This is a genomic window from Streptomyces sp. XY431 (genome assembly GCF_001279805.1).
Taxonomy (GTDB): Bacteria; Actinomycetota; Actinomycetes; order Streptomycetales; family Streptomycetaceae; genus Kitasatospora; species Kitasatospora purpeofusca.
In genome coordinates this window covers 1-47,771 of sequence record NZ_LGDO01000477.1, presented here as the reverse complement: position 1 = coordinate 47,771, position 47,771 = coordinate 1, and the positions used below count along the sequence as shown (strand labels likewise).

General features: G+C 72.8%; 44 protein-coding genes and 1 riboswitch. Of the genes, 37 read left to right on the top strand and 7 right to left on the bottom strand.

Translation table 11 applies throughout. The features are described 5' to 3' along the window. The coding region (locus ADK60_RS30605) for a GTP-binding protein (protein WP_159400660.1) at window positions 1-852 on the bottom strand (852 nt) is incomplete at its 3' end. Between the two features lie 225 nt (window positions 853-1,077). Here ADK60_RS30605 and pgsA point away from each other — a divergent pair. The 16 genes from pgsA to ADK60_RS30525 all read left to right on the top strand — a co-directional run bounded on the left by pgsA (window position 1,078) and on the right by ADK60_RS30525 (window position 17,251). Then, complete coding sequence (gene pgsA, locus ADK60_RS30600) at window positions 1,078-1,725, top strand: phosphatidylinositol phosphate synthase (protein ID WP_053650262.1); 648 nt, start codon at window positions 1,078-1,080, stop codon at window positions 1,723-1,725. A gap of 16 nt (window positions 1,726-1,741) precedes the next feature. Further along, a complete protein-coding gene (locus ADK60_RS30595; RefSeq protein ID WP_234371347.1) occupies window positions 1,742-2,749 on the top strand; it encodes a phosphatidylinositol mannoside acyltransferase in 1,008 nt (335 codons plus the stop codon). 63 nt (window positions 2,750-2,812) lie between these two features. Then, a complete protein-coding gene (locus ADK60_RS30590) occupies window positions 2,813-3,997 on the top strand; it encodes a glycosyltransferase family 4 protein (protein WP_045938298.1) in 1,185 nt (394 codons plus the stop codon). A 130-nt stretch (window positions 3,998-4,127) separates the two neighbouring features. Further along, window positions 4,128-4,496: a 5-carboxymethyl-2-hydroxymuconate Delta-isomerase gene (locus ADK60_RS30585; protein WP_053650258.1), complete on the top strand. Its 369-nt coding sequence runs from the start codon at window positions 4,128-4,130 to the stop codon at window positions 4,494-4,496. A 74-nt stretch (window positions 4,497-4,570) separates the two neighbouring features. Continuing rightward, on the top strand, window positions 4,571-5,071 hold the full coding sequence (locus tag ADK60_RS30580; protein ID WP_045938307.1) for a hypothetical protein: 501 nt from the start codon (window positions 4,571-4,573) through the stop codon (window positions 5,069-5,071). Window positions 5,072-5,308: 237 nt separating this feature from the next. Continuing rightward, the gene (gene pdxS / locus ADK60_RS30575) at window positions 5,309-6,220 is read left to right on the top strand and encodes a pyridoxal 5'-phosphate synthase lyase subunit PdxS (protein ID WP_030300161.1); all 912 of its coding nucleotides are present in this window, start codon (window positions 5,309-5,311) and stop codon (window positions 6,218-6,220) included. Between the two features lie 88 nt (window positions 6,221-6,308). After that, a complete protein-coding gene (pdxT, locus tag ADK60_RS30570) occupies window positions 6,309-6,926 on the top strand; it encodes a pyridoxal 5'-phosphate synthase glutaminase subunit PdxT (RefSeq protein WP_045938300.1) in 618 nt (205 codons plus the stop codon). A gap of 92 nt (window positions 6,927-7,018) precedes the next feature. Continuing rightward, on the top strand, window positions 7,019-7,777 hold the full coding sequence (locus ADK60_RS30565; protein WP_045938301.1) for a YebC/PmpR family DNA-binding transcriptional regulator: 759 nt from the start codon (window positions 7,019-7,021) through the stop codon (window positions 7,775-7,777). 118 nt (window positions 7,778-7,895) lie between these two features. Continuing rightward, entirely contained in the window at window positions 7,896-8,450 is a 555-nt protein-coding gene (gene ruvC / locus ADK60_RS30560; RefSeq protein ID WP_045938302.1) for a crossover junction endodeoxyribonuclease RuvC, read from the top strand. Next, window positions 8,447-9,058 carry a Holliday junction branch migration protein RuvA gene (gene ruvA, locus ADK60_RS30555; RefSeq protein ID WP_045938303.1) on the top strand — a complete coding sequence of 204 codons (612 nt, stop codon included), beginning with the start codon at window positions 8,447-8,449 and terminating at the stop codon, window positions 9,056-9,058. The genes ruvC and ruvA overlap by 4 nt, the downstream gene beginning before the upstream one ends. 52 nt (window positions 9,059-9,110) lie before the next feature. Beyond that, entirely contained in the window at window positions 9,111-10,202 is a 1,092-nt protein-coding gene (ruvB, locus tag ADK60_RS30550; RefSeq protein WP_045938304.1) for a Holliday junction branch migration DNA helicase RuvB, read from the top strand. Between the two features lie 271 nt (window positions 10,203-10,473). Continuing rightward, on the top strand, window positions 10,474-10,896 hold the full coding sequence (gene yajC, locus ADK60_RS30545; RefSeq protein ID WP_052708826.1) for a preprotein translocase subunit YajC: 423 nt from the start codon (window positions 10,474-10,476) through the stop codon (window positions 10,894-10,896). Window positions 10,897-11,041: 145 nt separating this feature from the next. Next, window positions 11,042-12,904 carry a protein translocase subunit SecD gene (gene secD, locus ADK60_RS30540; protein ID WP_053650256.1) on the top strand — a complete coding sequence of 621 codons (1,863 nt, stop codon included), beginning with the start codon at window positions 11,042-11,044 and terminating at the stop codon, window positions 12,902-12,904. Window positions 12,905-12,908: 4 nt separating this feature from the next. Then, on the top strand, window positions 12,909-14,009 hold the full coding sequence (gene secF, locus ADK60_RS30535) for a protein translocase subunit SecF (protein WP_053650254.1): 1,101 nt from the start codon (window positions 12,909-12,911) through the stop codon (window positions 14,007-14,009). A 25-nt stretch (window positions 14,010-14,034) separates the two neighbouring features. Next, entirely contained in the window at window positions 14,035-14,586 is a 552-nt protein-coding gene (locus tag ADK60_RS30530; protein ID WP_053650252.1) for an adenine phosphoribosyltransferase, read from the top strand. A gap of 142 nt (window positions 14,587-14,728) precedes the next feature. Continuing rightward, a complete protein-coding gene (locus ADK60_RS30525; protein ID WP_199839794.1) occupies window positions 14,729-17,251 on the top strand; it encodes a RelA/SpoT family protein in 2,523 nt (840 codons plus the stop codon). Between the two features lie 73 nt (window positions 17,252-17,324). Here the strand turns inward: ADK60_RS30525 and ADK60_RS30520 are convergent, their stop codons facing one another. Together ADK60_RS30520 and ADK60_RS30515 are read right to left on the bottom strand one after the other, a co-directional pair. Continuing rightward, window positions 17,325-18,554, bottom strand: coding sequence for a DUF349 domain-containing protein (locus ADK60_RS30520; RefSeq protein WP_043471824.1), 1,230 nt, complete (start codon window positions 18,552-18,554; stop codon window positions 17,325-17,327). Window positions 18,555-18,820: 266 nt separating this feature from the next. Then, a complete protein-coding gene (locus ADK60_RS30515) occupies window positions 18,821-19,654 on the bottom strand; it encodes a peptidylprolyl isomerase (RefSeq protein WP_053650248.1) in 834 nt (277 codons plus the stop codon). 279 nt (window positions 19,655-19,933) lie between these two features. Here ADK60_RS30515 and ADK60_RS30510 point away from each other — a divergent pair, with 279 nt between their 5' ends. From ADK60_RS30510 to ADK60_RS30495, 4 genes are all read left to right on the top strand, one after another. Further along, window positions 19,934-20,641 (top strand): MBL fold metallo-hydrolase, encoded by a 708-nt coding sequence (locus ADK60_RS30510; protein ID WP_045938310.1) that lies wholly within the window; start codon window positions 19,934-19,936, stop codon window positions 20,639-20,641. Window positions 20,642-20,652: 11 nt separating this feature from the next. Further along, window positions 20,653-21,915: a histidine--tRNA ligase gene (hisS, locus tag ADK60_RS30505; RefSeq protein ID WP_045938311.1), complete on the top strand. Its 1,263-nt coding sequence runs from the start codon at window positions 20,653-20,655 to the stop codon at window positions 21,913-21,915. Continuing rightward, a complete protein-coding gene (gene aspS, locus ADK60_RS30500; RefSeq protein ID WP_030396041.1) occupies window positions 21,912-23,702 on the top strand; it encodes an aspartate--tRNA ligase in 1,791 nt (596 codons plus the stop codon). Before hisS ends, aspS begins: the two co-directional genes overlap by 4 nt. A 78-nt stretch (window positions 23,703-23,780) precedes the next feature. Beyond that, window positions 23,781-24,311, top strand: coding sequence for a GNAT family N-acetyltransferase (locus ADK60_RS30495; RefSeq protein WP_478328933.1), 531 nt, complete (start codon window positions 23,781-23,783; stop codon window positions 24,309-24,311). Between the two features lie 41 nt (window positions 24,312-24,352). On the opposite strand, the gene ADK60_RS30490 is transcribed toward ADK60_RS30495, so the two are convergent. After that, a complete protein-coding gene (locus ADK60_RS30490) occupies window positions 24,353-25,318 on the bottom strand; it encodes a LysR family transcriptional regulator (protein WP_063783301.1) in 966 nt (321 codons plus the stop codon). 314 nt (window positions 25,319-25,632) lie between these two features. Here ADK60_RS30490 and ppk2 point away from each other — a divergent pair, with 314 nt between their 5' ends. The 3 genes from ppk2 to rpsD all read left to right on the top strand — a co-directional run bounded on the left by ppk2 (window position 25,633) and on the right by rpsD (window position 28,929). Then, a complete protein-coding gene (gene ppk2, locus ADK60_RS30485; protein WP_045938317.1) occupies window positions 25,633-26,418 on the top strand; it encodes a polyphosphate kinase 2 in 786 nt (261 codons plus the stop codon). A gap of 68 nt (window positions 26,419-26,486) precedes the next feature. Next, the gene (locus ADK60_RS30480; RefSeq protein ID WP_234371345.1) at window positions 26,487-27,992 is read left to right on the top strand and encodes a replication-associated recombination protein A; all 1,506 of its coding nucleotides are present in this window, start codon (window positions 26,487-26,489) and stop codon (window positions 27,990-27,992) included. A gap of 322 nt (window positions 27,993-28,314) precedes the next feature. Next, complete coding sequence (gene rpsD / locus ADK60_RS30475; RefSeq protein ID WP_030396046.1) at window positions 28,315-28,929, top strand: 30S ribosomal protein S4; 615 nt, start codon at window positions 28,315-28,317, stop codon at window positions 28,927-28,929. A gap of 102 nt (window positions 28,930-29,031) precedes the next feature. Here the strand turns inward: rpsD and ADK60_RS30470 are convergent, their stop codons facing one another. Together ADK60_RS30470 and ADK60_RS45225 are read right to left on the bottom strand one after the other, a co-directional pair. Continuing rightward, window positions 29,032-29,325 carry a tetratricopeptide repeat protein gene (locus ADK60_RS30470; protein ID WP_053650266.1) on the bottom strand — a complete coding sequence of 98 codons (294 nt, stop codon included), beginning with the start codon at window positions 29,323-29,325 and terminating at the stop codon, window positions 29,032-29,034. Between the two features lie 125 nt (window positions 29,326-29,450). Further along, window positions 29,451-31,613, bottom strand: a complete 2,163-nt coding sequence (locus tag ADK60_RS45225; protein WP_234371343.1) for an ATP-binding protein — start codon at window positions 31,611-31,613, stop codon at window positions 29,451-29,453. 265 nt (window positions 31,614-31,878) lie between these two features. Here ADK60_RS45225 and ADK60_RS30460 point away from each other — a divergent pair, with 265 nt between their 5' ends. The 13 genes from ADK60_RS30460 to ADK60_RS30395 all read left to right on the top strand — a co-directional run bounded on the left by ADK60_RS30460 (window position 31,879) and on the right by ADK60_RS30395 (window position 45,763). Beyond that, window positions 31,879-32,355, top strand: coding sequence for a DUF948 domain-containing protein (locus tag ADK60_RS30460; RefSeq protein WP_045938314.1), 477 nt, complete (start codon window positions 31,879-31,881; stop codon window positions 32,353-32,355). Between the two features lie 4 nt (window positions 32,356-32,359). Next, the gene (locus ADK60_RS30455) at window positions 32,360-32,764 is read left to right on the top strand and encodes a DUF6167 family protein (RefSeq protein ID WP_063772405.1); all 405 of its coding nucleotides are present in this window, start codon (window positions 32,360-32,362) and stop codon (window positions 32,762-32,764) included. Continuing rightward, on the top strand, window positions 32,764-35,433 hold the full coding sequence (gene alaS, locus ADK60_RS30450) for an alanine--tRNA ligase (protein WP_053650246.1): 2,670 nt from the start codon (window positions 32,764-32,766) through the stop codon (window positions 35,431-35,433). The genes ADK60_RS30455 and alaS overlap by 1 nt, the downstream gene beginning before the upstream one ends. Window positions 35,434-35,449: 16 nt before the next feature. Further along, window positions 35,450-35,929, top strand: a complete 480-nt coding sequence (gene ruvX / locus ADK60_RS30445) for a Holliday junction resolvase RuvX (RefSeq protein WP_045938321.1) — start codon at window positions 35,450-35,452, stop codon at window positions 35,927-35,929. A 109-nt stretch (window positions 35,930-36,038) separates the two neighbouring features. Beyond that, window positions 36,039-37,337: an endolytic transglycosylase MltG gene (gene mltG, locus ADK60_RS41240; protein ID WP_063783300.1), complete on the top strand. Its 1,299-nt coding sequence runs from the start codon at window positions 36,039-36,041 to the stop codon at window positions 37,335-37,337. A 156-nt stretch (window positions 37,338-37,493) separates the two neighbouring features. After that, a complete protein-coding gene (mltG, locus tag ADK60_RS45220; protein WP_159400658.1) occupies window positions 37,494-39,467 on the top strand; it encodes an endolytic transglycosylase MltG in 1,974 nt (657 codons plus the stop codon). Between the two features lie 34 nt (window positions 39,468-39,501). Then, a complete protein-coding gene (locus tag ADK60_RS30425) occupies window positions 39,502-40,332 on the top strand; it encodes a shikimate dehydrogenase (protein WP_053650240.1) in 831 nt (276 codons plus the stop codon). 269 nt (window positions 40,333-40,601) lie between these two features. Beyond that, window positions 40,602-41,786: a chorismate synthase gene (gene aroC, locus ADK60_RS30420; RefSeq protein WP_079008809.1), complete on the top strand. Its 1,185-nt coding sequence runs from the start codon at window positions 40,602-40,604 to the stop codon at window positions 41,784-41,786. Beyond that, entirely contained in the window at window positions 41,783-42,304 is a 522-nt protein-coding gene (locus ADK60_RS30415; protein ID WP_053650236.1) for a shikimate kinase, read from the top strand. Before aroC ends, ADK60_RS30415 begins: the two co-directional genes overlap by 4 nt. Further along, window positions 42,297-43,388 (top strand): 3-dehydroquinate synthase, encoded by a 1,092-nt coding sequence (gene aroB, locus ADK60_RS30410; RefSeq protein ID WP_053650234.1) that lies wholly within the window; start codon window positions 42,297-42,299, stop codon window positions 43,386-43,388. Before ADK60_RS30415 ends, aroB begins: the two co-directional genes overlap by 8 nt. 8 nt (window positions 43,389-43,396) lie before the next feature. Beyond that, window positions 43,397-43,825, top strand: a complete 429-nt coding sequence (aroQ, locus tag ADK60_RS30405) for a type II 3-dehydroquinate dehydratase (RefSeq protein WP_030396059.1) — start codon at window positions 43,397-43,399, stop codon at window positions 43,823-43,825. Window positions 43,826-44,078: 253 nt separating this feature from the next. Continuing rightward, complete coding sequence (locus tag ADK60_RS30400) at window positions 44,079-44,846, top strand: AAA family ATPase (protein ID WP_107094754.1); 768 nt, start codon at window positions 44,079-44,081, stop codon at window positions 44,844-44,846. A gap of 83 nt (window positions 44,847-44,929) precedes the next feature. Next, on the top strand, window positions 44,930-45,763 hold the full coding sequence (locus tag ADK60_RS30395; RefSeq protein ID WP_045938331.1) for an Fpg/Nei family DNA glycosylase: 834 nt from the start codon (window positions 44,930-44,932) through the stop codon (window positions 45,761-45,763). A 30-nt stretch (window positions 45,764-45,793) separates the two neighbouring features. On the opposite strand, the gene ADK60_RS30390 is transcribed toward ADK60_RS30395, so the two are convergent. Continuing rightward, the gene (locus ADK60_RS30390) at window positions 45,794-46,201 is read right to left on the bottom strand and encodes an ArsR/SmtB family transcription factor (RefSeq protein WP_079008807.1); all 408 of its coding nucleotides are present in this window, start codon (window positions 46,199-46,201) and stop codon (window positions 45,794-45,796) included. Between the two features lie 83 nt (window positions 46,202-46,284). Further along, window positions 46,285-46,477: riboswitch (cobalamin riboswitch) on the top strand. Window positions 46,478-46,509: 32 nt separating this feature from the next. Here ADK60_RS30390 and nicT point away from each other — a divergent pair. Continuing rightward, complete coding sequence (nicT, locus tag ADK60_RS30385) at window positions 46,510-47,655, top strand: Nickel transporter NicT (protein ID WP_053650232.1); 1,146 nt, start codon at window positions 46,510-46,512, stop codon at window positions 47,653-47,655. Window positions 47,656-47,771: the final 116 nt, after the last annotated feature.

Genomic DNA, 47,771 nt, shown 5'->3' with positions numbered 1-47,771 from the left:
GGTGCGTTCGGTGGGGTCGGGGAAGGTGCTGGTGATGAGGTCGAGGAGTTCGGTGGCGCCGAGGCCGTGCTCGCTGGTGGGGACGGCGGGGTGGAGGGCGCAGGTGAGGACTTCGCGGCGCAGGCCGGCTTCGAGGGCGTCGGTGTCGAGGGTTTCGCCGGCCAGGTAGTGCTCCATGAGGGTGTCGTCCTGGCCGGAGATGGCTTCGACGAGGCTCTCGCGGGCGGGCCCGGTGTCGGGGAGGGGGTCGGTGCGGCCGTAGGTGTGGCCGGTGAGGAGGTCGACGCTGCCGTCGGGGCGGCCGTCGTGGTGGACCGGGAGGAAGAGCGGCCGGAGGGTGTCGGGGCCCAGGTCGAAGGCGTCGTGGCAGGCGGTGAGGATCTCGTCGAGGCTGCCGCGGGCGATGTCGAGTTTGGCGACGGCGATGGCGCGGGGGATGTTCTCGGCGGCGCACTGGCGCCACAGCGCGCGGGTGGGGGCGGTCACCGGGTCGGTGGCGGAGACCACGAAGACGGCGGCGTCGGCGGTGTGCAGGGCGGCGCTCAGATCGGCGGCGAAGTCGGGGTGGCCGGGCGGGTCGATCAGGTTGATCTTGACGCCGCGCCATTCGAGGGGGAGCACGGAGAGCTGGACGGAGCGCTGCTGCTGGTGCTCGACGGGTTCGTGGTCGGAGACGGTGGTGCCGTCGGTGACCTTGCCGGGGCGGCCGACGGCGCCGGCGGCGAGGGCGAGGGATTCGGCGAGGGTGGTCTTGCCGACGCCGGCGCAGCCGATGAGGGCGACGTTGCGCAGGTCGCGCGGTCCGGTGACGGCGGGGGCCTGGCCGGCCCGGGCGGTGCTGCGGTCGGGCATCGGGGTCTCCTCCCGTCGCGCCGGGGGCTGTCGGTGAAAGTCTAGGGTCGAAGGCGGCGGGGGGCGCGGTACAAGGGCGTCGGGGGGCGCGCGAGCGGTCGGTGGGCGGGGAGTGTCGGTGGGCGTGGCTACGATGGGTGCGCCGGGCGGGCTGATCCGTCGGGTCGTCTGCCGCATTCTCCGCCGCAGGCGGGTACCAGGCAGATCGGAGCGGTCGGGAAGGCCATGCTCAACAAATACGCGCGTGCCTTCTTCACACGTGTCCTGACCCCGTTCGCCGCGTTCCTGATCCGGTTGGGTGTGAGTCCGGACACCGTGACGCTGGTCGGTACGGCCGGTTCGGTGGCGGGCGCGCTGGTGTTCTTCCCGCGCGGGGAGTTCTTCTGGGGCACCATCACGATCACGCTGTTCATCTTCTCGGACCTGGTGGACGGGAACATGGCGCGGCAGCTGGGGCGGACCAGCAAGTGGGGGGCTTTCCTCGACTCGACGCTGGACCGGGTCGCGGACGCCGCGGTCTTCGGCGGCCTGGCCATGTGGTACGCGGGCAAGGGTGACAACAACCTGCTGTGCGCGGTGGCGGTGTTCTGTCTGGCGAGCGGGCTGGTGGTGTCGTACACCAAGGCGCGGGCCGAGAGCCAGGGGCTGCCGTGCGACGTGTCGGGGCTGGTGGAGCGGGCCGAGCGGCTGGTGATCAGCCTGGTGGCGGCCGGTGTGGCGGGTCTGGCGACGTTCGGTGTGCCGTACGTGGAGTGGCTGCTGCCGGTGGCGCTGTGGCTGGTGGCGGCCGGCAGTCTGGTGACGGTGGTCCAGCGGATGGTGACGGTGCGCCGCGAGGCGTTCGAGCCGGACCGGGCGTCGGCCGGGAGCTGAAGGGGGCGGTGCCGCGGTGAAGGAACGAGTGGTGGACCGGCTGGTGTACTCGGCGTACGCGGCGGGCTGGGCGGTGCTCAGGCATCTGCCGGAGCCGGCGGCGCGGGCGCTGTTCGACCGGCTGGCGGATTCGGCGTGGCGGCGGCGCGGCAAGCGGGTGCTGCAGTTGGAGGCGAATCTGCTGCGGGTGTGCCCGGACGCGGACGAGGCCCGGCTGCGGGAGCTGTCGCGGGCCGGGATGCGTTCGTACATGCGGTACTGGCAGGAGTCGTTCCGGCTGCCGGTGTGGGGTCGCGCGCGGGTGCTGCGGGACGTCCGGGTGGACGGGTTCGAGCAGCTGCGGGAGGCGCTGGAGTCCGGGCGGGGCGCGGTGATAGCGCTGCCGCACATGGGCAACTGGGACTTGGCGGGCGCCTGGGTGGCCTCGCTGGGGTATCCGTTCACGACGGTGGCGGAGCGGTTGAAGCCGGAGCGGCTGTTCGACCGGTTCGTGGCGTTCCGGGAGAGCCTGGGCATGGAGGTGCTGGCGCTGACCGGCGGCTCGGTGAACGTGGTGGGCACGCTGGCGCGTCGGCTGCGGGCGGGGAAGCTGGTCTGCCTGGTGGGGGACCGCGACCTCTCGGAGGCGGGTATCGGGGTGTCGTTCTTCGGTGAGGCGACCCGGATGCCGGCCGGTCCGGCGGCGCTGGCGCAGCGGACCGGGGCGGCGCTGATGCCGGTCTCGCTCTGGTACGAGGGCCGGATCCTGCGGGGCCGGATCCATCCGGAGGTGCCGGTGCCGGAGGAGGGCGACCGGGCGGAGAAGACCAGGGTGATGACGCAGGCGATGGCCGACGTCTGGGAGGACGCGATCCGGGAGCACCCGGAGGACTGGCACATGCTGCAGCGCTTCTGGCTGGCCGACCTCCCGGTCCGTGAGACGGTGGAGGCGGGGCCGGCCCGCCCCGCGGACCCGGTGGTCGCCGGCCCGGTCGTCGCGAGTCCGGTGGTCGCCGACCCGGCGGCCGAGGCCTCGGGGGCCTGAGGCGCACCCGCCGTCCGCGCTGCCCGTACCGCCCGCACCGTCCGCAGGATTTCGAGGAGACCCGTGAAGATCGGCATCGTCTGCCCGTACGACTGGGACGTCCCCGGTGGCGTGCAGTTCCACATCCGGGACCTCGCCGAGCACCTGATCGGCCTGGGCCACGCGGTGTCGGTGCTGGCGCCGGCCGAGGACGACGAGGCGCTGCCGCCGTACGTGGTCTCGGCGGGGCGGGCGGTGGCGGTGCCGTACAACGGCTCGGTGGCGCGGCTGAGCTTCGGGATCCTGTCGGCGGCCCGGGTGCGGCGGTGGCTGCACGAGGGGCGGTTCGACATCCTGCACGTGCACGAGCCGGCCTCGCCGAGCCTGTCGATGCTGGCGGCCTGGTCGGCCTCGGGGCCGATGGTGGGCACCTTCCACACCTCGAACCCGCGCTCGCGGGCGATGATCGCGGCCTCGCCGATCCTCCAGCCGGGTCTGGAGAAGATGCGGGCCCGGATCGCGGTGAGCGAGTACGCGCGGCGCACCCTGGTGGAGCACCTGGGCGGGGACGCGGTGGTGATCCCGAACGGCGTGGACGTGGGCTTCTTCGCGGAGGCCGAGCCGGACGCGCGCTGGACCGGCGGGGCGGCCGCCGGAGGGCCGGGGACGATCGGCTTCATCGGGCGGATCAACGAGCCGCGCAAGGGGCTGCCGACGCTGCTGGCGGCGCTGCCGCGGATCCTGGCGGAGCGGCCCGGGGTGCGGCTGCTGGTCGCGGGCAAGGGCGACGAGGAGGAGGCGGTCGCCGGGCTGGCGCCGGAGGTCCGCGCGCAGGTGGAGTTCCTCGGCATGGTGAGCGACCGGGAGAAGGCCCGGCTGCTGCGCAGCGTGGACCTGTACGTGGCGCCCAACACCGGCGGCGAGAGCTTCGGGATCATCCTGGTCGAGGCGATGTCGGCGGGCGCGCCGGTGCTGGCGAGCGATCTGGACGCGTTCAAGCAGGTGCTGGACGGCGGGGACGCGGGCGAGCTGTTCCCGGTGGAGGACGCGGACGCGCTGGCGCGGACGGCGCTGCGGCTGCTGGGGGACCCGGGGCGGCTGGAGGAGCTGCGGAAGGCGGCGTCGCGGCATGTGCGGCGGTTCGACTGGTCGACCGTGGGCGCGGACATCCTGGCCGTCTACGAGACGGTGACGGCCGGCGCGGCGGCGGTGGTCGAGGAGGACGAGCGCAGCGGCCGGCGGGGCCGGTTCGGGCTGGCCCGGGACTGAGCCGGCGGCGGGGCGCGGATAGGGTCGGACGGTTGTCCCGTTCGACGTCCGGTTCGACGTCCCCGGTCCCGACAGCCGTCGCGACCGCTGTCCCCGACCGCTGTCCCGACCGTGCCCCCGGAGGCCCCCGATGCCGCAGATCTCCGTCGACTACTCGCCGAGCCTGGCCGGCTCCTTCGACCGCCGTGAGCTGGGGCTGGCGATCAACCGGCTCGCGGTGGAGACCATCAACGCCACACCCGAGGGCTGCAAGACGGTCTTCCGGCAGACCGACCCGGAGGTCGTGGTGGGCTTCGGCGAGCGGGCCGAGGCGCAGCTGTTCGTGCAGTTCCAGATCTTCCCGGGGCGGACCCCGGAGGCGAAGGCGGCGCTCACCGAGGCGGTGCTGGCGCTGCTGGCCGAGCGGGTGGCGCCGGCGCCTGGGGAGCGGCTGCAGCTCGCGGTGGACGTGCGCGACATCGACCGCGAGGCGTACCGGAACACGGCGGTCGAGGGGTGAACCGGGAGCACCCGGTAGCGTAGCGCCCCGTGACTACGTGGATCTGGGCCGGCGTGGCCGTGGTGCTGTTCGGGATGTACCTGAGTTGGACGGCCGGGAGGCTGGACCGGCTGCACGCCCGGATCGACGCCGCCCGGGCGGCGCTGGACGCGCAGCTGGTCCGCCGGGCGTCGGTGGCGATGGAGCTGGCGACGTCCTCGCTGCTGGACCCGGCGGCGTCGCTGCTGCTGCTGGACGCGGCGCACGCGGCCCGGCAGGCGGAGGACGAGCAGCGCGAGGTGGCCGAGAGCCAGCTGAGCCTGGCGCTGCGGGCGGTGTTCGCGGAGCCGGAGCAGGTGGCGGTGCTGGTGGCCGAGCCGGGCGGCGAGGAAGCGGTGCGGGACCTGACGGCGGCGGTGCGGCGGGTGCCGATGGCGCGGCGGTTCCACAACGACGCGGTGCGGGCGGCGCGGGCGGTGCGGGAGCACCGGCTGGTGCGGTACTTCCGGCTGGCGGGCCGGGCGCCGTTCCCGATGGCGTTCGAGATGGACGACGCGCCGCCGTCGGCGCTCACTCCGGAGGGCGCTCCGGCGTAGGGTGCGCCGGAGCGGCGTGCGCGGCGGGGGAGCGGGCCGGGACCGGGCAAGGGACCGGGTGGGGCAAGTCCGGCAGGGCCGGGTGGAACGCGTCTCACCCGGTGCGGCGGGTGGGTCCGGATCCGGCCTGTTTGTCGTATCCCGTCACGCACGCTGGACTTGGTGGCGCATGGAGGGGCCGTTTCTTCCGCCTACCATAGGGCGATAGCACTGGTTCATCTTCGAGTGAGGTCTCACGTGTCCACCACCCCCACCACCGCAGACCAGCCGCAGATCGGTACCGCCCGGGTCAAGCGCGGCATGGCCGAGCAGCTCAAGGGCGGTGTGATCATGGACGTGGTCAACGCCGAGCAGGCGAAGATCGCCGAGGACGCCGGCGCTGTGGCCGTCATGGCCCTGGAGCGCGTGCCGGCCGACATCCGCAAGGACGGCGGCGTGGCCCGCATGTCGGACCCGAACATGATCGAGGAGATCATCGCCGCGGTCTCGATCCCGGTCATGGCGAAGTCCCGGATCGGCCACTTCGTCGAGGCCCAGGTCCTCCAGTCGCTGGGTGTCGACTACATCGACGAGTCCGAGGTGCTGACCCCGGCCGACGAGGTCAACCACTCCGACAAGTTCGCGTTCACCACGCCGTTCGTCTGTGGTGCCACCAACCTGGGCGAGGCGCTGCGCCGCATCGCCGAGGGCGCGGCCATGATCCGCTCCAAGGGCGAGGCCGGCACCGGCAACGTCGTCGAGGCCGTCCGCCACCTGCGCCAGATCAAGAACGAGATCGCCAAGCTGCGGGGCTTCGACAACAACGAGCTGTACGCCGCCGCCAAGGAGCTGCGCGCCCCGTACGAGCTGGTCAAGGAGGTCGCCGAGCTCGGCAAGCTGCCGGTCGTGCTGTTCTCCGCCGGTGGTGTGGCCACCCCGGCCGACGCCGCGCTGATGCGCCAGCTGGGTGCCGAGGGTGTCTTCGTCGGCTCCGGCATCTTCAAGTCGGGCGACCCGGCGAAGCGTGCCGCCGCGATCGTCAAGGCCACCACGTTCTTCGACGACCCGAAGATCATCGCCGACGCCTCCCGCAACCTGGGCGAGGCCATGGTCGGCATCAACTGCGACACCCTGCCGGAGACCGAGCGCTACGCCAACCGCGGCTGGTAATACGCCTCCCACGGCCCGCCGCACGGTGTGATCATCGGCGCGGCGGGCCGCTGCGCGTCGTCCGTTCGAGAGTCAAGAGGTACGAGAAGTGTCCACTCCAGTCATCGGCGTCCTCGCCCTTCAGGGCGACGTCCGTGAGCACCTGATCGCGCTGGCCGAGGCCGACGCGCTGGCCCGTCCGGTCCGCCGGGTGGAGGAGCTGGCCGAGGTCGACGCGCTGGTGATCCCCGGCGGGGAGTCCACCACGATGTCGAAGCTGGCGCTGCTGTTCGGCGTGATGGGCCCGCTGCGCGAGCGGGTGGCGGCCGGGATGCCGGTGTACGGGACCTGCGCCGGCATGATCATGCTGGCCGACAAGATCCTGGACGGGCGCGAGGACCAGGAGACGGTCGGCGGCATCGACATGACCGTGCGCCGCAACGCCTTCGGCCGCCAGAACGAGTCCTTCGAGTCGGGCGTCGCCTTCACGGGCCTGGACGAGGCGCCGGTGCACGGCGTGTTCATCCGCGCCCCGTGGGTGGAGGCGGTCGGCGCGGGCGTCCAGGTGCTGGCCGAGCTGCCGGCCGCCGACGGCCCGGAGAGCCGGATCGTCGCGGTGCGCCAGGGCAACCTGCTGGCCACCTCGTTCCACCCCGAGCTCACCGGCGACCACCGGGTGCACGCCTACTTCGTGCGGATGGTCGAGGAGCACCTCGCCGCCGCGTGACGGTGCGCGAACGACCGTGTGCGGGCGAGGACCGACCGCACCGGTAAGATCTCATCTGTTCATTTCCCATTGGCGACGTAAAGGAGCTGGCGATGTCCGGCCACTCTAAGTGGGCTACCACCAAGCACAAGAAGGCCGTGATCGACGCCAAGCGCGGCAAGCTCTTCGCCAAGATGATCAAGAACATCGAGGTGGCGGCGCGCACCGGCGGTCCCGACGTGGGCGGCAACCCGACCCTCTACGACGCCATCCAGAAGGCGAAGAAGAGCTCGGTCCCGATCGACAACATCAACCGCGCCGTCAAGCGCGGTGGCGGTCTGGAGGCCGGCGGCGCCGACTACCAGACCATCATGTACGAGGGCTACGGCCCGAACGGTGTCGCGGTGCTCATCGAGTGCCTCACCGACAACCGCAACCGTGCCGCCTCCGACGTGCGCGTGGCGATGACCCGCAACGGCGGCTCGATGGCCGACCCGGGCTCGGTCTCGTACCTGTTCAACCGCAAGGGCGTCGTGATCGTCCCCAAGGCCGACGGCGTGGACGAGGACAAGCTCTTCGAGGTCGTGCTCGACCAGGAGCCCGAGGAGATCAACGACCTCGGCGACTCCTTCGAGATCGTCTCCGAGGCCTCCAAGATGGTCGCCGTGCGCACCGCCCTGGTGGACGCCGGTGTCGACTACGACTCGGCCGAGGCCAACTTCCTGCCGAGCATGCAGGTCGAGCTGGACGTCGACGGCGCCCGCAAGATCCTGAAGCTGATCGACGCCCTGGAGGACAGCGACGACGTGCAGAACGTCTTCGCCAACTTCGACATCAGCGACGAGGTCGGTGCGCAGCTCGACTCCGAGTGATCGTGCCCCCTCCCGGCCCGGTGGTCCCCAGGACCGCCGGGCCGGTGTCGTCGGTGGCGCTGTCGGTGGTGGGCGGTAGCCTTCGCAGGTCGGAGGACGTCAGGTCGAAGGGGGAGCCTTGGTTCGGGTGCTGGGGGTCGATCCCGGGCTGACCAGGTGCGGGATCGGCGTGGTCGAGGGCGCGCCGGGCCGGCCGCTGCGGATGGTCGGGGTCGGGGTGGTGCGCACCCCCGCCGAGGCGGAGATCGGGCCGCGGCTGCTGCTGGTCGAGCAGGGCATCGAGGCCTGGCTGGACGAGCACCGGCCCGAGCTGGTGGCCGTCGAGCGGGTCTTCGCCCAGCACAACGTCCGCACCGTGATGGGCACCGCGCAGGCCAGCGCGGTCGCGATGCTCTGCGCCACCCGGCGCGGCATACCGGTCACCCTGCACACCCCCAGCGAGGTCAAGGCCGCCGTCACCGGCTCAGGACGGGCCGACAAGGCCCAGGTCACGGCGATGGTGCAGCGGCTGCTGCGGCTCGACGCGCCGCCGAAGCCGGCCGACGCCGCCGACGCGCTGGCGCTGGCCATCTGCCACATCTGGCGCGGCGGCGCCACCAACCGCCTGGAGGCCGCGATCAAGGCGGCCGCCCGCACCACCACCCCGCCCGGCCCGAGAGGAACCCTCCGATGATCGCCTTCGTGCAAGGACCAGTGGCGGCGATCTCCGCCGGCCTCGCGGTGGTGGAGGTCGGCGGTGTCGGCATGGCGGTGCAGTGCACGCCGGCCACCCTGGCCGGCCTGCGGCTGGGCGAGCCGGCCCGGCTGGCCACCTCGCTGGTGGTCAGGGAGGACTCGCTGACCCTGTTCGGCTTCGCCGACGACGACGAGCGCGCCGTCTTCGAGATCCTCCAGGCCGCGCCCGGGGTCGGCCCGAAGCTGGCGCAGGCCGTGCTCGGGGTGCACAGCCCGGACGCGCTGCGCGCCGCGGTGGCGAGCGGCGACGAGAAGGCGCTGGTGGCGGTGCCCGGCATCGGCAAGGCCAAGGCGGCCAAGCTGCTGCTGGAGTACAAGGACAAGCTGGGTGCGCCGCACGGCGCGGTGCCGGCGCAGAAGCCGGTCGCGAGCGGCCCGGCGCCGTGGGGCGAGCAGCTGCACTCCGCGCTGGTGGGTCTCGGCTACGCGCCCCGCGAGGCGGACGAGGCGGTCGCCGCCGTCGCCCCGGAGGCGGAGGCGCAGTCGACGCCGGACGTCGGAGCGCTGCTGCGGCTCGCGCTGCGGGGCCTCAACCGTTCGCGCTGAAGCCAGCTGACGACCAGTCACTTTGTCGACACCGATGTGGGAGCCCCCGCCGATGAGCCCGTACGACCCCGAGCCCGCCGACCGGCTGGTGACCGCCGCCGCCGACGGTGAGGACCAGGCCGTAGAGGCGGCGCTGCGCCCCAAGCTGCTGGACGAGTTCATCGGCCAGGAGCGGGTGCGCGAGCAGCTGTCGCTGGTGCTCCAGGCTGCCCGCCGGCGCGGCTCCGCGCCGGACCACGTCCTGCTCAGCGGCCCGCCCGGGCTCGGCAAGACCACCCTGTCGATGATCATCGCGGCCGAGCTGGGAGCCCCGATCCGGATCACCTCCGGGCCGGCGATCCAGCACGCGGGGGACCTCGCGGCGATCCTCTCCTCGCTCGCCGAGGGGGAGGTGCTCTTCCTCGACGAGATCCACCGGATGTCCCGGCCCGCCGAGGAGATGCTCTACATGGCGATGGAGGACTTCCGGGTCGACGTGATCGTCGGCAAGGGGCCGGGCGCGACCGCCATCCCGCTGGAGCTGCCGCCGTTCACCCTGGTCGGCGCGACCACCCGGGCCGGTCTGCTGCCGCCGCCGCTGCGGGACCGGTTCGGTTTCACCGGCCACATGGAGTTCTACGCCCCGGCCGAGCTGCAGCGGGTGGTGCACCGCTCGGCCGCGCTGCTGGACGTGGAGATCGACCCGGCCGGCGCGGCCGAGATCGCCGGCCGCTCCCGGGGGACGCCGCGGATCGCCAACCGGCTGCTGCGCCGGGTCCGCGACTACGCGCAGGTGCGGCACGACGGCGTGGTGACCGCCGAGATCGCCGGCCGGGCGCTGGAGGTCTACGAGGTGGACGCCCGCGGTCTGGACCGCCTGGACCGCGCGGTGCTGGGCGCGCTGCTGCGGCTCTTCGGCGGCGGCCCGGTCGGGCTGTCCACCCTGGCGGTCGCGGTCGGCGAGGAGGCCGAGACGGTCGAGGAGGTCGCCGAACCGTTCCTGGTCCGCGAGGGCCTGCTGGCCCGCACCCCGCGCGGGCGGATCGCCACCGCCGCCGCCTGGCAGCACCTCGGCCTGGTGCCGCCGGCGCAACCGGGCCGCGGCGCGGTGCCCGCCCAGCCCGAACTCTTCGCCCCCGACGGGCCCCGGAGCCCCGAAAACTGAGCGGGAGCCCGGGCGGGAGGCCGAACGGGTGAGGGCGGAGCGTATGCGGAGCGTGCGCGCCCGCCGCCGGGGTGGCCGCGCGATCCGGGGGAGAAGTCCCGGGAAACTGTGCAGGCGGAGGCTCGCCACTTTCGGCGGCAGGATGCGATGCTTGGCGTTGTCCGATCAGTTCGGGGTCGCCTAGACTCCGCCGGACCGCCCCTCTCACCCGACGGGACGACCATTACCACACAGGCCGCCGGCCGGCGGCCCGTAAAGGACCCTGGCTGCAGTGAACCTCATCATCCTTCTCCTCCCGATCCTCGCGATCGTGCTCATGTTCCGGTCGCAGAAGAAGCGCCAGTCGCAGATGCAGCAGATGCAGACCGCGCTGGAGCCCGGGGCGGGAGTCCGGACCATCGGTGGTCTGTACGCGCGGGTGAAGGCGGTCAACGAGGAGACCGTCGAGCTGGAGATCGCGCCGGGCGTGGTCAGCCACTTCACCAAGAGCGCGATCGCGGCGGTCATGGACCCCGCGGACTACGACGCGATCATCAACGGCCGCCCCGCCGAGGACGAGCCGGTCGACGCCGTGGACACCGCGGACGCCGAGATCGAGCCGGCCGCCGCCGAGCCGCTGTCGTTCACCAAGGACGACGCCGCCAAGGGCGACGCGAAGGCCGAGGCCGAGGGCGGCGCTCCCGCGAGCAAGTAGTACGGCCGGGCAACCCGCCCGGTCGCGCGGCGCAACGCCGCGAGCCCACAGGACTCAGGGCCGCAGTTCCGCCACACCCCGTCCAGCCACGAGCCGGGCGGGGTCCGGTGGGGGGAGGTGGCATGGACAGGGAGAAACGAGCAAGGTGGCAACACCCAAGTCGCGCCCGCGCGACGGCTACCCAGGGCGGGCGCTGGCCCTCATCCTGGTCGTCACCGTCGGACTGGTCGCCCTCATGTTCGGGACGGGCAACACCAAGCCCCGCCTCGGGATCGACCTCGCCGGCGGTACCAGCATCACGCTGAGTGCGAAGTCGAGCGACCCCAAGGCGATCAACAAGTCCAACATGGACATCGCCACCGGGATCATCGAGCAGCGGGTCAACGGGATGGGCGTCTCCGAGGCGGAGGTGCAGACCCAGGGTGACCGCAACATCATCGTGAACATCCCCAAGGGCGGGGACAAGCAGACCGCGGCCGACCAGGTCGGCACCACCGCGAAGCTGTTCTTCCGCCCGGTCCTCGCCCTCGCCCCGAGCGGCCTCCAGGCCCCGGCCCCGAGCGCGACCCCGTCCGCGAGCGCGACCGGCACCCCGGCCGCGACCGGCAGCCCGGCCGCCACCCCCGCCGCGACCGGGACGGGTTCCGCCGCCCCGAGCGCCGCCGCCACCGCCGCCGGGACCGGCACGCCGAGCGCGAGCGCCACCAAGCAGGGCCGCCCGGCCGGTGAGGCCCTCGCGGCCGACAACACGCCGTCGCCGGTCGCCACCACCGGTGCCGCCGCCTCCGCCACCCCGAGCGCCGCCCCGGCCGCCGCGACCGGCGCGCCGTCGGCCGCCGCCACGCCCCCGGCCAACCCGGACCTCTCCGCCGCGATGACCTCGGGCACCGTGCCGCCGGAGCTGGCCGCGCAGTTCGCCGCGCTGGACTGCAGCAAGCCGGAACAGCGGAACAAGAACTACCAGGGCGCCGACGGCGCGCCGACCGTCGCCTGCACGCAGAAGGACGAGAAGGGCCTGTTCTACAAGCTCGCGCTCGGCCCCGTCGCGGTCGAGGGCAAGAACGTGTCCAAGGCCCAGGCGAGCATCGACACCCAGCAGGGCGGCGGCTGGCAGGTCCAGCTGCAGTTCGACGGCAAGGGCACCGACGCGTTCACCGCCGTCACCGGCCAGCTGGCCACCCAGCCCGACCCGACCAACCAGTTCGCCATCGTGCTGGACGGCCAGGTCGTCTCCCACCCGTACGTCCGCGGCGCCATCCCCGGCGGCTCGGCCGTGATCTCCGGCAACTTCGGCCAGGAGGAGGCGCAGAGCCTCGCCAACGTGCTGAGCTTCGGCGCGCTGCCGCTGGAGTTCACCACCAGCGACGTCACCACCGTCTCCCCGCAGCTCGGCGGCGACCAGCTGAAGGCCGGCCTGGTCGCCGGTCTGATCGGTATGGTCCTGGTGGTCCTGTACTCGCTGGTCTACTACCGCGGCCTGGGCCTGGTCTCGATCGCCGGTCTGCTCGTCTCGGCGGCCCTGACCTACTCGATCATGAGCCTGCTCGGCGGCGGGATCGGCTTCGCGCTGAACCTGCCCGCGGTCTGCGGCGCGATCGTCGCGATCGGTATCACCGCGGACTCCTTCATCGTGTACTTCGAGCGCATCCGCGACGAGGTCCGCGAGGGGGCGCTGCTGCGTCCGGCCGTCCAGCGGGCCTGGCCGCGCGCCCGGCGCACCATCCTGGTGTCGGACTTCGTCTCCTTCCTCTGTGCCGCCGTGCTCTACGTGGTCTCGGTCGGCAAGGTGCAGGGCTTCGCGTTCACGCTGGGCCTGACCACGGCGCTCGACGTCGTGGTGATCTTCCTCTTCACCAAGCCGCTGATCACGCTGCTGGCCCGCCGGAAGTTCTTCTCCGACGGCCACCCGTGGTCCGGTCTGGACCCGAAGCGGCTGGGCGCACGTCCGCCGCTGCGCAGCACCCGTCGTCGCAACCCTTCGTCCTCCGCCGCCGTGAAGGGGGCCTGACACCGTGTCGCGCTTCTCCAATCTGGGCCACAGGCTCTACCAGGGCGAGGTCAGCTTCGACTTCGTCGGCCGCCGCAAGCTCTGGTACAGCATCTCCGGTGTGATCGTCCTGGTCGCCGCGATCGGTCTGGCGATGGGCCTGCACCTGGGCATCGAGTTCAAGGGCGGCTCGGTCTACACCGTGACCAAGCCCGGGCTCTCGGTGTCGCAGGCCCAGGACGCCGTGGACAAGATCGTGTCCTCGCACCCGCTGGTGCAGTCGACCGACAACGGCAAGATCCGGATCCAGATCTCCTCCGAGGACAAGACCACCGCCTCGGAGTTCACCAGCAAGCTGGCCCCGGCGATCGGCGTCCCCGCCGCCGAGATCGACACCCAGGTGATCGGCCCCAGCTGGGGTGAGCAGATCTCCAACAAGGCGATCACCGGCCTGGTCATCTTCATGATCCTGGTGACGATCTACCTGGCGATCGCCTTCGAGTGGCGGATGGCGGTGGCCGCCCTGGTCGCCCTCATCCACGACCTCCTGATCACCATCGGCGTCTACGCCCTGGTCGGTTTCGAGGTCACCCCGGGTACCGTGATCGGCTTCCTGACCATCCTCGGCTACTCGCTCTACGACACGGTCGTCGTCTTCGACACCGTGAAGGAGAACGCCAAGGGGCTCACCAAGCAGAACAAGATCACCTACAGCGAGGCGGCCAACGCGGGCCTCAACCAGACCCTGGTCCGCTCGCTCAACACCACGGTGGTCGCCCTGCTCCCGGTGGCGGCGCTGCTGTTCATCGGTGGCGGTCTGCTCGGTGCCGGCACCCTGAACGACATCTCGCTGGCCCTGTTCATCGGTCTCGCCGCCGGTGCCTACTCGTCCATCTGCGTCGCCACCCCGCTGCTCGCGCAGCTGAAGGAGGAGCAGCCGGAGATGAAGGCCCTCGCCAAGCGGGTGGCCCAGCGCCGGGCCGCCGAGGCCAAGGCCGCCGCGGCGGCGGAGGCCGGCGACGGTGTGGAGATCGCGGACGAGGACCTGCCGGCGGGTATGGTCGGTCAGCGCGGCAGGGCGGCCGGCACCACGCGTGCCAAGGGCCGTCCGTCCACCAAGCGCTGATCCCCGCCGACCGTAAGGACCCTTCGTGACCACCGCCGACACCACACTGGCCGAGCTGCTCACCAGCCGGATCCGGGACGTCCCGGACTACCCGAAGCCGGGCGTGCTGTTCAAGGACATCGCGCCGCTGCTCGCCGACGCCGAGGCCTTCGCCGTGCTCACCCGGGCGCTGGCGGAGCGGGCGCGGGAGCTCGGGGCCACCAAGGTGGTCGGTCTGGAGGCACGCGGGTTCGTGCTGGCGGCTCCGGCGGCCTTCGCGGCCGGGCTCGGCTTCGTGCCGATCCGCAAGCAGGGCAAGCTGCCCGGCGAGGTGTTCCGGCGCTCGTACGAGCTGGAGTACGGCTCGGCGACGCTGGAGGTGCAGTGCGACGCCTTCGCGCCCGGTGAGCGGGTGCTGGTGGTGGACGACGTGCTGGCCACCGGCGGGACCGTCGGCGCCTCGCTGGACCTGGTCCGGGAGGCCGGGGCCGAGCTCGCCGGTGTGGTCGTGCTGATGGAGCTCGGCTTCCTCGGCGGCCGCGAGCGGCTCGCCCCGCACCTGGGCGACGCTCCGCTGGAGACGCTGGTCATGGTCTGACGCCGGTCGTGCTCCTAGGACGCACGACCCGGACGGGCGGCGGTCGGAATCATCCGGCCGCCGCCCGTCGTTGTGTCCGGCGTGTGTCCGGTCCGTGTGCGGGGCCCGGCCGACCGAACGGCCCGGCGCGAGGCTCGGTACCATGAAGATTCATCCCCTCCCGGTTGTGCGAGGCGCGGTCCCAGCCGCACGGCGCCCGCGGGGGGCAGGCCGAGTGCCCCGAGGAGTGTCCTTGCCCGACGAGGTTGTGCCCAAGGCCGCTGCGGCCGCCCCCGAGAACCGGCCCACGCCCTCGGGGGCCACCCCGGCCCGCCCGGCGCCGACCCCGTCCCGCCCGTCCGCGCCGGGCGGCCGGGCCTCCACCGCCGGCGGCATGCGCGCCCGCCTCGCCCGCCTCGGCGGCCAGCGCTCCAGCGTCCTCAACCCGGTGCTGGAGCCGCTGTTCCGCTCCATCCGGGCCAACGACCCCAAGGCCGATCCGGCGCTGCTGCGGGACATCGAGAAGGCGTACGCGGTCGCCGAGAAGTGGCACCGCGGGCAGAAGCGCAAGAGCGGCGACCCCTACATCACCCACCCGCTGGCGGTCGCCACCATCCTGGCCGAGCTGGGCATGGACGCCCCGACCCTGATGGCCGGGCTGCTGCACGACACGGTCGAGGACACCGACTACGGCCTGGAGACCCTGCGCAAGGACTTCGGCGACTCGGTGGCCCTGCTGGTCGACGGCGTCACCAAGCTGGACCGGGTGAAGTTCGGCGAGGCCGCGCAGGCCGAGACGGTCCGCAAGATGGTCGTCGCGATGGCCAAGGACCCGCGGGTCCTGGTGATCAAGCTGGCCGACCGGCTGCACAACATGCGCACCATGCGCTACCTCAAGCGGGAGAAGCAGGAGAAGAAGGCCCGCGAGACGCTGGAGATCTACGCCCCGCTGGCGCACCGGCTGGGCATGAACACCATCAAGTGGGAGCTGGAGGACCTCGCCTTCGCGATCCTCTACCCCAAGATGTACGACGAGATCGTCCGGCTGGTCGCCGAGCGCGCCCCCAAGCGGGACGAGTACCTGGCGACCGTCATCGACCAGGTCCAGGGCGACCTGCGCGGCGCCAGGATCACCGCCTCCGTCACCGGCCGGCCGAAGCACTACTACTCGGTCTACCAGAAGATGATCGTCCGGGGCCGGGACTTCGCCGAGATCTACGACCTGGTGGGCATCCGGGTCCTGGTCGACACCGTCCGCGACTGCTACGCGGCGCTGGGCACCATCCACGCGCGGTGGAACCCGGTGCCGGGGCGGTTCAAGGACTACATCGCGATGCCCAAGTTCAACATGTACCAGTCGCTGCACACCACGGTGATCGGTCCCGGGGGCAAGCCGGTCGAGCTGCAGATCCGCACCTTCGACATGCACCGCCGGGCCGAGTACGGCATCGCCGCGCACTGGAAGTACAAGCAGCGGGCGGTGGCCGGGGCCTCCAAGGTCCGCACCGACACCCCGACCCAGACCCGCAAGGACGACAAGGCCGGCGCCGTCAACGAGATGGCCTGGCTGCGGCAGCTGCTGGACTGGCAGAAGGAGACCGCCGACCCGGGCGAGTTCCTGGAGTCGCTCCGCTTCGACCTGGCCAGCAACGAGGTCTTCGTCTTCACGCCCAAGGGCGACGTCATAGCGCTCCCGGCCGGAGCCACCCCGGTGGACTTCGCGTTCGCGGTGCACACCGAGGTCGGCTACCGCACCATAGGGGCCCGGGTGAACGGGCGGCTGGTGCCGCTGGAGTCGACCCTGGAGAACGGCGACACCGTCGAGGTGTTCACCTCCAAGGCGGAGAACGCCGGACCGTCCCGGGACTGGCTGGGCTTCGTCAAATCGCCGCGGGCCCGCAACAAGATCCGGGCCTGGTTCTCCAAGGAGCGCCGCGAGGAGGCGATCGAGCAGGGCAAGGAGGCGATCGTCCGGGCGATGCGCAAGCAGGGCCTGCCGATCCAGCGGATCCTCACCGGGGACTCGCTGGTCACCCTGGCCCACGAGATGCGCTACCCCGACATCTCCTCGCTGTACGCGGCGATCGGCGAGGGCCATGTCGCGGCGCAGAACATCGTCCAGAAGCTGGTGCAGGCGCTGGGCGGCGAGGAGGGCGCCACCGAGGACCTCGCCGAGACGGCCACGCCGACGCACGACAACCGGCGCGCGGCGCGCCGCCGGGCCAAGGGCGACCCGGGTGTGATCGTCAAGGGCGTCGAGGACGTCTGGGTGAAGCTGTCGCGCTGCTGCACCCCGGTCCCGGGCGACGGCATCGTGGGCTTCATCACCCGCGGCAACGGCGTCTCGGTGCACCGCGCCGACTGCGTCAACGTGGAGGCGCTCAGCCAGCAGCCCGAGCGGATGATCGACGTCGAGTGGGCGGCCACCCAGTCCTCGGTGTTCCTGGTGGCGATCCAGGTCGAGGCGCTGGACCGCTCCCGGCTGCTCTCGGACGTCACCCGGGTGCTGTCGGACCAGCACGTCAACATCCTGTCGGCGGCGGTGCAGACCTCCCGCGACCGGGTGGCGATGAGCCGGTTCACCTTCGAGATGGGCGACCCCAAGCACCTCGGCCACGTCCTCAAGGCGGTCCGCGGCGTCGAGGGCGTCTACGACGTCTACCGCGTCACCTCGGCCCGCAAGTAGCGGCCGCCGGCAGCGCGAAGGGCCCCCGGGGATCGCTCCCCGGGGGCCCTTCGCACGCTGTCAGTGGCCGGGATCAGCCGCTGAACTCCTCCTGGCTGCGGTGGGCCTGCTGCAGCAGCTCCTCGACGCCGGCCAGCTCGGACTCCAGCTTCGCCGTCCGGGAGGCGTTGCCGGCCGCACGGGCCTTGTCGAGGTCGGTGCGGAGCTTGTCGGCCTTCGCCTGGAACAGGCCGACCATGCCGGCCGCGCGGGCCTTGGCCTCCGGGTTGGAGCGCTTCCACTCGCTGTCCTCGGCCTCGCGGATCGCCCGCTCGACCGTGTTCAGCCGGCCGTCCAGCTTCGGGCGGACGTCGCGCGGCACGTGGCCGATGGCCTCCCAGCGCTCGTTGATCTCGCGCAGTGCCGCCTTGGCGGCCTTGAGATCGGTGATCGGCAGGATGGTCTCGGCCTCGGCCGCCAGCGCCTCCTTGAGCTTCTGGTTGGCCACCTGCTCGGCGTCACGCTCGCTGAACACCGCGGAACGCGCCTGGAAGAAGACGTCCTGGGCGCCGCGGAACCGCGCCCACAGCTCGTCCTCGATGTCGCGCTGGGCGCGGCCGGCGGCCTTCCAGCGCGCCATCAGGTCGCGGTAGCCGGCCGCGGTGTCGCCCCAGTCGGTGGACGAGGAGAGCGCCTCGGCCTCGGTGACCAGCTGCTCCTTGGTGAGCCGGGCCTGCTCGCGCTCGGCGTCCAGCGACGCGAAGTGCGACTTGCGGTGCTTGGAGAAGACCGAGCGGGCGTGCGAGAAGCGGTGCCACAGCTCGTCGTCGCTCTTGCGGTCCAGCCGGGGCAGGGCCTTCCAGGTGTCCACCAGGGCGCGCAGCCGGTCGCCGGCCTCCCGCCACTGGGTGGACTCGGCGAGCTGCTCGGCCTCGGCGACCAGCGCCTCCTTGGCGGTGCGGGTCTCGTCCTGGGCCTTGGCGCGGGCGGCCTTGCGCTCCTCGCGACGGCTGTCGATCTCGCCGGTGAGCGTGTCCAGGCGCTTGGCCAGCGCGGCCAGGTCGCCCACCGCGTGCGCCTCGGTGACCTGCTCGCGCAGGTGCTCCAGCGCGGCCTGGGCGTCCTTGGCGGCCAGGTCGGTGGTGCGCACCCGCTTCTCCAGCAGGCCGATCTCCACCTCGATGCCCTGGTACTTGCGCTCGAAGTAGGCGAGCGCCTCCTCGGGCGAGCCGGCCTGCCAGGAGCCGACGACGCGTTCGCCGTCCGCGGTCCTGACGTAGACCGTGCCCTGCTCGTCGACACGGCCCCACGGGTCGCTGCTCATAGCGCGTCCTCCACATGACGTCGCGCCCACCGCCGGGGCGGTAGGGCGTCCGTCGTCCACAGTTGATGTGCGGCGGACCGATGGGTCCGCCGTCCCCGTCCGCCGTGTCCTGCTTGCCGAGGGTGACGGCCGGCGGGTCTGGGCACCCTATACAACGCCAACATAGGCGACCAGGCCCGGTGCTGTCCGCATCCGGGCCGGGCGATTTCGGGCCGGGGCCGCCCGGCGGGCCGCGGGGGCGCCGCCGGGCCTGGTCCCGGAGCGGATCAACCCTTGGCGGCGGTCACCGAGTTGAGGGTGACGTCGGCCATCGGGTGGCCGTCCGTGCCGCCCTCCAGGGTGCCCGCGGCGGCGATCTTCTGGAGCACGTCCAGACCGCCGGTGATCTTGCCGAAGGGGGTGTAGTTCGGCGGCAGCTGGGTGTCCTTGTAGACCAGGAAGAACTGGCTGCCGTTGGTGCCGGGGCCGGAGTTGGCCATCGCCACGGTGCCGGCCGGGTAGGTCGCGCCGGTGAGGTTCTCGTCGGCGAACTTGTAGCCCGGGCCGCCGGTGCCGCCGGGGGCGGTGGCGCTGGCCGTCGGGTCGCCGCACTGCAGCACGAAGATGCCGTCGGTGGTGAGGCGGTGGCACTTGGTGTGGTCGAAGTACTTCTCGCCGGCCAGGAAGGCGAAGGAGTTGACCGTGTGCGGGGCCTTGGCGGCGTCCAGCGCCAGCGTCACCTTGCCGCAGTTGCTGTCCAGCGTCGCGGTGTAGGTGGCCTTGGCGTCCACGGTCAGGGCCGGCTCGGCCTGCCACTGCTTGCCGTTCGGGCTGCCCGGGGCGGCCTCGACGCAGCCCTCGACCGCCTTGCGGGTCGGGACCGTCGGCTCGGTCGGGGTGGGCGCGGCCTGGGCGGCGGGGTCGCTCTTCTTCTTGTCGTCCGAGTCGAAGGCGCCGGTCGCGAACAGGGTGCCGCCGCCGGCCAGCACGACCACCGCCAACGCCGCGCCGAGGACGCTGTTGCGGCGCTTGCGCGCGGCCGCCGCGGCGGCCCGGCGCTCCGCCTGGCGTTCGTACTTGTCCCGGGCGAGCTGCCGCCGCCGCTGTTCGCTGGTGACCACCGGCTTTGTCTCCTACGGAAGTGCTGGTCGCTGATGTGTGGGCCTCGTGTGTGCGATGCCGATGCGGATCATCGCACCCATCGGCGGCCAAGTGTAGGGACCGCGACCGTAAGAACGGGGTGAACCTGTCAGGTCGAAGTGAACCTGTCACCCGGATCTGGTTCGCAACCGGACCCGGACCGCCGGTAGGCTGCCCCTGCAATCACAGCTTGTAGCAGCAGCCGGAGCCACCGCGGCGGCCGAAGCCCGAGAGACCGAGACCGACACCGAAGGACGCGCGTGTTCATCGCCGGATTCCCCGCTGGAGCCTGGGGCACCAACTGCTACCTGGTCGCGCCGGGACCGGGCGAGGAGTGCGTCATCGTCGATCCGGGCCACCAGGCCGCCGCCGGCGTCGAGGAACTCGTCCGCGAGCACCGGCTGAAGCCGGTCGCGGTGCTGCTCACCCACGGCCACATCGACCACGTCGCCTCCGTGGTCCCGGTCTGCGGCGCCAAGGGCGTGCCGGCCTGGATCCACCCCGAGGACCGCTACATGATGAGCGACCCCGAGCGGGCGCTCGGCCGCTCCCTGGGCACCCAGCTGATGGGCGAGCTCACCGTCGGCGAGCCGGACGACGTCCGCGAGCTGACCGACGGCAGCGTGCTGGAGCTCGCGGGCCTCTCGCTCACCGTCGACCACGCCCCCGGCCATACCGGGGGGTCGGTGACGTTCCGGACGCCCGGCGCCGAGGACCTCCCTCCGGTGCTCTTCTCGGGCGACCTGCTCTTCGCCGGCTCCATAGGGCGGACGGACCTCCCGGGCGGGGACGGCGAGGCGATCATGCGCTCGCTGGCCCGGGTGTGCCTGCCCCTCGACGACGCCACCGTGGTCCTCTCCGGCCACGGCGGACAGACCACCATCGGCCGCGAGCGCGCCACCAACCCCTACCTCCGACAGGCAGCGGGGGCGGACGGCGCCCCGGCTTTCCCGCGACGAGGAATGTGACGGAAGAGAAGTTGAGCACCTTCACCGCCCCCAAGGGCACCTACGACCTGCTGCCGCCCAGCTCCGCGACCTTCCTGGCGATCCGCGAGGCCATCGCCGCCCCCGCCCGCCGGGCCGGCTACGGGTACATCGAGACCCCGGTCTTCGAGGACGTCAAGCTGTTCTCCCGCGGTGTCGGCGAGTCCACCGACATCGTCTCCAAGGAGATGTACACCCTCACCACCAAGGGCGGCGACGAGCTCGCGCTGCGCCCCGAGGGCACCGCCTCCGTGCTGCGCGCCGCGCTCCAGGCCAACCTGCACAAGCAGGGCAACCTGCCGGTCAAGCTCTGGTACTCCGGCTCGTACTACCGCTACGAGCGCGCCCAGAAGGGCCGCTACCGCCAGTTCTCGCAGGTCGGCGCGGAGGCGATCGGCGCGGAGGACCCGGCGCTGGACGCCGAGCTGATCATCCTCGCCGACGACGCCTTCCGCGCGCTCGGCCTGAGCGACTACTCGCTGCTGCTCAACAGCCTCGGCGACAAGCAGTGCCGCCCGGTCTACCGCGCCGCCCTGATCGAGTTCCTGGCCGGCCTGGACCTCGACGAGGACACCCGCCGCCGCGCGGAGATCAACCCGCTGCGCGTCCTCGACGACAAGCGCGAGTCCGTGCAGGCCCAGCTCGTCGGCGCCCCGATGCTGCGCGACTACCTCTGCGAGGACTGCAAGGCCTACGACGAGAAGGTCCGCGAGCTGCTCACCGCCAACGGCGTGGCCTTCGTCGACGACCCCAAGCTGGTGCGCGGGCTGGACTACTACACCCGCACCACCTTCGAGTTCGTGCACAACGGCCTCGGCGCCCAGTCCGCGATCGGCGGCGGCGGCCGCTACGACGGCCTGTCCGAGATGATCGGCGGCCCCGCGCTGCCCTCGGTCGGCTGGGCGCTCGGCGTGGACCGCACCTTCCTGGCCCTGGAGGCCGAGGGCGTCGCCCTCGAACTGCCGGCCGCCACCTCCGTCTACGCCGTCGCGCTCGGCGAGGAGGCCAAGAACGTCCTGTTCGCCAAGGTGGTCGAGCTGCGCCGGGCCGGCGTCGCCACCGACCTCGCCTTCGGCGTCAAGAGCATCAAGAACGCCATGAAGTCCGCCGACCGATCCGGCGCCCGCTTCGCCCTCGTCGCCGGCGACCGGGACCTCGCGGAGGGCGTGGTCCAGCTCAAGGACCTCACCACCGGCGAGCAGGCCCCCGTCGCCCTCGACGCACTCGTCACCACCCTGAAGGAGAAGCAGCTGTGATCCGCACGCACGACGCGGGCACGCTCCGCCCGGAGCACGCAGGCACCACCGTCACCCTGGCCGGCTGGGTCGCCCGCCGCCGCGACCACGGCGGCGTGGCCTTCATCGATCTGCGCGACGCCTCCGGCACCGTGCAGATCGTGGTCCGCGACCTGGACTCGGTGCACGGCCTTCGCGCCGAGTACTGCGTCAAGGTGGTCGGCGACGTCCGGGTCCGCCCCGAGGGCAACGAGAACCCCGACATCCCGACCGGCGCCGTCGAGGTCGTGGTCAGCGCGATCGAGGTCCTCTCCGAGGCCGCGCCGCTGCCGTTCCCGGTCGCCGAGTACGAGCCCGGCACGGTCAACGAGGAGGTCCGCCTCCGCTACCGCTACCTCGACCTGCGCCGCGAGGGCCCGGCCAAGGGCCTGCGCCTGCGCTCCAAGGTCAACAACATCATCCGCCGGGTGATGGAGGACAACGACTACCTCGACATCGAGACGCCGTACCTCACCCGCTCCACCCCCGAGGGCGCCCGCGACTTCCTGGTCCCGGTCCGCCTCCAGCCCGGCCACTGGTACGCCCTGCCGCAGTCGCCCCAGCTGTTCAAGCAGCTGCTGATGGTGGCCGGCATGGAGCGCTACTACCAGATCGCCCGCTGCTTCCGCGACGAGGACTTCCGCGCCGACCGCCAGCCGGAGTTCACCCAGCTCGACATCGAGGCTTCCTTCGTCGACCAGGAGGACATCCTGGCCCTCGGCGAGAAGATCATCGGCTCGATCTGGCGCGAGGTCCACGGCTACGAGGTCCCGAACCCGCTGCCGCGGATGACCTACGCCGACGCCATGGGCCGCTACGGCTCGGACAAGCCGGACGTCCGCTTCGGCCAGGAACTCACCGACCTCACCGAGTACTTCCGCGGCACCGAGTTCCGCGTCTTCCAGGCCCCGTACGTCGGCGCCGTGGTCATGCCCGGCGGTGCCTCGCAGCCGCGCAAGCAGCTCGACGCCTGGCAGGACTGGGCCAAGGCGCGCGGCGCCAAGGGCCTCGCCTACGTGCTCATCGACGCCGAGACCGGCGAGCTGCGCGGCCCGGTCGCCAAGAACCTCTCCGAGGAGCACCTGGCCGGCCTCGCCGCCGCCGCCGGCGCCAAGAACGGCGACGCGGTCTTCTTCGCGGCCGGCAAGGAGCGCCCCTCGCAGGAGCTGCTCGGCGCCGCCCGCCTGGAGATCGGCCGCCGCTGCGAGCTCATCGACGAGTCCCAGTGGGCCTTCCTCTGGGTCGTCGACTTCCCGATGTTCGAGCCGATCGAGGACGACAAGGGCGCCTTCCAGGGCTGGCACGCGGTGCACCACCCCTTCACCGCCCCCACCGCCGAGTCGCTGGCGACCTTCGACACCGACCCGGGCAGCGCCCTGTCCAACGCCTACGACCTCGTGCTCAACGGCTCGGAGCTGGGCGGCGGTTCGATCCGTATCCACCAGCGGGACGTGCAGAAGCGGGCGTTCGACGCGATCGGCCTCTCCGAGGAGGAGGCCGCCTCGCAGTTCGGCTTCCTGCTGGACGCCTTCAACTACGGCCCGCCGCCGCACGGTGGTGTCGCCTTCGGCCTCGACCGGATCGTCACCCTGCTCGGCGGGTACGACACCATCCGTGACGTCATCGCCTTCCCGAAGACGTCCACCGGCGGCGACCCGCTGACCGGCGCCCCCACCCCGATCACCCCGGCGCAGCGCCGCGAGGCCGGCGTGGACGCCCAGCCGAAGGTCCGCGAGGACGCCAAGTCCGAGGCGCAGCCGAAGGCCTGACATTCCGTCGGCCGGCATCGGCTAACCTTTCACGGCCCCGGACAGCGATCGTGCTGTCCGGGGCTGGTCCACAACGGTGTGCGACAGAGAGAGGGATCCCCTGTGAAGGTCAGTACCAGAATCGAGTGTCCCGAGGACGCTCCCGCCACCAGACGAGTCCACATGGCCGCCTTCCCCGGCCCCGACGAGGCCGACCTGGTCGACGCGCTGCGCCGCGACCCGGCCTGGCTGCCGGAGCTGTCGGTGGTCGCCGTCGACGACACCGGGCTGGTCGTCGGCCACGCGCTGCTCTCCCGGCTGCGGGTCGGCGAGGGCCCCGGGCTGGCGCTCGCGCCGGTCGCCGTCGCGCCCGAGTGGCAGCGCAAGGGTGTCGGCGAGCTGGTGGTCCGGGCCGCGCTGACGGCCGCCGAGGAGGCCGGCGAGAAGCTCGTCGTCGTGCTCGGCGACCCGGACTACTACGGCCGCTTCGGCTTCATCCCGGCCCAGCGGCACGAGGTGAGCGGCCCGTTCGAGGTGCCCGAGGGGTACCTCCAGACGCTCGCCCTGCCCGGGTACGACGGCTCCCCGAGCGGCCTGTGCCGCTACCCGGAGCCCTTCGAGGCCGTCTAGGGCCTTCCAGGGCGCTCAGGCGCTCGGACGCCCAGGGTGGTTCAGGGCGTTCGGGGCGTGTCCTCCGACAGGCCCTGCGGCGGGTCCTGGGCCCCCCGCTCGTCGATCCGGTTCCCGAGACCTACCGTGGCCCGGCAGCTGCGCACGAACGCGGCCATGGCAGGTGTCGGCGTCCGGTCCTTCGGCCAGTACAGCCCGACCTGGCTCGGGCTCAACCCCCGCACCGGCCGGTACGCGACATCCTCGCGCGGTGCCAGCCGACTCATTGTCTCCGGGGCGAAGCCGACGCCCTGGCCGCACACCACGGCGGCCAGCCACTCGTCGGTGTTGTGCGCCACCGCGCCGATCCGCACCGGTCGCCCGCCCCGCTCCCGGACCGCCAGCCAGTAGTCCCGCCAGTGCCCGGACTCGTGCGGGATCGCCACGAAGGGCTCGTCGAGCAGCTCCTCGAAGTCGATCACCGCACGGCCGGCCAGCCGGTGCCCGGCCGGCAGCGCCGCGCAGCGCGGCTCCTCGCCCAGCACGGCCACGCTGTAGTGCCGGGCCAGCGAGGGCGGCGCGTGCCAGAGGGTCAGATCGATCTCGCCGGTGGCCAGGCCGGAGGTCGGGTCGAACCAGTTGTTCTGCCGCAGCTCCACCTGCCAGCCCGGCATCCGCCGGGCGAAGTCCGCGACCGTGCGCTGGGTCATCAGATTGATGATGCCGCCCTCGAAGCCCACCCGGAGCGTCGAGCCGTGCTCCGCCGAGGCCGCCCGGGTGGCGCGCAGCGCCTCCTCCCAGCCGGCCATCAGCGCCCCGGTGTGCGCGGCCAGGGTCAGGCCGGCCCGGGTCGGGGTCATGCCGTGCCGCGAGCGTTCGAACAGCTCGACCCCGAGCAGGGTCTCCAGCTGCCGGATCTGCTTGGTCAGCGCCGGCTGGGAGACCAGCAGCCGGGCCGCCGCCGCGGTCAGCTGCCCCTCCTCGCAGACCGCGGCGAAGCCGCGCAGCAGACGGGTGTCGACATCCATGCCCACAGGTTATGGAACCGGCAATTGGACCCGTTCGGCAGGTCTGGGTCATGGTTGGTCGTTCGGTCTTCGGGCCGGTCGACGGGGGAGCCCGGCAGCGACGGTTCAGGGGGCCGCCGGTGCCGGGCCGGAACACCCCGCCGAGCTGCCGCCGCCCGGGCGGGACCTGCGGGAATCCGCCCCAGGACGTACGGTGAGGGATCATCAGCACCCCGCCGAACGGAGGCAGCCAGGTGGCAGCCAAGGCCCAGCGCGAGCAGAGCGAGCCCGAGGGGCGGAGCGGCCCCGACGGAGGGAGCGCCCCGGCCGGACGGCTGGCGAGGAAGCCGTACGAGCGCGAACTGCTCCGGCTCCAGCACGAGCTGGTGAAGCTCCAGGAGTGGGTGCGCGCGGAGGGCGCCCGGCTGGTGGTGGTCTTCGAGGGGCGCGACGCGGCCGGCAAGGGCGGCGCGATCAAGCGGGTGACGGAGTATCTGAACCCGCGCATCGCCCGGGTCGCCGCACTGCCCGCGCCGACCGAGCGCCAGCGCACCCAGTGGTACTTCCAGCGGTACGTCGAGCACCTGCCGGCCGCCGGGGAGATCGTGCTGTTCGACCGCAGCTGGTACAACCGCGCCGGGGTGGAGCGGGTGATGGGCTTCTGCGGCGAGGAGGAGTACTGGCAGTTCCTGCACCAGGCCCCGATCTTCGAGCGGATGCTCTCCGAGTCCGGCCTGCTGCTGCGCAAGTACTGGTTCTCGGTCAGCGACACCGAGCAGGAGCGGCGCTTCCGGGAGCGGCTGGCGGACCCGATGAAGCGCTGGAAGCTCTCGCCGATGGACGTCGAGTCGATCACCCGCTGGGAGGACTACTCGCGGGCCAAGGACGAGATGTTCCTGCACACCGACACCCCGGAGTCGCCCTGGCACGTGGTGGAGAGCGACGACAAGCGGCGGGCCCGGATCAACATGATCGCCCACCTGCTCTCCACCGTCCCGTACCGCGAGGTGGGCCCGCGGCCGATCGAGCTGCCGGAGCGCCCGGCCTCCCAGGGCTACCGGCGGCCGCCGCGGGACCTCCAGAAGTACGTGCCGGACCACGCGGCCCGGCTCGACGGATAGGGGCTGCGGCGGCCGGGCCCGCCCCGGATCCGGGGCGGGCTGTCGGAGGGCTCGCATAGGCTTCCGGTGTGGACGAACCGGACCTCTTCACCGCTGCCGCCGAGGAACGCCAGGCCAAGGAGCCCGGCCGGGCGCCGCTCGCCGTGCGGATGCGCCCGCGCACCCTCGACGAGGTGGCCGGTCAGCGGAAACTGCTCAAGGACGGCTCCCCGCTGCGCCGGCTGGTGTCGGGGTCGCGCGGCCCGGCGGCGACCAGCTCGGTGATCCTCTGGGGCCCGCCCGGCACCGGGAAGACCACGCTCGCGCACGTCATCAGCCAGGCCGTCGAGGGCCGCTTCGTCGAGCTGTCCGCGATCACCGCCGGGGTCAAGGAGGTCCGCGCGGTCATCGACGGCGCCCGGCGCGCGGTCGGCATGTCCGGCCGGGAGACGGTGCTCTTCCTCGACGAGATCCACCGCTTCTCCAAGGCCCAGCAGGACTCCCTGCTCCCGGCGGTGGAGAACCGCTGGGTGACCCTGATCGCCGCGACCACCGAGAACCCGTACTTCTCGGTGATCTCCCCGCTGCTCTCCCGCTCGCTGCTGCTCACCCTGGAGTCGCTGACCGACGAGGACGTCCGGGCGCTGCTGCGCCGCGCGGTCGTGGACGAGCGCGGTCTCGGGGGTGCGGTGGAGCTGACCGCGGAGGCCGAGGACCACCTGGTCCGGCTGGCCGGCGGCGACGCCCGCAAGGCGCTCACCACGCTGGAGGCGGCGGCCGGGGCGGCGCTGGAGCAGGGGGAGGCGGAGATCACCCTCGCCAGCACCGAGACCGCCGTCAACCAGGCGGCCGTCCGCTACGACCGGGACGGCGACCAGCACTACGACGTGGCCAGCGCGCTGATCAAGTCGATCCGGGGCAGTGACGTGGACGCCACGCTGCACTACCTGGCCCGGATGATCGAGGCAGGGGAGGACCCGCGCTTCATCGCCCGCCGGCTGATGATCTCGGCGAGCGAGGACATCGGCCTGGCCGATCCGACGGCGCTGCCGACGGCGGTGGCGGCGGCCCAGGCGGTGGCGCTGATCGGCTTCCCGGAGGCGCGGATCATCCTCTCCCAGGCAGCCATCGCGCTCGCCCTGGCGCCCAAGTCCAACGCCGCCTACCTGGCGATCGACGCGGCGCTCGCGGACGTCCGGCAGGGCCTGGCCGGGCCGGTGCCGCCGCATCTGCGGGACGCGCACTACGGGGGCGCGGGCAAGCTGGGGCACGGCAAGGGCTACCAGTACCCGCACGACCTGCCGGAGGGCATCGCGAGCCAGCAGTACGCGCCGGACGCGGTGCACGGGCGGGCGTACTACCGGCCGACCCGGCGCGGCGGGGAGGCGCGCTACGCGGACGTCGTGGAGTGGACCAGGGGGCGGCTGTGGGGCGAGCCGGCCGGGCCCGCCAAGGCGGTGTCCAAGCCGGAACCGAAGCCGGAACCGAAGCCGGACCCGAAGGCAGAAGCGAAGGCGGAACCCAAGGCGGACCCGAAGCCGGGGTCGGAAGCGGCCCCGGGGAGTGTGGCGGAGGGGGAGCGGGAGGCCGGGTGAGGGGGCCGGTGATCTGCCGGTATACTCGGGCGGAGTGCCATGTCCCGGGACGGCGGTGGGGGAGACCCGACCGACCGGCCGCACCAGCGGGGCAGTGGCCGTAGACCTCCTCCGGGAGGTCCGCACCAGGAGCGTCGCGCACCGTCTCGGTGTCGCGGGCGACCGGTTCCCGGTCCGCCCGTGTGACCAGCACATTCGTGCCCGGCTCCGGAGAGCGGCTGATCGCACTGCCCCAGGGCAGTGGGGTTTTCTCCGGGCCGCGACATGCGACCTCCGTCAACACCTGGTGAAGCCGTAGTCGTCAGTAAGGAAGGTTTGGTTCATGGCGAACCAGAAGCGTCCCAAGGTCAAGATCGCGCGTGCGCTCGGCGTGCCGCTGACCCCGAAGTCCGTCAAGTACTTCGAGGCCCGCCCGTACCCGCCCGGCCAGCACGGCCGTGGCCGCAAGCAGAACTCGGACTACAAGGTCCGTCTGGTCGAGAAGCAGCGTCTGCGCGCTCAGTACGACCTGAGCGAGAAGCAGATGGCCCGTGCGTTCGACCGCGCGAAGAAGGCCGAGGGCAAGACCGGTGAGGCGCTCGTCGCCGAGCTGGAGACCCGCCTCGACTCGCTGGTGCTGCGTTCGGGCATCGCCCGCACCATCTACCAGGCCCGTCAGATGGTCGTCCACGGCCACGTCGAGGTCAACGGCGGCAAGGTCAACAAGCCGTCGTTCCAGATGAAGCCGGGCTTCGTGGTGACCATCCGCGAGCGCAGCAAGGAGAAGGTCCCGTTCCAGGTCGCCCGTGAGGGTGGCAACGCGGGCGAGGGCCAGACCCCGAAGTACCTCGAGGTCAACCTGAAGGCCCTGGCCTTCCGCCTGGACCGCGCGCCGCAGCGCAAGGAGGTCCCGGTGATCTGCGACGAGCAGCTCGTCGTCGAGTACTACTCGCGCTGACCCGCGAGCGGTATCACCTGCGGTACCCAGCGAGCCCCCGTCGCCCTTGTGGCGGCGGGGGCTCGCCCCTGTGCGGGGGAGGTTCTGCCTGTACCGGGTTCGTCAGAGCTGCTCGCCGGTCATCGCGGCGACCAGCCGCAGGTGCGGCCGGGCCTCCTCGTGGCGGCCCTGGCGCTCCAGGGTGCGGCCGAGCATCAGCCGGGCGTAGTCCTCGGCCGGGTCGGCGTCCAGCACCCGGCGCAGTTCCGCCTCGGCCCGGCGCAGCTGGGCGGAGTGGAAGTAGCTGCGGGCCAGCAGCAGCCGGACCGACAGGTTGGCCGGCTCCTCGGCGAGCACCCCCTCCAGCATCCGGGCGGCGTCCGTGTACGCCTTGGAGTCGAAGTAGAAGTTCGCCATGCGGTAGTCGTCGGCGAGGTTGGTGGCCACGGGGGTGCTCCTTCCGTACGGGCCGGTTGTTCCGCCCCCTCCAGCAAGGGACAAGTTTCAACTATTCCCGGGGCGCCGCCGAGCGCCCTCCGGCCTCACCGGCCCACCGGCGAGGGCTGCGGGGCCGGCGGCAGCGGCCCCGGTCCCGGCCGCGCGCCCGGGTCCTCCGGGTGCTCGCCGCCGCCCAGCGCGCGGTGCACGGCGGCGTCCAGGTCGAGCCGGGTGCCGGTGGTGAAGAAGTCGGTGTACTCCTGCTCGGTCAGCCCGGCGCCGGCGCGCTCCTCGCAGGCCCGGTGCGGGCCGTTGAAGGTGCGGGAGCCGAAGAACGGCTTGCCGACCGCCTGCCAGATCCGGTGCGCCGCGCCCTGCAGCACCCGGGCCTCGCGCAGGTCCCCCGGCTCGCCGGGGCCGGCCGGTTCGGTCTCCAGCAGCGCCAGCAGGTCGATCGCCAGCACGATGCCCAGCAGGTCGTTGAAGAGGTGGTTGAGCCGGACGCTCTCCCGGGCCAGCGTCCGGGCCGGGCGGATCTCGCCGTTCAGCCAGTGCGAGTACGCCAGCGCGTACAGCCCGTACGCGTACGCCCACTGCTCGCCGTGCTCCTCGCACAGCTCGCGGATCTGGCCGAGCCACAGCTCGCCGCTGTCCTGGTCGCCCTGGAACAGGTAGGCGATGCCCAGCTCGAACATCGCCATCAGGACGTTGCTGTTGAGCTCGCCGATGGTGCGGTAGTGCCAGAGCGCCTCCTCGAACAGCTCGGCCGCCCGGGCCGGCTCGTCGCCGATCAGCGCCGCGCAGCCCTGCCGGTGCACCGCGTAGGCGAGCGCGCGGTCGTCGCCGGTGGCCAGCGCCTGGCGGCGGCACTCCTCCAGCGCGGGCCGGGCGGAGACCAGGTCGCCCTGGAGGGTGGCCATGTAGCCGGTCACCCAGAGCGCCTTGGCCCGGGCCTCGGTGGGCTCGGGGGCGAGGGCGAGGGCCCGGTCGAGCCAGTGCCGGCCCTCGCCGAGGTGGCTGCAGCCGACCCAGTAGAACCAGAGCGTGCCGGCCATCAGCAGGGCGATCTGCTCCTCGCCCGGCTCGGCCAGGCAGAACTCCAGGGCGGCCCGCAGATTGGTGTGCGCCAGCTCGGTCCGCTCGGCGGTCTCCGCCTGCCGGGGGCCGAACCACTCGACCTCGCCCCAGGTGGCCACGCCCAGGTACCAGTCGCGGTGCCGGCACAGCAGCCGGTGCTCCGCGCCGGCCGCGCGCAGCCAGCGCAGTCCGTACTCGCGGACGGTGTCCAGCAGCCGGAACCGGACGCCGAAGGGGCTGTCCTCGCGCAGCACCACGGACTTGGCGACCAGCTCGGTGAGCAGGTCCAGCAGCTCGTCCGGATCGACACCGTCACCGCCGCAGACGTACTCGGCGGCGTCCAGGTCGAAGCCGCCCGCGAAGACCGAGAGGCGCGCCCAGAGTAAACGTTCCTGCTCCGTGCAGAGCTCGTGGCTCCAGCCGATCGTCGTGCGCAGGGTCTGGTGGCGCGGCAGGGCGGCCGGATCACCGCCGGTCAGCAGCCGGAACCGGTCGTCCAGCCGCGCGACGATCTGCTCCACCGACAGCGCCCGCAGCCGCCCCGCGGCCAGCTCCACCGCCAGCGGGATGCCGTCCAGCCGCCGGCACAGCTGGGCGATCCCCTCCGCGTTCGCGGCGGTGACCGCGAACGACGGCAGCACCGCCCGGGCCCGGTCCGCGAACAGCAGCACCGCGTCCGGCGGGGCCCCCGGGAGGATCGCGCCGACGGTGCCGACCGGCAGCGGGGCCAGGTTCAGCAGGTGCTCCCCGGCCGTCCGCAGCGCCACCCGGCTGGTCGCCAGCACCCGCAGCCCCGGCAGCGCCCGCAGCAGTGCCAGGGCCAGCTCGGCGCAGGCCGGCACCAGGTGCTCGCAGCCGTCCAGCACCAGCAGCAGCCGGCGACCGGCGAGCCGCTCGGTCAGCACCTCCAGCGGCGCCCGCGCCGTCCCGTCGGTCAGCCGCAGCGCCTCCAGCACGGCGTGCCCGAGCAGCCGGCCGTCCTGCACCGGGGCCGCCTCGACCAGCCAGGTGCCGTCCGGGAACGCCCCGGCCGCCCGTGCGGCGGCCCGCAGGGCCAGCCGGCTCTTGCCGACCCCGCCCGGGCCGGTGACCGTCACCAGCCGCCGTTCCGCCAGCAGCAGGGCCAGCTCGGTCAGCTCGTGCTGCCGGCCGACGAAGCTGGTGACCTCCGCCGGGAGCCGCCCCGGCACCGGCCGGTCCGGCCGTGGTGTGGAATCCCGATCCAACCCCTGCTCCCCGTTTCGAGGCCCGGGCCAGGTCGGCCCGGGCGTCCGGCTGGGCCGCGTGGGTGGCGACCTGCCTGGCAGAACGAGGTGACCGGCGGGTAGGTTACGCGCGCGGATCGCACACCCGGTCGGTTCGCCGCGCGCCCCGCGGGGGAAACCCGGTCCGGAAACCCGGTGCGGTCGCGATAGGGTTCCCCTGGGAAACAGCAAGGCGAGGGAGCGCGCAAAGGTGTCCGTGGGAGAGCTGGCCGGTCTGCTCGTCGCCGTGTTCTGGGCGGTCCTGGTCACCCTGCTCGCCGTCGTGCTGGTCCGGCTGTCGCGGGTGCTCAAGGAGGCCACCGTCCTCGTCTCCGCCGTCACCGAGCAGGCCGTGCCGCTGCTGGCCGACGCCGGCGCCGCCGTGCGCAGCGCCAACGAGCAGTTGGAGCGGGTGGACGAGATCACCGCCAACGTGCAGGACGCGGCGGCCAACGCCAACGCGCTCTCCTCCACCGTCGCGGCGACCCTCGGCGGTCCGCTGGTCAAGGTCGCGGCGTTCAGCTACGGCGTGCGCAAGGCCGTCGCCAAGCAGCAGGGCACCGCGACGCTGCCCACCCAGCCGTCCGAGCGCGAGGAACTGGCCCGGCTGATCCGGGCCGAGGTCCGCGCCGCGACCGCGCCGAGGACCGGGCTGCTGTCCCGGGTCCGGCGCGCGGTGAGGAGCTGACGGCATGGTGCGACGCATCTTCTGGATGGCGGTCGGCGCCGGTGCCACCGTCTGGGCCATGAACAAGGCCAACGAGGCCGTGCACCGGCTCACCCCGGACAGCCTGTCCGGCACCGCCGCGCGCGGTGCGCTGCACCTGGGCGACCTGGCCAAGCAGTTCGCCCAGGACGTCCGGACCGGCATGACCGAGCGCGAGGAGCAGCTGCGCGAGGACCTCGGGCTGGACGGCACCGCAGTCGTCGAGCCGCGCCGCAGCGGAGTCCTGCGCGGGGAGCCCCAGTACCGAGCTATCTCGGCGGCGCCCGGTAGCCCGGCCGCCGCCCTGCCTCCGCCCACCCCCCAAGCCATCGAGAAAACGCCCCGGCGCGCGATTCCGCCGCGGGGCGGTACGAACCGGAAGGACCACTAATGGAGTCGGCAGAGATCCGCCGCCGCTGGCTGCGCTTCTTCGAGGAGCGCGGCCACACCGTCGTTCCGTCGGCGTCCCTGGTCGCCGACGACCCCACCCTGCTGCTGGTCAACGCCGGCATGGTGCCGTTCAAGCCGTACTTCCTGGGCGAGGTCAAGCCGCAGTTCTCGCGCGCCACCAGCGTCCAGAAGTGTGTGCGCACCCTGGACATCGAGGAGGTCGGGAAGACCACCCGGCACGGCTCCTTCTTCCAGATGTGCGGCAACTTCTCCTTCGGTGACTACTTCAAGGAAGGAGCCATCAAGTTCGCCTGGGAGCTGCTCACCACTCCCGTCGCGGACGGTGGCTACGGCCTGGAGAAGGAGAAGCTCTGGATCACCGTCTACAAGGACGACGACGAGGCCGAGCAGATCTGGCGTGACGTCATCGGCGTCCCGTCGGAGCGGATCCAGCGCCTGGGCATGAAGGACAACTTCTGGTCGATGGGCGTCCCCGGCCCGTGCGGCCCGTGCTCGGAGATCAACTACGACCGCGGCCCCGCCTACGGCGAGGAGGGCGGCCCGGCCGTCAACGGCGAGCGCTACCTGGAGATCTGGAACCTGGTCTTCATGCAGTACGAGCGCGGCCACGGCGACGGCAAGGACGGGTTCGAGATCCTCGGCGACCTGCCGAGCAAGAACATCGACACCGGCCTCGGCCTGGAGCGTCTGGCCGCCATCCTGCAGGGCGTCGACAACCTCTTCGAGATCGACACCAGCCGGATGATCCTGGACCGGGCCGCCGAGCTGACCGGCCACACCTACGGCGCCGACCACCGGTCGGACGTCTCGCTGCGCGTGGTCACCGACCACATCCGCACCGCGCTGATGCTGATCGGCGACGGCGTCACCCCCGGCAACGAGGGCCGCGGCTACGTGCTGCGCCGCATCCTGCGCCGGGCGATCCGCAACATGCGCCTGCTGGGCGCCACCGGTGTGGTCGCCAAGGACCTCACCGATGTCGCGATCAAGGCGATGGCCCCGCAGTACCCGGAGCTGGAGGCCGACCGCAAGCGCATCGAGACGGTCGTCGTCGGCGAGGAGTCGGCCTTCCTGCAGACCCTGAAGGCCGGCACCAGCCTGCTCGACGCCGCGGTCACCGAGACCAAGCAGTCCGGCGGCGCGGTGCTCTCCGGCGACCAGGCGTTCAAGCTGCACGACACCTACGGCTTCCCGATCGACCTGACCCTGGAGATGGCCGAGGAGCAGGGCCTCCAGGTCGACGAGGCCGGCTTCCGCCGCCTGATGCAGGAGCAGCGGGACCGCGCCAAGGCGGACGCCAAGGCGAAGAAGATGGGCCACGCCGACGTCGCCGCGTACCGCGAGGTCGCCGACAAGTCCGGCGCCAGCGTCTTCACCGGCTACACCCTCACCGAGGGCGAGGCCACCGTGGTCGGCCTGCTGGTGGACGGCGTCCCGGCGCCGGCCGCCTCCGAGGGCGACGAGGTCGAGCTCATCCTCGACCGCACCCCGTTCTACGCCGAGGGCGGCGGCCAGCTCGCCGACCACGGCCGGATCCGGCTGGACTCCGGCGCGGTCGTCGAGATCCGCGACGTGCAGCAGCCGGTGCCGGGTGTGGTCGTGCACTCCGGCGGCGTGCTGTTCGGCGAGGTCGTGCTCGGCGCCTCGGCCTACGCCACCATCGACGTGGACCGCCGCCGGGCGATCGCCCGTGCCCACTCGGCCACCCACCTGACCCACCAGGCGCTGCGCGACGCGCTCGGCCCGACGGCCGCCCAGGCCGGTTCGGAGAACGCCCCGGGCCGCTTCCGCTTCGACTTCGGCTCGCCCGCCGCCGTGCCCGGCAGCGTGCTGACCGACGTCGAACAGAAGATCAACGACGTGCTGACCCGCGAGCTGGAGGTCACCGCCGAGGTCATGACGATGGACCAGGCCCGCAAGGCCGGCGCCATCGCGATGTTCGGCGAGAAGTACGGCGACGAGGTCCGCGTCGTCACCATCGGCGACTTCTCCAAGGAGCTGTGCGGCGGTACCCACGTCGGCAACACCGCCCAGCTGGGTCTGGTGAAGCTGCTCGGCGAGTCCTCGATCGGCTCCGGGGTGCGCCGGGTGGAGGCGCTGGTCGGCGCCGACGCCTACCGCTTCCTGGCCCGTGAGCACACCGTGGTCGCCCAGCTGACCGAGCTGGTCAAGGGCCGTCCGGAGGAGCTGCCGGAGAAGATCTCCGGCATGCTCGCCAAGCTCAAGGACGCCGAGAAGGAGATCGAGCGCTTCCGCGCCGAGAAGGTGCTCGCGGCCGCCGCGGGTCTCGCCGACTCGGCCGAGGACGTGCACGGCATCTCGCTGGTGGCCGCCCGGGTCGCCGACGGCGTCGGCGCGGACGAGCTGCGGAAGCTGGTCCTGGACGTGCGCGGCCGGCTCGGCTCGCGCCCGGCCGTGGTCGCCGCCTTCACCGTGGCGAACGACCGCCCGCTGACCGTGATCGCCACCAACGAGGACGCCCGCGGCCGCGGTATCAAGGCCGGCGAGCTGGTCCGCACCGCGGCCAAGACCCTCGGCGGCGGCGGTGGCGGCAAGGACGACGTCGCCCAGGGCGGCGGCACCGACGCGACCGCGATCGACAAGGCCGTCGTCGCCGTGCGCGGCCTGGTCGCGGAGCGCGCCTCCTGATGGGGTCCGCGTTCTGATGGAGATCGAGGAGAAGCCCTTCCGGCGCGGGCGGCGGATCGCCGTCGACGTCGGGGACGCCCGGATCGGGGTCGCGTCCTGCGACCCCGACGGGGTGCTCGCCACCCCGGTGGAGACCGTTCCGGCCGGGGTGAAGTCGCAGGCCAGGATCGCCGCGATCGTCGAGGAGTACGGCGCGATCGAGGTGATCGTCGGTCTGCCGCGCTCGCTCAGCGGCAAGGAGGGACCGGCGGCGGAGAAGGTCCGCGGCTACGCGGTCCGGCTGGCCAACCGGCTCTGGCCGGTCCCGGTCCGGCTGGTCGACGAGCGGATGTCGACCGTCACCGCGACCCACGGGCTGCGCGCCTCGGGGGTCAAGGCCAAGAAGGGCCGCTCGGTGGTCGACCAGGCCGCCGCGGTGGTGATCCTGCAGACCGCCCTTGAGTCCGAACGGGTGAGCGGACGCCCGCCCGGTGAGAGCGTCGAGGCGGCGGGCTGACCGGCCTGCTCTAACGTCCCGGTGAGGGGCCCGTGCGGACGCGTCCGCACGGGCCCCTCTGCCATTGCCGTCGTGCCGCACGCCGTGCGGACCGCCGAGGGGGCGCGCCGTGACCGACCTGGACCTCACACCCGGCCTGAGCCCCGGGCACCTCGGTGCGCCGGTGATGGAACCGGCGGGCCGTCCGCCGGGCCCGCCCGCCCCGCGCCCCGAACCGCCGGACCCGCACCGGCGGCGCAACGGGCTGGCCTGTCTGCTGACCGCGCTGTCGCTGGTGGTCGTGTTCGGCGGGATCGGGCTGGCGGGCTTCAGCTGGCTCCAGGGGCAGCGCAAGCCGCCGGCCGCCGCCGACTTCGCGGGCGGCGGCTCCGGGTCGGTGCAGGTCTCGGTGCCGGAGGGGGCCGGCCTCAGCCAGATCGCCTCCGCCCTGGTGCGCAACGGTGTGGTGGCCAGTTCGCTGGCCTTCACCCGGGCGGCGAAGGGCAGTGCGGCGGCGGCCGGGCGGATCCAGCCGGGCACGTACACCCTGCGGCAGCGGATGTCGGCGGCCGCGGCGCTGGCCGTGCTGGTCGACCCGGCCAACGCCAACGGTCTGACCATCCCCGAGGGCTGGCGCGGGAGCCAGATCTACGCGGCGATCGACAAGAAGCTGCAGCTGGCCGCGGGCACCACCGAGCAGACGGCCAAGGACCAGGCGGCCGAGCTGGGCCTGCCGGAGAACGCCAACGGCACCCCCGAGGGCTATCTGTTCCCCGCGACCTACAGCGTCACCGAGGACACCACCGCCGCCGAGCTGCTGAAGCAGATGGTCGAGCGGGCCGGCAAGGAGTTCGCCCGGGACGACGCGGAGGTGGTCGCGACCAATCTCGGGCAGAGCCTGTACGGGCTGGTGACCATCGCCAGCATGGTGCAGGGCGAGGCCGACAACTCCGAGGACATGGCCAAGGTCGCGCGGGTGATCTACAACCGGCTGGCCAAGAACATGCCGCTCCAGCTGGACTCCACCATCAACTACGCGCTCGGACGCTCCACGCTCAACACCAGCGTCACGGACACCCGGCTCGACTCCCCCTACAACACCTACAAGCACGCCGGGCTGCCGCCGACCCCGATCTCCAACCCGGGGCGGCAGGCGATCATGGCGGCGGTGGACCCGGCGCCGGGGGACTGGCTGTACTTCGTGACCGTGAAGCCCGGGGACACCCGGTTCACCGACAGTTTCGACGTGCAGCAGAAGAACGTCGCCGAGTTCAACGCGACCCGGGCCGCGAGTCCGTCCGCCACGGCCTCCGGTTCGGCCCCGGCGTCCGGGGCGTCCTCGGGGTCGTCCTCGGGGTCGTCCTCCGGGTCGGCGCCCGCCTCGGCCTCCGCCGGGGCGGGGGCGCCCTCGGGGACGGGCGGTCACTGAGCGCAGCGGCTGCGGCCCCGGCCGGACGGTCGACTGCGGTACGGTAGCGTCTCCGTCCAGGTGTTGCGCTAGCACGCCGGTTCGACAAGCAGCCGGGACGCCGTCCCGGGCGACCGGGCCGATCCTCCGGTCGTCTCCGTCGGTATAAGGGGATCAATGACCGATCTGGGTCGGGGCTACGGCCCCCAGGGCTCCGAGCCGTGGCATCCGGGCGACCCCGGGTACGGCGGTCAGCAGCCGGTCCCCGGCCAGCAGGACGGGCAGTGGCAGCAGCATCCCCAGCAGCAGCAGCAGTACGGCGACGGCGGCCAGGGCATGGGGCAGCAGGACTATCCCCAGCAGCAGGGCGTTCAGGGTCAGCAGCAGCAGTACGGCGGCGGCCAGCAGGGCTACCCCCAGCAGGGGACGGGCCAGCAGGGCTATCCGCAGCAGGGCGTTCAGGGTCAGCAGCAGTACGGCGGCGGCCAGCAGGGGTATCCCCAGCAGCAGGGCTATCCGCAGCAGCAGCAGAGCATGGGTCAGCAGGGCTACCCGCAGCAGGGGATGGGCCAGCAGGGATACCCCCAGCAGCAGGGCATGGGCGGTCAGCAGGGCTATCCGCAGCAGCAGGGCGGCCAGGGTCAGCAGCAGCAGTACGGCGGCGGCCAGCAGGGCTACCCGCAGCAGCAGATGCCGCAGCAGGGCACGCCCCAGCAGCAGATGCCCCAGCAGCAGTTGCCCCCGCAGGGCGGGCCGCAGCAGGGTGCGCCGGGCGTCCCCGGCCGGGGCGTTCCGGCGGAGCAGAAGCAGCCGGCCGCCGCGCGGCAGGCAGGGCCCGGGCCGGACGGCATCGACTGGGAGGCGGAGGCCGCCGCGCTGGAGGCCGGGGCCGACCCGGTCGGCGCCGGCGAGGAGGCCGGGCACGCCGAGGGCGAGTGGGACGGCCACGAGGGCGAGTACGCCGAGGACGAGTACCGCGGCGACGGCTCCGACGAGGACGGGAACGGCTTCCTCGGCGAGCAGGACCAGTCCCGCGAGGCCAAGAAGAAGCGCAAGGAGAACGGCAAGAAGTCGGGCCGGCGCAACGGCGGCGCCTGCCTGGTGGTCGCCCTGGTGCTGCTCGGGATCATGGGCGGCGCCGGCTGGTGGGGCTACGGCTTCTACAAGGACCACTTCGGCCCGCCGCCGGACTTCCCCGGCCCGGGCAGCGGTTCGGTCAAGGTCGAGATCAAGCAGGGCGCGGCCGGCAGCCAGATGGGTCTGGCGCTGAAGCAGGCCGGCGTGGTCAAGAGCGTCGACGCCTTCAGCAAGGCCTGCGAGAAGAACGTCAAGTGCACCACCATCCAGCCCGGCACCTACAGCATGCCGACGGAGATGTCCGCCGACGGCGCCGTGCAGTTCCTGGTGGACGCCAACGGCGGTGAGAAGCTGATCGTCCAGGAGGGCCTGACCGCCGCGGCCACCTACGTCAAGATCGACGACAAGCTGAAGCTGGCCAAGGGCACCACCGCGGCCGTCGCCAAGGAGCAGGTGGGCACCCTCGGCCTCCCGCCGTACGCCAACGGCAACATCGAGGGCTTCCTCTGGCCGACCCGTTACTCGATCACCGAGGGCATGAAGCCCGAGGAACTGCTCAAGCAGATGGTCAAGAACGCCGTCGACCGCTACGCGGGCCTGGACGCCGAGGCGTCGAAGATCGGGCTGAAGACCGGCTACGACGTGGTCATCGAGGCCAGCATCCTGCAGGCCGAGGGCAACAACCCCGAGGACTTCGCCAAGATGGCCCGGACCATCCAGAACCGGCTGGCCGACAAGGGCAAGGTCAACGGCAAGCTCGGCATGGACACCACGCTGCAGTACGCGCTGGGCCGCAAGACGCTGGACAAGCGGGACATCAACGACGCGTCCAACAAGTACAACACCTACTACAACGCCGGCCTGCCGCCGACCCCGATCTCCAACCCGGGCGACGCCGCGCTGAAGGCGACGCTGAACCCGGCGGACGGCAAGTGGCTGTACTTCATCGCGATGTCGCCGACCCAGACCCTGTTCGCGGACACGGACGCGGAGCACGCCAAGAACGTCGAGTCCTACTGCCTGGCGGCGGGGCAGAAGTTCGACGCGGCCTCGGTCCACTGCACCACCAAGTGACGACCGCCGGGAGGCGGCGGAGGAAGTGAGCAGCGTGACCAGCAAGCACCGGGCGGCCGTCCTCGGCTCGCCGATCGCCCACTCGCTCTCGCCCGCCCTGCACCGGGCCGCCTTCGCGGCGCTCGGTCTGGACGGCTGGCGCTACGACCGGTTCGAGGTCGACGAGGCCGGCCTGCCCGGCTTCGTCGCCGGGCTGGACGAGGCCGAGTGGACCGGCTGCTCGCTGACCATGCCGCTGAAGCGGGCGGTGATCCCGCTGCTCGACGAGGTGAGCGACACCGCCCGGACGGTCGACGCGGTGAACACCCTGGTCTTCACCGCCGACGGCCGGCGCGAGGGCCACAACACGGACGTGCCCGGCCTGGTCAACGCGCTGCGTGAGCGCGGCATCACCGAGGTGCCGGCGGCGGCCGTGCTCGGCGCCGGGGCCACCGCCTCCTCGGCGCTGGCCGCGCTGGCCCGGCTCGGCGCCCGCGAGGTGACCGTCTACGTCCGTACCCCCGAGCGGGCCCGGGAGATGGCCGCGCTGGGCGAACGGCTCGGCGTGGCGGTGCGCACCGCCGACTGGGAGCGCGGCGCCGAGGCGCTGGCCCATCCGCTCACCGTGGCCACCACCCCGGCCGGGGCGACCGACGCCTTCGCTGCGGGGCTGACCGCCGGGCCGGGCGCGCTGTTCGACGTGCTGTACCACCCGTGGCCGACCGCGCTGGCCGCCGCCTGCGCGGACCGCGGGGCGACCGTGCTGGGCGGCCTCGACCTGCTGGTGCACCAGGCGGTACTGCAGAGCGAGCTCTTCACCGGGCGCACCCCCGGTCCGCTGGCGGCGATCCGCGCGGCCGGCGAGGCGGCGCTCGCGACGGGCTGACCGCCGCCCGCGCCGTGGGTGGTGCACGGACGGTGTGCGTCCGCGGTGCGCCCACCGTGTCCGTACTGTGCCCGGGGTGTGGCGGCGTCCCGCCGGTGGGCCGACGGCCCCGCGGTGACCGGCCATTCCCGTCCGCCGGTCGGCCGAATGCTGTCCGGTGATCGGACTCCAGGTCCGGTCGGCCGTTCGGCATGAAAGGATTCGGGGAGAGAAGGCACGCCCGGACGGGTGCGGCAGCCCCGCGCCGGTCCGCTGATGAAGGAGCTCCGTTGGGTACGTTGCGCTGGCTGACGGCGGGGGAGTCGCACGGCCCCGCACTCGTCGCGACGCTGGAGGGCCTGCCCGCCGGTGTACCGGTCACCACCGCGGTGGTGGCCGACGCCCTGGCGCGCCGCCGGCTCGGTTACGGTCGCGGCGCACGGATGAAGTTCGAGCAGGACGAGGTGACCTTCCTCGGTGGCGTCCGGCACGGGCTCACCATGGGCAGCCCGGTGGCCGTCATGGTCGGCAACACCGAGTGGCCCAAGTGGGAGCAGGTCATGTCGGCCGACCCGGTCGACCCCGAGGTGCTGGCCGGTCTCGGCCGCAACGAGGCGCTGACCCGCCCGCGCCCCGGCCACGCGGACCTGGCCGGCATGCAGAAGTACTCGATCGACGAGGCCCGCCCGATCCTGGAGCGCGCCAGCGCCCGCGAGACCGCCGCCCGGGTCGCGCTCGGCGCCGTCGCCCGCTCCTACCTCAAGGAGACCTGCGGCATCGAGATCGTCAGCCACGTGGTCGAGCTGGCCGCCGCCAAGGCCCCGGCCGGGGTGCTGCCGCTGCCCTCCGACGAGGCGAAGCTGGACGCCGACCCGGTGCGCTGCCTGGACGCCGACGCGTCGAAGGCGATGGTCGCCGAGATCGACCAGGCCCACAAGGACGGCGACACCCTCGGCGGCGTCGTCGAGGTCCTCGCCTACGGCGTCCCGGTCGGCCTCGGCTCGCACGTGCACTGGGACCGCCGCCTCGACGCCCGGCTGGCCGCCGCGCTGATGGGCATCCAGGCGATCAAGGGCGTCGAGGTCGGCGACGGCTTCGACCTCGCCCGCGTCCCCGGCTCGCAGGCGCACGACGAGATCGTGCCGGGCCCCGACGGCGCCAAGCGCGTCTCCGGCCGCTCCGGCGGCACCGAGGGCGGCCTGTCCACCGGCGAGCTGCTGCGGGTGCGCGCCGCGATGAAGCCGATCGCGACCGTCCCGCGCGCGCTGCGCACCGTGGACGTGCGCACCGGTGAGCCCGCCAAGGCGCACCACCAGCGCTCCGACGTCTGCGCGGTGCCGGCGGCCGGCATCGTCGCCGAGGCGATGGTCGCCCTGGTGCTCGCCGACGCGGTGAACGAGAAGTTCGGTGGCGACCACGTGTCGGAGACCCGGCGCAACGTGCGGAGCTACCTCGACAACCTGATCGTCCGATGACCACTCCGGTCCTCGTGCTGGTCGGCCCGCCCGGCAGCGGCAAGTCCACCGTCGGGCAGGTCGTCGCCGAGCGCCTCGGCGTGGGCTTCCGGGACACCGACGCCGATATCGAGGCGCGGGCCGGCAAGCCGATCCCGGACATCTTCGTGGACGAGGGCGAGCCGCACTTCCGCGAGCTGGAGGAGGCGGCCGTGCGCGCCGCGGCCGGGACCCACACCGGGGTGCTGGCGCTCGGCGGCGGCGCGGTGATGGCCGGGCCGACCCGGGAGCTGCTGCGCGACCTGCCGGTGGTGTTCCTGGAGGTCCCGCTCGCCGACGCGGTCAAGCGGGTCGGCCTGGACGCCCCGCGCCCGCTGCTGGCGGTCAACCCGCGGGCCCGCTGGCGCGAGCTGATGGAGGCCCGCCGCCCCCTCTACCTGGAGGTGGCCACCGCCGTCGTCGACACCGCCGGCCGCACCCCCGAGCAGGTCGCGGACGCCGTACTGGAAGCACTGGAGCTGAAGACCCCCCATGACTGACACCACCGTCAGGATCCACGTCGGCGGAAGCGCCGGCCACGACCCGTACGACGTGCTGATCGGGCACCAGCTGCTCGGTGAGCTGTCCCCGCTGATCGGGACCCGCGCCAAGCGGGTCGCGATCATCCACCCGGAGGCGCTGTCCGCCACCGCCGACGCCGTCCGCGAGGACCTGGCCGGCGAGGGCTACGAGGCGATCGCGCTGCAGGTGCCGAACGCCGAGGAGGCGAAGAGCGCCGAGGTGGCCGCGTACTGCTGGTCGGTGCTCGGGCAGACCGGGTTCACCCGCAGCGACGTCGTCGTCGGTCTCGGCGGCGGTGCCACCACCGACCTGGCCGGCTTCGTCGCCGCCACCTGGCTGCGCGGGGTGCGCTGGATCTCCATGCCCACCACGCTGCTCGGCATGGTCGACGCGGCGGTCGGCGGCAAGACCGGCATCAACATCGCCGAGGGCAAGAACATGGTCGGCGCCTTCCATCCGCCGGTGGGCGTGCTGGCCGACCTCGGCACCCTGGAGACCGTGCCCAAGCACGACTACGTCTCCGGGCTCGCCGAGGTCATCAAGTGCGGCTTCATCGCCGACCCGGTCATCCTCGACCTGATCGAGGAAGACCCCGAGGGTGCCAGGACCCCGGCCGGGCCGCACACCGTCGAGCTGATCCGCCGCGCCATCCAGGTCAAGGCCGATGTGGTCTCCGGGGACCTCAAGGAGTCCGGGCAGCGCGAGATCCTCAACTACGGCCACACCCTCGGCCACGCCATCGAGCGCAACGAGCGGTACAAGTGGCGGCACGGCGCGGCGATCTCGATCGGCATGGTGTACGCCGCCGAGCTGGGCCGCCTCGCCGGGCGGCTGGACGACGAGACCGCCGACCGGCACCGTTCGGTGCTCGCCTCGGTCGGTCTGCCGCTCACCTACCGCGCGGACGCCTGGCCGAAGCTGCTGGACGCCATGAAGATCGACAAGAAGTCGCGCGGCGACCTGATCCGCTTCATCGTGCTGGACGGCCTCGCCAAGACCTCCGTGCTGGAGGGCCCCGACCCGTCGCTGCTGGTCGCTGCCTACGCGGAGGTGTCCGGGTGACCAGGGTGATGGTGCTCAACGGCCCCAACCTGGGCCGGCTGGGCAGCCGCGAGCCCGACGTCTACGGCGCCACCTCCTACGCCGGGCTGGTCGAGCGCTGCACCGCGCTCGGCAAGGAGTTCGGCTTCGAGGTCGAGGTGCACGAGACCAACTCCGAGCAGCAGATGGTGGAGTGGCTGCACGAGGCCGCCGACGGCCGGGTGCCGGTGGTGATCAACCCGGGCGCGTTCACCCACTACTCGTACGCGATGCGGGACGCCGCCGCGCAGCGAACCGCGCCGCTGGTCGAGGTGCACATCTCCAACCCGTACGCCCGGGAGACCTTCCGGCACACCTCGGTGATCGCCGCGGTGGCCTCCGGGACGATCGCCGGGTTCGGGATCGGTTCGTACGAGCTGGCCCTGCGGGCGCTCGCCGAGCAGCTCGCCGCGGGCTGACGGCGCCTCGGGGCCGGGCCCGGCCGGTGGCCGGTGGCGGTGCGGCGGTGGGCTGTGTCCACCGCCGCACCGCCGTGTAGTGTCCCGCTGAAGGAAGTCGGGAGGTGCCGTGACGCAGTACGCCGGGGGTGGATCCGTCCCCCCACGTCCCGTCGCCCCGCCGGTGCCGGGGTATCCGGTGGCGGCCGGGACGGTGCCTGTTCCGGGGGCCGGGCCGGTCGTTCTTCCGGTGGCCGCGCGGGTGGTCGTTCCGATGGCCGTTCCGATGGCCGTGCCGGGGGTAGCTCCGGTGGCCGCCTCGACCGACTCCTCGGGGCCGCCGACCGTTCCGCTGCCGGTGCTCCCGTCCCCTCCGCCCGGCCCCGCGCCCGCCCCGGTGCCCGCGGGCTCCACCGGGCACTTCCTGCTGCCCTCCGGCGCGCCCGTCCAGCTGCCCGCCCGGCCGCCGCAGCAGCACGCGCCCGCCGGCCCGATCGCGGTGCTGCTGATCGGTCCGGCCGGTGCCGGCAAGACCACCGTCGCCCGGCACTGGGCCGAGCGGCGCCCCACCCCGACCGCGCACATCAGCCTCGACGACGTCCGGGAGTGGGTGCAGTCCGGCTTCGCCAACCCGCAGTCCGGCTGGAACAACGCCTCCGAGGCGCAGTACCGGCTGGCCCGCCGGACCTGCGGCTTCGCCTGCCGCAACTACCTCGCCAACGGCATCTCCTGCATCATCGACGACGCGGTCTTCCCCGACCGCCCGGCGATCGGTCTCGGCGGCTGGAAGCGGCACATCGGGCCCGGCATGATCCCGGTGGTGCTGCTGCCCAGCCTCGACTCGGTGCTCCACCGCAACGCCCGGCGCAGCGGGAACCGCCGGCTCGGCGACGAGGAGGTGGCCCGGATCCACGGCCGGATGGCCGGCTGGTACAACTCCGGGCTGCCGATCATCGACAACTCCCACCTCGACGTGGCCGCCACCGCCGCCGAGCTCGACCGGGTGATCCTGGCCCGGCTGATGGGCATCCCGGTCCGCTGAGGGGCCTGTGCGCCCGGCGGGTCTGTCGGTGCCGACTGCGATGATGGACGGGTCCTGAACGTTCGACCGGGGGAGTCGCGCCCGTGCCGGAAGGCCACATCATCCACCGCCTCGCCGCCGAGAACCAGCGTGCCTTCGGCGGCCGGGCGGTCCGTGCCAGCAGCCCGCAGGGGCGGTTCGCGGACGGCGCCGAGCTGATCGACGGACGGGAGCTGGAGGCGGCGGAGGCCGTCGGCAAGCACCTGTTCCTCGGCTTCGGCGAGGACGCCTGGGTGCACATCCACCTCGGCCTGTACGGGGGCTTCACCTTCGGCGCGATCGGCGACGGCCCGGTGCCGGCGCCGGTCGGCCTGGTCCGGCTGCGGCTGGAGAACGACGAGCACGTCGCCGATCTGCGCGGCCCCAACACCTGCGCGCTGATCACCGGCGCCGAGAAGGCCGCGGTGGCCGCCAGGCTCGGTCCCGACCCGCTGCGCGCCGACGCCGACCCGGACGCCGCCTGGCGGCGGATGGCGGCCAGCCGGACGACGGTCGCCGCCCTGCTGATGGACCAGAAGGTGCTGGCCGGGGTGGGGAACGTCTACCGCGCCGAGGTGCTGTTCCGGCACGGCATCGATCCGCACCGGACGGGGCGGGAGCTGCTCCGGGCCGAGTGGGACGCGATCTGGGCCGACCTGGTCGCGCTGATGCGCGAGGGCGTCGGCGCGGGGCGCATCGACACGGTGCGCCCGGAGCACACCCCCGAGGCGATGGGCCGTCCGCCGCGGGTCGACGACCACGGCGGCGAGGTGTACGTCTACCGCCGGGCCGGGATGCCGTGCCTGGTCTGCGCCACCGAGGTCCGGGCCGAGGAGCACGCCTCCCGCAATCTGTTCTGGTGCCCGTCCTGCCAGCCGGCCGGTACCCCGGCTCGCTGACGGGGCCGCCGTCCGGGCGACCGGCCGGGGTCAGCCGGTCGCCACGTCGTGCTCGGAATGCTCGGAATGCTCGTGGTGCTCGGGGGTGTCGACGGCGCACGCGTCCAGCAGGGGGCGCAGGTCCGCGTCCACGAGCCGGTAGCGCACGACACGTCCCTCCTTCTCGCCGGTCACCACCCCGGCCGTCCGGAGCAGCCGCAGGGCCTGGGAGACGGCGGGGTCGCGCATGCCGGTGGCGACCGCCAGGTCGGTGACGGCGAGCGGCCCGGTGCGGTGCAGCGCGAGCAGCAGGGCGAGGCGGCCGGGGTCGGCGAGCAGCGAGAAGCGCTCGGCCCAGGAGCGGACGTGGGCGGTGTCGCCGATCGCCGCGATGGCCTCGCAGACCCGGTGCCCGTCGATGGTGCGGTGGCCCGCGCGGTCGGCCGGTACGAGATGCATACGGGCCATTCTCGCAGGCGGGGCGCTGTGATCCTGGACACCTGCGCAGGTGCGCAGCCTTGCAAGGGTTGCCGCCCGCCCCCTACGGTGTTGCCCGCCGTGGTGCTCGGGAAGACCGGTGACGGACCCTCAGGGGTCCCAGTCCGGAGCGGCCCTCGCCACTGTGATCGGGGGGAAGTGTCCGTACCCATCTCGCCACTGGGCGCCTCGCGCGCCTGGGAAGGCGGGTACGGGAGCCCCGTCAGCCAGGAGACCGGCCGCGGCATCTCACGAAGTATTTCCACGAGGTGCTGGAGCGTGATCCCAGGATGACCCTGCCCGAAACCGTCGCCGCCCCGGCGGCGCCCACCGCCCTGCCCACCTTCCGATGGCGGCGGGAGGACACCGTAAGGACCGCCGGCCTGATGGGCGTGATCCTGGCCATGCACGTGGTGGCCTTCGGAACGCTGATCTTCCTGGTCGCACCGGAGAAGTACGAGGTGGGCACCCAGGTCTTCGGGGTGGGCCTGGGCATCACCGCGTACACCCTCGGCATGCGGCACGCCTTCGACGCCGACCACATCGCGGTGATCGACAACACCACCCGGAAGCTGATGGCGGACGGCAAGCGGCCGGTCTCGGTCGGCTTCTGGTTCGCGCTCGGCCACTCCTCGATGGTGGTGCTGATGGCCGCCCTGGTGGCGGGCGGCGCGCAGCTGGCCAGCACCCTGATGGACGACGAGTCCACCACCCACCAGTGGTTGGGCATGGTCGGCACCTCGGCCTCCGGGGCCTTCCTCTACCTGATCGGCGCGCTCAACCTGGCCGCGCTGTTCGGCATCCTCAAGGTCTTCCGCTCGATGCGGGAGGGCCGGTTCGACGAGGCCGAGCTGGAGGACCACCTCAACTCGCGCGGCCTGCTGGCCCGGGTGCTGAACCGGGCCACCCGCTCGATCACCCGCCCCGGCCAGATGTTCCCGGTCGGCATGGTGCTCGGCCTGGGCTTCGACACCGCGACCGAGGTCACCCTGATGGTGATGGCGGGCTCCGGCGCGGCCTCCGGCCTGCCCTGGTACGCGATCGTCTGCCTGCCGCTGCTGTTCGCGGCCGGGATGAGCCTGTTCGACACCCTGGACGGCACCTTCATGAACTTCGCCTACCAGTGGGCGTTCTCCAACCCGGTGCGCAAGGTGTACTACAACCTGACCATCACCGGACTGTCCATCGCGGTGGCGTTCATCATCGGGACCATCGAACTCGTCGGCGTGCTGCACGAGAAGCTGGACCTCACCGACCCGGTGACCGGCTGGATCGCGGACATCACCCTGGACAACGTCGGCTACGCCATCGTCGGCCTGTTCGTCGTCGTCTGGGCCGCCGCCATCGCCTACTGGCGCCTCGCCGGGGTCGAGAAGAAGTGGGCCGCCCCCGCCCCCGCCGCTGCTTCGGCCCCTGCCCCGGCCCCCGTCGAGTAGCCCGCCGGGCCCGGGTGGGGGCGTTCGGCGGGCGGATCGGGGGCGGGGGTCGTAGGCCCGACGCATGGCTGATGCGAAAGCGGGGCGGGGGGGGGGGGGGCCGGGGCCCCCCGGGG

Coding starts and splice junctions, on each gene's coding strand:
- pgsA (WP_053650262.1), top strand. CDS start 1,078: ATGCTCAACAAATACGCGCGTGCCTTCTTCACACGTGTCCTGACCCCG.
- ADK60_RS30585 (WP_053650258.1), top strand. CDS start 4,128: ATGCCGCAGATCTCCGTCGACTACTCGCCGAGCCTGGCCGGCTCCTTC.
- ADK60_RS30580 (WP_045938307.1), top strand. CDS start 4,571: ATGTACCTGAGTTGGACGGCCGGGAGGCTGGACCGGCTGCACGCCCGG.
- ADK60_RS30565 (WP_045938301.1), top strand. CDS start 7,019: ATGTCCGGCCACTCTAAGTGGGCTACCACCAAGCACAAGAAGGCCGTG.
- ruvA (WP_045938303.1), top strand. CDS start 8,447: ATGATCGCCTTCGTGCAAGGACCAGTGGCGGCGATCTCCGCCGGCCTC.
- ruvB (WP_045938304.1), top strand. CDS start 9,111: ATGAGCCCGTACGACCCCGAGCCCGCCGACCGGCTGGTGACCGCCGCC.
- ADK60_RS30525 (WP_199839794.1), top strand. CDS start 14,729: ATGAAGATTCATCCCCTCCCGGTTGTGCGAGGCGCGGTCCCAGCCGCA.
- ADK60_RS30520 (WP_043471824.1), bottom strand. CDS start 18,554: ATGAGCAGCGACCCGTGGGGCCGTGTCGACGAGCAGGGCACGGTCTAC.
- ADK60_RS30490 (WP_063783301.1), bottom strand. CDS start 25,318: ATGGATGTCGACACCCGTCTGCTGCGCGGCTTCGCCGCGGTCTGCGAG.
- rpsD (WP_030396046.1), top strand. CDS start 28,315: ATGGCGAACCAGAAGCGTCCCAAGGTCAAGATCGCGCGTGCGCTCGGC.
- ADK60_RS30470 (WP_053650266.1), bottom strand. CDS start 29,325: ATGGCGAACTTCTACTTCGACTCCAAGGCGTACACGGACGCCGCCCGG.
- ADK60_RS30455 (WP_063772405.1), top strand. CDS start 32,360: ATGGTGCGACGCATCTTCTGGATGGCGGTCGGCGCCGGTGCCACCGTC.
- alaS (WP_053650246.1), top strand. CDS start 32,764: ATGGAGTCGGCAGAGATCCGCCGCCGCTGGCTGCGCTTCTTCGAGGAG.
- ruvX (WP_045938321.1), top strand. CDS start 35,450: ATGGAGATCGAGGAGAAGCCCTTCCGGCGCGGGCGGCGGATCGCCGTC.
- mltG (WP_159400658.1), top strand. CDS start 37,494: ATGACCGATCTGGGTCGGGGCTACGGCCCCCAGGGCTCCGAGCCGTGG.
- ADK60_RS30415 (WP_053650236.1), top strand. CDS start 41,783: ATGACCACTCCGGTCCTCGTGCTGGTCGGCCCGCCCGGCAGCGGCAAG.
- aroB (WP_053650234.1), top strand. CDS start 42,297: ATGACTGACACCACCGTCAGGATCCACGTCGGCGGAAGCGCCGGCCAC.
- aroQ (WP_030396059.1), top strand. CDS start 43,397: ATGGTGCTCAACGGCCCCAACCTGGGCCGGCTGGGCAGCCGCGAGCCC.
- ADK60_RS30400 (WP_107094754.1), top strand. CDS start 44,079: ATGGCCGTTCCGATGGCCGTGCCGGGGGTAGCTCCGGTGGCCGCCTCG.
- ADK60_RS30390 (WP_079008807.1), bottom strand. CDS start 46,201: ATGCATCTCGTACCGGCCGACCGCGCGGGCCACCGCACCATCGACGGG.
- nicT (WP_053650232.1), top strand. CDS start 46,510: ATGACCCTGCCCGAAACCGTCGCCGCCCCGGCGGCGCCCACCGCCCTG.